We start from the raw sequence: 56196 nt of genomic DNA, 5'->3' as shown, positions 1-56196 counted from the left end.
TTATCAAGATGAATTCAAGAAGGTATTGGATTCTTATGGTGTTACGTACAAAACAGATGAAGGAAAAATCACATATGCACTCTAAACATGTAGAAAGGAGTTTATTATAACTCCTTTCTATTTTATTTGTTATATAGGTTTATGTTTCGGAGGGGTTTTGTTTTTTGTTGCGTATACAAAATATCATGCGCATAATATGTTTTCAAATAAAATACTATTTTCTATTAATACATGAAATATAAAATTTTATACACCTTTTATTGACGTTCTTTGATTTTTCATAGTAAAATCAAGTAAGACGTTAGAAACATTAAGGAGGATTCCTTTCATGACTAAAAACTGCGATAGAATGATTATTGTAGACCCAGGTAAAAATGCAGTAAAAGTATTTTCTGTAAAAGAAGATGGTACTTTAGATAAAGTATTCAGCTTCCCTTCAAAGACAGAGGCTAAACGAAACTTCCGTGGAATTGATGGCTCAAGTGCTCTTCAATTCAAGGTAGAAATTAATGGTCAAAAATACATCGTTGGTGAAGGTGTAAAACGTACATACAACTTTGAAATCACAAAGAACAATGACCATCATAAATTATGTGTTCTTACTGCAATTGCTAATATTGTAGAAAAAGATAATGAAAAAATTGATTTAGTAGTTGGTTACCCTTCAAGTGATTTTGAAAACGAAAAACAACGTAAAGAATTTGAAGAATTACTTTTAGGTGATAAAAAAGGTGAAATTTCTCTTCACTTAAATGATGAAAAGAAAACATTCACAATCAGTTCAATCACTGTAAAACCAGAAGGAATGGCTTTATTCCCTCGTATGCAATCAAAAGAACAAAAAAACTTCCATATCATTGATATCGGTGGACAAAATGTAAACTATCGAGAATACGATGCAAAAGGGAATACTATTAACTCTTGTAGTTTAGACAAAGCAGGTATTAACCACTTAGAGCAATACATTAAAACCGAATTACGTAAAGTTGTACAAGCCGATGAAATTAACGTATCTGAACTTGATGTTTTACAATCCATTTCAGATGGTAGAATTGTAGAGGTTAACAATATTGATGGCTATAAAGATAGTGCTGAATTTATCGAAGATGTTGTATGCAACTTTATCGAAATTCGTATTATTGATGAATTATCTGGTCGTGGAGTTAGTATTGAACAAAAAGGACACTACATCATTTTCACAGGTGGAGGTTCATTACGCTTAGAAAACTATTTAAAAGCTCTATTACCACACAACACTTCCAATATGGACTTTTCTAAAACTGCAAAATGGGATAATTGCATTAGCTATTCAATGAGACATATCCCTGAAGTGCAAAAAGATAAGAAAAAGTTAGTTGCTATGTTTGCTAAAATCGTTTCTCAAGTAAAAGAAAAAGATTTTGAAAAAAGTCGAAATCCTTTCCTTAAAGAAGACGACAAAGTAGCACTTTAAGAAACAGGATATTATCCTGTTTCTTTCCATAAAGGAGAATGCATATGGATAAGAGTAAATATAAGAAACATATAAATGTCTCCCTTCAAAATAAAAAGTATTATGATTCAATTAACCCTATATTATTAAAATGGGCATCTAATAGTGAAAACATGTCAGAAAAGGTTAGTGAGTCTATCCTAATGGCAGTCCGATTAGAATCTTCAATAGGGATAAATAAATTAATGAACACGTTTGAAATGATTGAAAAAACACTTCAAATTTATTTCCCTGAAAAAAATAATACTTATAACGAAGCGGTAGAAAAAGCATTTGAAAAAATCGTTAATGTAAATGGTGCTATGCTATCTGATTTCATAACAAACCCTGTTCAGTTCTCAGAAGCTCAATTACAATCTTCTCAGAAACAAGAACCAGTTACGTCTTCCCCTACAGCATCTATAACAGAACAAAAGCCTGTTAATAATCCTGTTGTTAAAACAGAAGAAATAACAGAAAGTGAAGAAAAACAAGAAGTTACAAATCACAAAAAAGAAGAATCTGTTATGGATGAAGGCGAAACAACTCAAACAAATGAAGAAACACCTAAAAATGTAAAAGCAGAAGAAAACCAAAAAGACGATATTAAAATCCCTACTCCTAAAGAGTCTAAAGAAGACGAAAAACTTAAAAAAGAAAATCTTCCTGAAGAGCCTAAAGAGGACGAGAACTCTGAAAAAGAAAAACTCCCTGAAGAACATAAGGACGATAATCAAGACGAAAATGAGGAAGTAGAAATAACAGATGCAGATGTGAGTCTATTATTCGGAAATTAATTTCAATAAAAAGAAGCTACTTATTAAAGTAGCTTCTTTTTTTGTGCATTTTATTATAAATCTTTCATTTTCGAATAAAATAAGTAGATTATAAAAAAACAGGTAATTTAACAATTTTATTTCTAAGGAGAGATTATGATGAATCAAACAGTTTCAGGAGATACTCAACAGGTCGGAGAAAATACACAACAAACAAATCAGGTTTACAGTACAGTTTACTACCAAGGAGAAGATGTAGAAAATGCCCTGCTAAATGCAACGGAAACAGATTTACAAATTTTCAAAGGGTTAAAAGAGTTCACACCTAAAGGTATGGTGTATACAGTGAAAGAACGCTATACACAAAAGAAACCTAAACACGGGGAGATTTGGACTGTCGATTTAGGAGTTAACGTTGGTTCTGAAATGAACAAGATTAGACCATGCGTTATCGTTTCACCTGATAGTTATAACGAATCTCAAAAAATAGTAGTTGTTGTACCTATCACTCATGCTGATAAAAGTTTAGATTGTCACATGAAAGTAAACTCTGAGTTACTTATAGATAAAGATTGTTCTATTAATGGGATTATAAAAACAGAACAAATTCGAACTGTTTCTCACGGACGTTTACATAAGTACAAAGGAACATTATCAAAGCCAGGATTAAGTGAATTAAAACTTAAAATGAAAAATTTTTATTGTTAATCAATTCACTCGTATAAAATGATTTTTAAATTAAGTGGAGGTAACGGAAATGACTTATTCAGAATGGTTAAATAATAACAATATGGTATCTGATATGGTATTAAAGGAAAGATTATTGCAAGACTGCTTTTCTCTTTCTTCTGTCAAAAGAAGAATACAAGAAAATCACGATATGTATGAAGAATATTGTCAGAAAAACAATTTAACACCAATTTATAACTGAATAATTCTTTTATGAAGGGATTGGAGAAAATGGCGAATACATGTAATTGTGGCGAAATATATAATTGTTGCGATTGTGGTGGCAATGATTGCGGTTGTGCTTATTGTTGGTCTTGCAACGCTTGTGAAGATTGTTTGAATGAAGATTGATAAATAGTATATTTTGTTTAATAAAAAGATGTTTACTTATTCTTGGAGGTAATGAAAAATGAATAATAAAAAGTTGATGGCCAAGTTAAATGACTTATATACTCAATTCTTAGCAACCAGAGAGCAGAGCCGAAGAGTAATAATGCAAAGCGGAATTATTAGAAGGGCTTTTGGTGTGAAAGAATATAAGATTGGAAAACCCGTTAAAGATTATGAGCGAGAGCTTGTCTTATCTGATGATGATATTAGACATGAATTTAACGAGCGTATATCTTTTTGGAATTGGGCTAAAAAAGAAAATGATATGGACAGAGCAAAGGAATTCGAAAATATAGTTCATTATTTCATTGATGCTGTAAGATTTTTCAATGAAAGTTTAGCAGATGAATTCCAGAAATCTGTTACTTGTGAATAAAAGGTTCCCTTTTTTACTAATTGGAGGTTTTAAAAATGGATTTTAATTATATTCTGAATTACGTTGAACAAAAGGAAAGTTTTGAAGACATTTTAAATTACGTTCAAGCAAACGAAAGTGATTTAACGGTTTTAAATGTTGGTAGTTGTTATTTTACAGCAGAAAACAAAGAAGGTTATAGAGCTGATTTTGAAATAGGGAAATTTGAAATGGCTTTTATAACTTATGAAACTGGTAATGCCTACTCTCTCAGAGACCGATTTATCACTACTGGGAAAAACGCTACAATTCATAAAATTGTGGAATCGTTGTATAAAGCATTAGAAGAAAGTAAACGTAGAACTGATAAAAATAAGAGAATCAGAGCATATAGAAAAGCTCAGAAATGCAAATGTGAATATTTATAAAAATGATATTTTTATAGTGAAAATAAAATGAACAGGTGGAATAGAAATGAAAAAGATATTAAAAGATTTAGCGAATACTTTAGCAGAGGCTAATGAGGAATTAACACAACTCGAAAAGTTAGATGGTAATTTTCATATGGACAAGAATCGTAGAATTTATAAAAAGATAGGTGAAATCAGAGGTCTTGAAAAAGCCATTGAGATAGTTAAAGGTGAGCAACTGTAAATAGTTGCTTTATCTTTTTTAAATTAAGTATATCCAAAATATATATTAGATTAATAAAAAAATTATTTGGGAGGAAAAGAAATGTTAACATATGAAATTAATAATATTAATGTATATAAAAAAGGCGACCTAAAAGGTTATATGGATGGGTTCATCACTTTTAAAGATGGAAATCATGAGAGCACACATGAATTTCTATATAGATTTGATGATATCGAAAACGGAAAAAACTTCACATTAGTTTCTATTGATTATAGTTATAGAGTTCCTGGAATAGATAATATATACGAGAATATAGAAAATGATTTAAAACGAATTGTAGCAACAGAACAATTAAAAACTATATACCCATTACATTTAATTGAAACTGTTAGACAAAGTTTAGGATTACAAAAGGATGATACGTCAATGGACAATACCATTTTATATATGCATAAGTCCGAAGTATTTGCGTGTGTCGTTCAATGGAACGGTTTATTAGGTGGATATGATGTAACAATTAAGGATTGGATAAAAGATATTTATGGATTTGATTTAGACGAAATCGCTAAATGATAAAAAATAATTAATTTTAACCAACGGAGGTTATAACATGGAAATTAAAGTTAAATTTGTAGGCGAGGATTCTTGGGGAAGAAAGTTATATCAAAACATAAAAAACAAAAATGTTTATGCAGTTGTAGATAATTGGTATTATACAACAAGCAAAGATGGTGAACCCGATTGCCCATTAAAAAAAGAGATTTGTATTGTTATAGTTGAATAGATAAGCTATTTTTAATGAGAGGTTTATATACCTCTCATTTTTTATTTGTATTGATTCAATCAATAAAAAAGATAGCTAAATATTAAACTATCTTTTTCGAAACAATCTTATTCAATTCTTGTACAGAGCTTTCAAAGTTATTATTTACAACTACATAATCTGCATGTATGTGATTCATTCTCTCTTTATTTTTAATACAATATAGAATTCTATCTTTTATCTTGCTAAAAGAATCCCCTCTTTTAAACATCCTCCATGCCATACGAATCAAGGAAAGAGAAATAAATATAATCGTTACAATTTCACCATATGCCTTTTTAACCTGCATAGCCCCATTAATATCAGTAATAACATAGATTCTATCGTGCATCGTTAATTTACTATCTATCTCTTCCCTACTGACACAATATGAATTCCCTGCATATACAACACTTTCTATTTTATCCAATTCATCAAACTTTTTATTTGAAACGAAATAATAGTCTTTCCCATCTACTTCCCCTGCCCTTGGCTTTCTTGTGGTATGAGAAATTACTTCAGGGATTCCCATTCTTTTTTCTAACGTTTTTCCTAATGTTGTTTTTCCACTTCCTGATGGTCCCACCAAAATAAATATTTCTTTTTCCATCAAATCAATCCCCTGTCGTCTTTCACTTCTTCTTTGGGTTCCAAGGTGTTAAAGTTGCCAATGAAACTTCAATTTCTTCTTCCCTAATCTTCTCTGATGAACGGCTCACAATTCCAATTTTAACATTCGCCATTAACTTCTTTTTATCAATCGAAACAATTCGAGAATTCGCAAAAGAACCCTCTATATATTCACACATTACTAAATCTCCGACTTTAAAATTAATTTCTTTTCCATTCACTTTTGTTCCTCCCAAAATTACACAATTATTATTATTAGTATAATACCTTTTGTTAACTATAGTCAACAAAAAAAGGAAGGTTTATAAACCTTCCTTTTCAAGATAACTAATGAATCCTTTTAGTAATCCACTATCAAATTGTTTATCTGATTCCACAACCATTAGCTTCAACACTGCTTCTTTTGTAAATGCTTCTTTATAAGAACGTTTGTGAGATAATGCATCATATACATCAATTATACTCATGATTTTAGCGAGTGGATGAATTTGTTTTCTCGTTAGTGAGAAAGGATATCCTGTTCCATCCAATCTTTCGTGGTGTTGTTGAATAATATCCTTAACATCATCATTAACCATTACATTCGGAATGTTAATTGTATGTTTTTTAATAATAGCAAACTCTTCTTCAGACAATCGTCCTTTTTTATATAAGACTTCTTTTGGTAATAAAAACTTCCCTATATCATGCAACAAAGCACCTACAATTAAATTATTCAAATCCTTTTTAGATAATCCTAAATACATACCAAATTTACTTGCCAATACCGCACAACGAATAGAATGTTGCACTGTTTCGTCTTTAATCAGTAATTCCATTTTTTTATTAATATGTAGTAATTTTATAATTTCTTTTTTATATACAGTAAGCAAATAAGTCACTCCTCTTTTATATTTTCGCTTCTGTATTATATAGCGTTTTATTTAGTATATAACCAGATATCCATATAATTCATATTCCGAATTATCATATACTAATTAAGTAAAGTCAATAAAAAAAACAAAATATCATTTACTGATAGACAAATGATATTATACATTTTATTGACTATAGTAAATAAACTATGTTATTTTAAGGTGACAGAATATTTGAAGGAGGCTTTTATGGAACAAATAAAATCACATCCAGTTAAAGATATTTATCGTATATCAGATGGGTTGTTAGTTGAAATCCATAAATACGAACGCATCGGAAATGTATGGATGCAAGAAACAAAGCAAACTAAAGGTGTTCAAGGTTGTAGAGGATTGCGAGTATTAACGGAAGATTACGGAGATAACATTCCTCAAGGAACTTTCATTCTTAATTCTGTCCCTATTCGAGTTGTTACAGATGTTAACTTGTTTAAAGCTGAAATAAAAACAAATGGTAGCGGGTTATACGGTAGTATTCCAGAGTTAGAACGAACATTAAAAACGATTCAAAATATTTTAGACTCCTATAAAGAGTAATTAGAGTTCGAATGAATATCAATCTCAGAATCTATAATAAGTGTATTTATAAAAACAGGTATAGAAAACTATAACATGAAAACGGAGATGTTTGAGCTATGATTATTGTTGTTACAGGTCATCGACCAAAGAAATTAAATAATATCTATGATATTTATCATCCAATGTATGTTTCTATTGGAAGAGAAATGAGAGATTTTATTTTGGAACAAATCACATTGTTAGAAGATGGCGAAAAGCTAAGGTTAGTAACTGGTATGGCGTTAGGAATTGATACAGTGTTCGCTTTAATTGCATTGAAACTAAAGAAAATGTTTCCTGAAAAAATTATTCTGCATTGTGCCGTTCCTTGTGCAAGCCAAGAAGACCCTTGGCGTAAAGCTGACAAAGATAGATATCATCGAATTTTGCATGAGGCAGATGAGGTTGTTTTTGTCTCAAGAGAAAAGTATGTAGACGAACAAACTATGTACGATAGAGATGAATATATGGTAGATATGTTAGCTGTTGAACGAGGCTATTTACTTGCAGTTTGGAATGGAATCCCAAATGGAGGTACTTACCATACAATCGAATACGCCCAAGGAAAAAGTGAATCAATCCAAACAATTGACCCAAATCGACACATGCAATGAGACCAATATTAATTGGCCTCATTTTTCTATGTGTTAGATTATATAAGGAAAGGATGGATTCAGATGACTTATGAAGTGATTCATTACTGCCATGTACTACCTACTTTTCACACTGTAGAATCTGGACTTACTTTGAAAGATGCTCAAGATAAAGTAAAAGAATTAGCAACAAAAAACAAGTACAGTAAACACGCAATGGATTGTTGCAAATTCTATGTTCAACCAGAAACAAAATAATACAATGCATAAAGGATTGAAATAAAATGACTAAAGAAAAAATCAATGTATATTTAGACGATAAAAGAGACTGTCCCAAAGAATTTACAATTGCAAGAAATATGGAGAAAGCAATTGAACTCCTTACAAACTATGATGTTCAAATTCTTTCACTTGACCACGACTTAGGAGAAGATGAGAATGGGAAACTACTCCCTACTGGTTATGATTTCGTAAAATATTTCTGCTTACACAATTTATTTGCTGAGAAAATTTATATTCACACTGACAATCCACCAGGTCGTCAAGCTATGTATGAGACGCTGAAAGGTGCTCAAAGACGAGGATTTATTGATGAAGATATTAAAATACACCATTACTCAATCACAGTGAATAGATACTCTGGCGAATAAAACGTGCTCGCAATAGGACTTATTAATAGTGTACTTCATTTTTCACTAAGATACATTAGATATTTTATTGAGAGAGGATGAACATCACTATGGCCAAGCAAAAAATAATAAAAGGAACTGTTGGAGAAAAGACAGTTGAATATAAAGAAATGTCTATGAAGGAAGCTTTTGTAGTATTTATCACTACATTAGTAGGTTTTTCTTTCCCTACAGCTTTGATTGCTTTTGTACTTGTTAAAACTACCGAGTTAAACATCTTTTCAGCCGTTGTTATCGGATTACTAATGATGATTTTATTAGTTATTTCATTCGGATGGCATAAACCTGCTTATAAAAATGAAAAGAAATCAGATAAAGATGATGATGATGACGATGATTAAGAGGTGTATCTATAATGGTACATCTTTTTTTATGTTCACAAATGTTAAATCATGATAGTCCCTACTATTTTACATTTTGGTTACATTACCTATATAAATTATATTTATTTGATATAATAATATCTGAAATTAACGAATATAGGAGGTTTTATTTTGGCTAATAAAAATAGAACTAAGCAGAAACAAAATAATAAATCACAAAATACTCATCCAGTACAAGAAACACCTGATTCTGCCTCTACAAAAATCAACAACAATGAAACAAAAAGTAATAATGAATTCTTTAAGATTATAAGTCAAGCAACCCTTATTGTGTTGTTGTTAACAGCACTAACTTATTCGTTTACAGCCCTGTTTAAATCAGGATATCATCATTATTATCAATTAAATGATTACTCCTTATTAACAATTGATACAAGTGATTTTGTTCATTTCTTTTTAGTATCATTTCGTTATCTATTCCCCCTGACAGTAGCTTATGTTGTTGTTAGATACATATTCTTAGCACCTGAATTTTTCCTCAGAAAAGGTGGAGTGAAAAGTATAACAATTGCTTTTGTTATCATTCTTTTCTTTGTCCCCATCTTTATATCTTGGATTTTTAACATAGACAAATTCGATGGGAAATATATATTGGCATGGGCATTTGTTACAAATTGTATAGTTTTTTATCAGTTTTTCCCACCTAACGTCCAATCTAAATTGCAATTCCTTTTAACACCATTGAAACCTTACCGTGTCTTTTTCATTCTTAGTGCTTTTATATTTTTAGGAATTGGCTCATATAGGTTAGGCGGTGATACAGCAAAAAAACAAGAAGAATATTCAATTGTTACTCAGGGTGAAGAAGACCTTATTGTAATTAGTACCAAAGGCAACAGTTTAATTACAGCTCCTTTTAATAAGGATACAAATACAATAAAATCAACCTTTACTGTTATTCCTATGAAAAATCAAGTAAGCTTAAAGACAATGACACTAATCAAACCTTTAGAAGTTACCTCAGAAGATAAATAATACTTACATATAAAAAACACCTTCAGGCAAATAAGGTGTTTTTTATGTATTTCGCACTCTTCTATTACTTATTAAACTAATATTTTTTCTAATGCGTTACACCTAAAATATATAATAGAATGATATAATCATATTAACAAATCATCTTAAAATGTTTAGGAGGAACACTGTTGATTGAAACATTATTAATAAAATTTTACAAACAAAAGTTGAGTAATTATGCTTTAGCATACAAACATGTTCTCATTAACATCATTATTGTAGGTATAATAATTTTTCTTTCTGTATTAATTCCCGCCCCCTATATTATTTATAATAATCAAGACTTTCTATTATTATCTACATTTTTCTTTATTTCCTTAATAATATCTATTATGTCACTAATTTTATTGATTAATCTTCCTGCAATAAATTTTACCAGGAGATTTTATAAAATAAAACTACATAGTACAGAGTGGGAACTTTTTCGTTTATTTTTGTTAAAAGAATATTTAGTTGAAAATAAATTCATAGATACTGAGAATAAAAATACAAAAGAAAACAAAGAAAAAATTGAAATGCTTATTTCTTTATTTCAACAAAAACTTGATAATCGACAAAAGAATAAGCCTTTTGCCATTTTAGGTTCATACTTCAACACTTCTATTGTATTCTTAATTCCCATCTGGGCCGCATTTAATAACCAAGTATACTTTAAAGAAGTTACTCTAAATGAAGCACTCCATAACATAGGAACCATTTTGGCGGTTTTACTGTTTTTATTTGTTCTGTTCTGTATGATTAAAATCTTTAAAATACAATACAATTTTCTTTACCTTGACTACAAATTGCAAGAAATTATATACATGCTTTCACAATTACAAATCATACATAATAATGATAAATTTTCACAAAAACATATCTCTCAAGACCAAAAAGACAAAATTAAAACCATGATAAAAGATTATAATAAAACAAGGAATAATCAAAAAGAAAAAAATACCACTTCATTTTTAAAAAGATATTCTTATTTCAAATGGAAGTGATAAAAAATAAAAGCACCTATTATTAGGTGCTTTTTTAATACAACTTCTTCCCCTTTTAGACTGAAATCGTCTTATATGTATTCCCGTCAATAACTAATCCATTCAGTTGACCATCAAAGACTGCTCCACCATCAATTCCAATCTTTGTCTTACATGGAGATATCCAAACATCATTGGACTTATCTTCATTTAATACTCTTGTAATAGTATGACCAAATACAATTGTTTTTCCTGTTTCATTTATACCATAATGAAATGGTTTTCGAATCCAACTAAAATCCTTTTCGGATGTGTTTTTCCAATCGGATAACGCAAGATTCACTCCTGCATGTACAAATATAAAATATTCTGTTTCATAAAAATAAGGCATGTCTCTTATAAACTGAATGACCTCTGGATATTTCTCTTTCATTAAGTTTGCAAGATATTCAGGCATATGTCTAATAGATGCCTTTTCTCCTAAAAACGAATCTATTGTAGCATTTCCACCTTGATTCAAGTAAAACTCCCCCTCGTTTACAGGGTCATCTATAAAATTCAAAAACAATTCTTCATGGTTACCTTTTAAAAAAATAGCATCACATTGTTTCTTCAAGTACATAGCTAAAATCAATGTTGATTTTGATTTTTTTCCTCTATCGAGCAAATCACCTAATTGTATCAGTCTATGTGTACCTCTATCCCATTTTTTTAACAGGGTTGTAAATTCTAATAAACATCCATGAATATCCCCGACCACAAAAAATCTATCTAATACTTGTTTAGATTGGGTTATCTTCATAACTTCTGAATGGTTCATTTGTGTATCTCCTATCATCTATTTTAGTTACAATAAAGCTTAGTTTGTCATTTCATTTATAGCTTGTACAAGCAAAATTTCATCACAATCATACAAACCTGAAGTATTAATATTGTTGTACTCAACAACTTTAAATCCATTATTCGTCTCCGCAATATCAATTACAAATGCATTTGCTAATGGGAATTGGTTAATCATTTTCATTGTGTAAGAAAGTAATTCATCAGAAGGTTTATGGACAGTGCTCATGACTTTATTTTCTTTATAACAAGAACTGGTCACGATGTTCTGATTGATGACAAAGAAACGATATTCAGCTTGTATTTCTTGTATAGGAGAAATCATTAATTTTTGACCAAGATAAGGACTATCCTCCTTACATTCTCGTTTCTGCCATGCCAAAAATTCTTCTCTTGTCACCGTTTGACCTGTAAATAACTTTGTATTCCCTGTAGGTCGAATAAAGAACTCCTCATCTATCGGATTTAGCTCCCATAAATCACCTACAATAAAATCTTTGTTTAATAGTTCATCTCCCAATACTTGCTGAAATACTTCAAATTCAAATTGGTCATTCACAAAAGAACCAGGCTCCAAATTCATTTCTTTTGCTATGTTTGCAAGAGTTTTAGAGCCATAGACCATTACCTGCTCATTACAAATAAAATCCTTTAATATCCTATCAGAATTATCTCTTGGTATTTTCGTTTCCTTATCAATCACTGTTAGTGAATTATCTTTGTTTACCCTTACAATCAAACACTCTATAGAACACTTTTCTAATGCTTTTAGAATCCGTATTGTATTGGGGTTATAATTTAGAAACTCTTGTACTAACCATTTCATTTCCGATTCTCCTTTCTTAGTATCATGTATAAAATGCAGAAGAGATATTGTTTTCACTTCCACACCTTCTTATTATTACGCTGAAAACCTCAAAGTTTCAGATTCACTAATTTTAAGGGCATGTAAATAGCCACCAAAGACCGCTCCCCCATCAATTCCAATTTTGGTTTTGCACGGAGATACCCAAACATCACAATTATTATCATCATGATGTAGATACGGAGTAGGCGTATGACCAAAAATAATGATTTTTCCTGTTTTGTTTTTTCGTTTATGAAATGGTTCTCGAATCCACAAGAAATCATCTTCCCCTGACTCTCGCCAATCCTGTAGGATTAAATTAACACCTGCATGTACAAAAATATGACTATCTGTTTCATGATAAAGAGGAAGATTTCTAAGGAACTCTACTTCTCTTGAAAATTCTCGTTTTATGTAGTCTGCAACTTCTGTCAGATTCTTAAATTCATAGCCTTCTAAAAGTGTTGAAAGGGTTTCTCTTCCTCCATTTCTGAAATAGGATTCTGCATATGAATGTGGCATGTCTAACCACTGTAAAAACATAGCTTCATGATTTCCTTTTAAAACAATAGCTCCATACTCTTCTTGTAATTTCATGGAAGTTAGAATACACCCTAAACTATCTGGTCCCCTATCAATTAAATCACCTAATAAAATAAGTTGCTCTGTTTCTCGATTCCAAGACTTAAGTACTTCATCTAAATTCTCTTTACACCCATGTAAATCACCCACTACAAAAATACTTTTCTTCATTTTTATCACTCCTCTAAATTTTATATTTTTATTCCCTTATAGATAAATAATTTAATTTTTATTACTGAATTTCTCTTGGTAATCTTTAAATACATTCTCGAAATACGATAAACTTTCGTTTCCTCTTTTAATGAATTTTGATTGCCATCTTAATTCCTCTAATAATTCTTTCCAAAAACGCTCATCTGACTTTGTAGCTCGATTTTCTACAAATTCCTTTTCTAAATAAATTAATTTACTGATAGTCATTCTATGTAATGCTTTAGCTTTTAACTTTTGCATAATTTTCATTTGTCATGTCTCCTTTTGATAAAAAGAAAGAGAGAATTATCTCCCTCTCTTTAATAGTTCACTCGACAATTTTGTTTCCCTACAATTTCTTGCATCTGTGTAATCATCGTTAAATTAAAATGAGTGTAGTTTACTTTGTAAGTATTGCCCCCAAAGATAAAATAAACAGGCACTGTACTATCTTCTGACTCATATTCCTTCAAATAATCTCTTACTTTTACAAATTGTTTTCGTGCATTATTCACGTTGCGAGACCCTAAAAGAACAATCTCTTTTGGATTCCCATCATTACCAACATCATGGATATCAATCACTCGTTTTACCATGATTTGTGTGCCTCGGTCATCCTCTTCAAATTTACCTTCAACCGCAATGATACTACCTTCATGTAACAGACCTGTACTTTGCTCTAATACGTTAGAGAATGCAACACACTTAATCTCCCCTGTTGTATCTTCTAATTTAAATACATTAAGAGGTTTATTGTCTTTTTTCGTGTAGTACGTTTCAATTTCCGTAATAATACCTGCAACACGAATAGATTTTTTATAAGAACGAACTCTATCTGCTTCATCTTTTTCATCTGTATCTTGTAAGAACCCAATCTCACAAAATTCTTCTTCAGCTAACAATGTTTCATACGAATCAAGAGGATGTGCTGAAATATAAAACCCTGCAAACTCTTTTTCCTTTTCCAATTTAAAATCAATGTTAAACTCTGTTAATGTAGGAGTTAATACCTCTCTGATTTTATCTTGGCTTAATAACGGAATATCAAAGATAGACAATTGTCCTGATTGATAGTCTTTTCGTTCTTGTGAAGCTACCAATAGTAAAGCATCTAACATCATTAATTTCGAATTACGTGTACCTTCAAAGCTATCGACTGCACCTGAGAAGATTAATGCCTCTAATACTCTTCTATCCACTTTTTGATATTTTGCCATTCGAACCGCACAATCTTGGAAATTACGGAAGTCTCCTCTTGTATCTCTTTCCTCAATTAAACGAATTGATATTTTACCCATATTTCGAATACCTTGTAAGCCAAATCGAATAGAATTCCCTTCAACCGTAAATACTTCTCTTGATTTATTTACATCTGGTGGTAAGACATCAATCTTTTGTCGTTTACTCACAGCCATGTATGCTTTGATTTTATCTGACATTGTGATAAATGAATTTAAAGTAGCACACATATATTCTGTTGGATAGTAATACGCTAAGAAACCTGTTTTAATCGCAATATTCGCATAACCTGTTGCGTGAGATTTATTGAATGCGTAACGTCCAAATTTCTTCATTCGTTCCCATAAAGCAATTGCAATATGTTCATCAATTCCATTTGCAACACAACCTGTAATTCCTTTTTCCTCTGAACCGTGTACAAAGTATTCACCATACTCATTTAAAAGAGCTTCTACTTTCTTTGCCATCCCTTTTCGAATGGTATCTGATTGTCCTCGTGTAAAGTTTGCTAATTCACGAACGATAAACATACATTGCTCTTGATATACGATGATGTTGTAAGTCGTTTCTAAAATAGGTTGCAACTGAGGAACATCATATTCAATTCCTTCAGGCTTTAACATGTTTTTAATGTAATTCGGAATTTCATCTAAAGGACCTGGGCGGTACAACGAAATCCCTGCAATTAAACGTTCAAACAATTGTTTCCCCATTTCAGCATCTAATGTATGTGCATCTTGGAATAACTCCATCATGAAGTTTGTCATTCCTGCACTCTCTAATTGGAATACCCCTGCCGTATTACCTTTTGCAATGTATTCATAGACTCGTATATCATCGAGTGGAATACTTTCAAGTGTAATGGGTTCTAACCCTAACTCTTTTCGTTTCTTATTAATATCAATAAAGGCTCGTCCCATAACACCCATTGTACGAAGACCTAAGAAGTCCATTTTTAGCAAGCCCATCTCTTCACATTCATCTTTGTTATACTGAGTTGTATGCTCATAGGCTCCTGTATCTGTGTTCTCTAATAGAACCTGAGGAATATGGTCTGTTACGGCACTTGGGGCGATTATGACACCGCAAGCATGTTGTGATACGTTACGAGGTAAACCTTCAATACGAAGAGCAATATCAACAATTTCTTTTACCTCTGCATCAGAATGATACATATTATAGAATTCTGGACTCTCATTCAATGCTTTGTTTAATGTCATACCTGGTTTTTCAGGGATGGCATTTGCAATCATATTTCCTAATGGTTTATCTAATACACGAGCTACATCTCTAACAGATACTTTTGCGGCCAATGTACCAAATGTAATAATTCGAGAAACTGCTTCTTCTCCATATAATTCTTTCACATAATCAATTACTTCTTCACGTCTTGTATCCTCGAAATCAATATCAATATCTGGCATTGAAATTCGGTCAGGGTTTAAGAATCGTTCAAAAATAAGTCCATATGGAATCGGGTCAATATCCGTAATATCTAAGGCATATGCAACTAAAGAACCACAAGCAGAACCACGACCAGGTCCTACTAAAATACCTCTCTCTTTTGCAAATCGAATAAAGTCCCATACAATAACGAAATAACCTGGGAACCCCATGGTTTTAATTGTTTCAATCTCAAAGGTTAATCGTTCTCGATATTCTTTACTTTTAAATTCTTTCTGCCCTTTAAATCGTTTCGCAAATCCTTCCCATGCTAAATGTTCAAAGTAATCCGCTTGCGATTCGAATCCTTCTGGTAGAGGGAATTCAGGTAGATAGATTTCTCCAAGTTGAATGTCAATGTTGATTCTTTCTGCAAGGTCAAGTGTATTATCAAGTAGCTCTGGCATATCCCAAAACAAATCTTCCATTTCTTCAGAAGTGTGAATGTGATAACCACTCCCTGGAAAGACCATACGATTTGGGTCATCCATTGTTGTTTTCGTTCCAATACATAACAGGATTTCATGTACAGAAGCGTCCTCAATTTCTGTATAATGGCTATCTGAAGTCGCAATTGCTTTTAAACCAAATTCTTCAGCCAATTGAAGCAACGCAGGATTTACAACCTCCTCCTCTTCACAACCATGTCTTTGGATTTCAATGTAGTAATTTTCCTTACCAAAAATATCAATCATTTTTTGTACTGTTTTACGAGCTAAATCCATATCTCCCTTAATAATCGCTTGAGGGACAAGCCCCCCTAAACATGAGCTTGTTGAGACAACACCTTCACTATATTTTTCTAACCATTCCAGTTTTACATGAGGTTTATAATACTTATTCTCAAATCCCATACTTGTTAACTTAACAAGGTTACGATAACCTGTTGCGTTAATCGCAAGTAACAACTGATGTTTACCTTCTTTTTTGCCATCTAAATTTTCAATATATGCTTCAAAACCTAATATCGGTTTTTTATTTGCTTTTTTCATTTTTTTATAGAAATCTAACGTCCCGTACATAACACCGTGGTCAGTAATCGCACTTGCCCACTCCGTTTTTGCAACCATTTCATGAATTTTTGTTGCACCATCCAATAAAGAATATCCTGTATGTCCATGAAGGCTGACATAACGTACAACATCTAATACATTTCCATTTACAACTGCTCTAAACATTTGTCTGCGTTCGAATAAGTTTCGATTGTTCTTTTCAAATTTATTTAGAGGCAATGTACAGATAAGTTCAAAATTATCATCTTTATTCTTTTTTACCGCAACTTTATCTCCTTCGAGATGCAGTTCAACGATAGTTCCTTTTTCAATGCTTAAATTAGGAAATACAACTTGCACATTACTCTCTCCTCTCCTAAATTTACGTTGACTATAGTTAATATAGATTCATTTTACATTAACTATAGTCAAAAAGTAAAGAGGAAAGAAAACTTCAGATAAAAGAAAAAAGAGCCGATGGATAACTTCCATACGACTCTTCTACTTATTACCTTGTAATTTCTCTTTTTAAAACTCTTGTTAACTCTTTGTTAATATCTGATGGGTCACAAGAAATTACCGATTTTTGATACATATCATTATATACATCTATCGTTTCTTCTCTATGTCTTTTGCTTCCGAAACAAATAGATACAACCTTTATGCCATTTTTCCTCGCTTCTTTCACAGCATCTTTTACATCTGCTTGTCCTAACTTTTGCGATGGGTAAGCAGATGGTAGACCATCTGAAAGAATCACTAATAAACGATTTCTTTCTGGACGTTGTAGTAACTCCTTAATAGCGATACGAATAGAAAATCCATCCATATTTCCACCATTAGCTTCGAAATACGCATTCCATGATTCATTGAATTTACTATCATTTGAAAACTCACTTACAGTTGTATGCATTACATTTCTTCCACTTGCTCGAAAGATAGTTGATTTAAAGGGAATAAAACCTTTTATCCCTTCTTCAATTACTGCACAAGCCTTTTGAGAACAAGATACTTTATTATTGTTCTCATCCACCCTATCCATCATAGAACCTGAACCATCAACTAACATGTATGCTACATAGTCCGTTGTTTGTGGTTGTCCTTTTTTCAAGAATACATTGTAATCTTTTGTCCCGACTTTCCAAATCGAAGACGTATCAAGTATTCCTTTTCTTCTATGTCTGGAATCATATGTTTTTTTATTTTTAAATATTTCCTCGATTTCTTTTCTAAATCGTTTTCCATCTCTTTTTATATCTTCCGTTAACTCTCTATTTCTCTTTGTGATGGGAGATATAGTAAGTGTTGGCTTTTGTTTTCCGTATTTATTATCACTATATGCCTCCTGTACATCATTTACTTCTTTTTTTGTCACACCTTTATCTATCTTGGCCTTTTTCTTAGATTCTTTCTTTTGCTTATCCTCTTCCTTTTTTGCATTTTTTAAAGCAAACTCAGCATCTTTCATTGCATCTTTTCGTACATTTTCAATGATATTTTCTACAATACTATCATCTGAAATTGAATTCGATTTAGATTCATCTTGTTTACTTGTATTGTTTACATCGGATTCCTCTTCTGTTCCTTCTTGTGTTTCTTCATTTTCAGCAGAATCTTCACCTTCCTTAGAATCCTCATTATTTTCACTCGTTGAGTTAGCTTCACCTAAACGCTCTTCTTGTTTTGGGTCGCCTTCTTCTCCCTTCATATCACCTAAAATACCATTGCCATCCCCCTCATTTTGTTCCTGTTCTTGAGAAGAATCATCCTTAGATTCTTCCTCGGATTTAAAATGAACTGAAATTGCATTTCCTGGATTTTCAGATGATGTTGTATCAGGATTTTCACAAGTATATTGTGTGTAATCTGACATGTCATCTACAGACATCTGATTTCCTTCATCCTTTAACAACTCTGCAAGATAAGGAGCTGTGATTTCAATAATTCTCATGCATCTATTTGCACAACCTTGTGCAGTAGACTCATTGATTCCTTTAATCGTCATTGTTTTTATCTTATTTAATTCTTTTTCCATTCTTGTATTTTTATAATGTACCTCAAAATCTTTTGGGAATAGACCTGTTACAGAATAGCTTGTAATGGAATATAAAAAATCTTGTAATTCATTTTCTTTTCTTATAGGCTGTTCTTTCCAAAGAGTAGCATTTAAGAATTGAATATGTTTTTTATATCCTTTTTTTCTATTACACAGGCGTTTTTCGATACGACCATCCTCTACCGAGTTTAGTACATGTTTCGCAATTTTCATCCCATGATTTTGATGGATTTGAAATTTTTCATTTAAATACTCAGAACCATCTTTTAAGAACATTTTTAGAACCCTGTAGTCAGAGGATTTTATATGCTCTGATTCATGTCCTGTTAGAGCCTTTAATGCTGAAAAAATCTCTTCATATGAAAATGATTTCTCTACAAAAATTTCAGGAAGTCCCACCACGATTTTCTTAAAATCGGTATAACTACTTCCCCCAACATTTAAACTAAATGGAATGTCTGTTCTTCCTAATAAATTGAAAATAACCATGTTGAGTTGATTATAAATGGATTTTCTGTTAAAATAATCTATGATGTTTTTTGTTTTGTTACTATGTTGTATCATAACGAAAAATATCTCCTTTTTAATTGATTTTTTGAATACCTGTTGAAGACGGAGTGACGGAAATCACTCCGTTTTCTTTTTATGCAAGTTCATTATCAATTACATTCATCACGTAATATCTATAGTCCTCATCTTCAATTCGGTTTGCCACATTATCAATGATTGCTTCTTTCAATCCTAAATCCTCTGCTACTTCTAATGCAGAAATAAACCCTCGAATTGTTAAGCAATTTTTTGAGATTTGACCACCTTCTACCATTGCGAAAATATTTTTATAAATCTTATCCGCATCTTGAATATCAATTAACGTTGCAGATGGAACACGTACTCGTAACGTTTCAATAATGCTTTTATTAGATGGGAATAAAATTGGTGTAAATCTATCCATAGTCGCCTCGTTCAAAGGATTGGTTCCTATGTAATCTTTATTCATTGTTAGCATGACACCAAAGTTTTGCCCCGCTTCTACCCAACCATATCCAGGCACTTGCATAGCTCCACGGTCATCAACTGCTGAGTGAATTTGCACTAACACAGATGGGTCAACAGTATTCACCTCATCTAAGTTTATAAAAGCTCCAATTTCCATTGCTTCTACAAATGCTTCTTTCTCAAAAATCACATTTGAAAATGGTTTTCCGTCTTCATTTGTTCCTTGTTCAAAAGACTTAGAACCAAGTAAATCCATCTTATCGAATTGGCTATTTAAAGACACTTCAAACAATGGCCTTTGATAAATCCACGCTAAAGTTCGAACAAACACGTTCTTTCCTGTACCTTTTTCTCCTTCTAAACGTAAATGTTTTCCTTTGTTTGTATACACGACAGCTTTTTTCACTGCTCCAAACGTATCTTTGAATAAAGTCTCAGGTTTTTTAGGAATACGGTTTGCCACATCCTCGTCATACTTTCTATATGTTTCAAAAGTAAGAATAATATGTTTTTCCGAAACATCATTACTTCGAAGATATGATTCAATTGCTTCTAACTCCTCTTTTTCAATTCCTACTTTATTCATCACTTCTTCTTTTACATCTTTTAATGTATTTACATCATCTGTTTCAGCTACTTGGTTAAAAATAGACTCATCAATTTTAAAAGAAACTGTATACGTAGTTGGTTTGATATCTATTACTTTACCCACTACTTCATTTAACACTTGTAACCCTTTCTTTAAAGATTGAACTGATTCATCATTACTACTCAGGTTTACTTCACCTGCGGGCTCACCTTGAAATAACGTAGTGATTTTATCTGTCTCTTTTTTAAATGAAACTAACGTTGTATCACCTTGTTGAAAAGCTTTTATCACTTTTGTTTTCCCTGTATATTGTCTAAGGCTTCCTTTCACAATTACCTCACGTTCCAATATTTTAACAGAATGACTCATATCTTTATCTACAGCTCCTTCTTCGTTCTCCTCGTCAATCATCACACCTATAGTCAATCCAATCTTACTCATCCATCCATTACTTGATTGAATGGATGGATGAGATTCTACTCTACCTTCAATGCTATCATTAGTCATTTTAGCATGTAATTCTTTATTTGATATGCCTGTTAATGAAAGGATTCTTCCTGATACGTGACCTAATTTATTACCTCTTGAATCTACACATTTTACTGCAAATTTATCTTTTGGATGATTTGGGTCTTTTATCAATTCTACCTTTGTACCCACTCTAACATAATCCAAATGCTTTGCTCCTACCACTGCTACCTGTACCTTTTTCATTTTCATTCTCTCCTTTTTATACAATTTATAAAAATACCTGTTTCTTATAATCTCTTTATTATAGTAATATGAAACGTTTTTTACTAAAAGTTATGAAGGTAACTTTTATTTGAATTACAAAAGAGAAAGGCAGGATTTTACCCTACCTTTTTCTCCATATATTCACTTCCAAATGATGTTTTTTTCTCTACTACAATACCTAAACGAGTCATCTTAGTTAATTCGTTAGCAATATCAACCATTGATACATTTCTTCCTGCTCTTTCGTTAATATCTTCATGAATTTTTGGAAGTTTCCCCATTTTAATAGGTAAAAACTCTTTTAATACTTTACTTAAATCATTCTTTTCCATATCCTCGATAAACATATGAAACTCGTCAAATGGGTCAAGCATATGTGGTGATTTTGTAAAGGTTGTACGGAATCGAACCGCAAATGTTTTAGGTAATGTTGCAGAGGAGACAAAACAATGACCTGATGGTAACTCTGGTAAACGTTTCATTTCATCTTCTGTCAAATTCGTTTCTTTTCGAACCATTTCCATATCGTCTGCTGTATTTAAACGATAGATAAATTTTGTATTCAACTGTGCCACAATTGTCGGGTCTAAAGCATCTGGTTTTTGTGTACAGAAAATCTCAAACACACCATATTTACGAGCTTCTTGTGCAATCTTTTTCAACACCTTTTTCGTAGGTGAAGAATGACGTGGTGCAAAGTTATGTGCTTCATCAACAATAACGAAAAACATTGGAAAGAACTCAGGTCTCTCTCCACCATGTTCTTGATAATCTTGATAGTCTCTACGTTTTTTATAGAGTTTTTTTAGAATATATGAAGCTACCATTTGTTGTCGTAACATATCTCCGCGAATCACTGCAATTTTCCCTTGCTTCATCGCAGATTCTACACCATCAACATCGCCTACAAAAATATTTGTAGATTCTAAAGCATCCAATTTCCAAGATAATGCTTGTAAGGTTTTACTTCCTGAAACCCTATTTTTATTTCTTGTGTAAAGTAACACTTGCTCATCTGTTAATTCATCTTCAGGTGATGTTTGTTTTCCAAATTTAGTACTTGGTTTGGGATTTTCATGTACCTCAAAAGCTACTTTTAAATTGATAACTTTGTTTTTCAAATGTGCTAACGTATCTCCTTTTTCATATAAAACTTCTAATGCCCCTCGTTGTGGTTCTGTTAATTCTCCCACGAAATCAAATAGACTCATCAGTTCATCCAATTTTAATTCATGGAAATTAATCCCCACATCTCTTCCAATATAAAAAATTTGGTTTCTATCTTGAAAATCATGAACAAGATTACTATCTAAAACATTTAATCCATCCATCGGCTCCACAAAATTCATTTCATTATGAGGGTCAAATGCTACACCTGGAATACGAATCTTTTGAATCTCCTCTTCAATTACTCGTAATCCAAATGTTTTACCTGAACCTGATGTTCCAAATACACCAATATGGGGATATTCTCGGAATTTGCGATAGTTCAACACAAAAGGAACACCCTCTTGATGAACGGCTCCACCGCCCTTCCATAGAGGAGAAATATTTGTTAATTCTTGCGGTAAATTGGATTGCATTTCTTCTGTACCTAAGATAACTCCTAAAGTTAAAGCATCTAATGGTTTTGCATGAATTAATATTTTCTCCATTTCCTTAAATGTGGTATCTCGAACAATTTCATTTGGCGTTACTGGTTTTGTTAAAGTCTTCAAAACTTTTACTCTTGCAATGTGAGTTTTTCTATCATTTACAATCTCTTTTGATAACCCTTTTACAATATCCAATGCAAATCCTTCAGGCATGATAGACTCTGATAAAAATGGAACTGTAGTTGTATTTAAAACTTCAACAGGTAAATCCCCATGTAATTCATCATTAATCATTAAATATTCGTTTTGAATAAATGGCTTATCTTGTGAAACAATGTATACTTCTCGCACTGTGGTTTTCCCCATTACAAATCCTCTATTTGCCACGTAAAAACCTCTCCTTTTCTATTTATCGTGTCTTACTCTACTTTTAATTCTATTTTCTTAAAGGAAGCAGGGAGATTAATCTATCTTCTCTGCTATCGTTGTTCCGTTTTCATCTAACTCCATACGAAATACGCTGTCAGACACAAGAGGCATATACGTATCCTCATGTGATACGAGGAAGGTTTGCCTTCCCGTATAGTCAACTAACTCCCTAATAAGATGGGCTGTATTCTCTGATGGCTCTTTGGAAACATATTTGGTAGGCTCATCTAAGAAGAATCCTGCTTTATTATTGTCTCCTACAAGTAAATTGACTGATGCAAAAGTAGCTAATGAGACAATATCCGCTCTTCCCCCACCATCTTCTTGAGCAGGGTCTGTTTCCACTACTTCATTTGGATACTGTGCTTTTACTAATACGTCTGCAACGGGAACACCACGGGCACTATCTAACTGAATATCTACTGAAAGATTGTCACCCATAACCATTTGCAAGGATGATGTAGCTGTTTGCGAAAGAATCTCTTTTCCATTCTCTCTTGCTTCTTTTGATGCCCTTTCTAACAACTCTTTCATCATCGCATGATGTTCTTGTTTACCCTTTAAACTCTCTAAAAGACTTTCATTTTCTGCGAACTGCTTTTTATGTAAATTTAATGTACCTAAATCGGTATGATATTTGTCTTTCATATTACCCAATTCCTTGATAATGTCAGAATAATTCATGTCATCCACTCCCTTTTGTTAAAAATACAAAATCTTTAAAATATGCTTCATCTATTGTTATTAGCGGGATTTTTGTCTCTTTATCACATACAGTACATATTGTTTTATTAGCGATTATCTGATAAGCCATCGAAGAAGAGTTGTCCTTGAAAAACGATAGTCCAAGCTTCCCCCCACATTCACATTTCGTAATCATACTGATACTGGATATTTTTCTTTTATATATTTAATCACCTTATTTGCATCTACTTTGGCAAAATCCGAATCAATATCAGGTAGCTTCGCTTTGTCACCATCATTTACGTTTACGTCTAAAGGAATCATACTTGGTACATTATCTAAACTTTCCGCATACACAATATAAGCCATTAAGCTAAACGATTTCTCAATACCATTTAGGTCTACAACCATCTCATGATTTCGAATCATATTTCGATTATCCTTGGTTTCTGACCAAACTTCCCCATCTCGTGAGATAAAGCCACTCTTTCTAAGTTCTCCTGTATATACACAGTTAATGCTTTCAATGTAATTACTCTCATCGGATTTATACCATACACGAATTCTTTCATTTTTCTTAAACCCTTTTACTATTTCATATAGGTATTTATAGCTTTCGATGATAATCCAATTCTCTATCAATTCTTTTACTGACATACCTAATGTTTTGCAACGTGTATACTCACCGTTTTTAAATGTTTTATAATGAACACTGTATCCGAAACTTGAAGGAGTTAAATGACCTACAACATCACTGTTCCTATTTTTTGCATATACCATATCCACCACTCCATTTTATTATTGACTATAGTATATAACATATATACTTTTAAGTAAAATATTTTTTATATAAAAGGGAGCTCTTTTTTGAGCTCCCTTTCCTTATTTATGCTATTTCCTTCACATTTTCAATTATTTCTTCCTCTACAAAGCGAATTCTCATAAGAGCTTGTACCATTTCAACTTGGATTTTTTCTCCTAATTCATTGAATAATTTACTACTTGCAAACAAGAATTCTTCTATTGGTTTCTTCTGATTGTACACTGCTAATTTAACATCTTGTTTCAAATCTGTTAAAGAATCAATATGATGAATCCAATTTTTATCCACGATTTCTAATAGAATTTGCTTCATTTGTTCTTGAATTTCATTTTGAACCACAAGCTCTTTTTTCACTTCAAAGGCATCCATACAATTCTGTAATACAGATTCTTTGATTTCTTCAATATCCTTCTGTAATGCATCATCCACATTGACTACACCAACCATTGAATATTTCATTTCTAAAGTACGTTTCATTTCTTCCAATGCAGGTTGTAAATCTTCATCTTGTCCAAATTCTTCATACTTGTGGAGTTTTTCAGCAATTACTGATTCAAAGACATCTCTGGCCATACTGTCTAACTGTCCTACGATATCAAAGTTTGGTTCTAATACATCGTCCCTTTGTTGATAGATGACTTTTCGTTGTTCGTTAATAATAGAATCGTATTTCATCGTTTCCTTACGAGCATCATAGTGCATTGCTTCTAAATTTCGTTGGCACTTACCAATCGCTTTTGTAAGGAATTTATTTTCCACTGCATCATTATCATCTTTAGGCATAAGTGAAATCATTTCCTTAATTTTATCTGATGCAAATACTCGCATTAAATCATCTTCAAAAGAAACATAGAAACGACTAATCCCTTTATCACCCTGACGACCAGAACGACCTCTTAACTGGTTATCAATTCGTCTATTATCATGACGTTCAGAACCAATAACTTTTAAGCCACCAACCTCTGTAACACCTTCGCCTAACTTAATATCTGTACCACGACCTGCCATGTTAGTAGCAATTGTAACTGCTCCTTTTTGTCCTGCATTCATAATGATTTCAGCTTCAATATCATGAAACTTTGCATTTAAAACTTGATGAGGGATTCCCTCTTTTGTTAATAAGTCTGATAACTCCTCTGATTTTTCAATTGTCGAAGTACCAACTAATACAGGCTGTCCCTTTGCGTGTGATTTTTTAATATCTTCCACAATAGCAATAAATTTTGCTTTCTCTGTAAAATACAACTTATCTTGTTTATCTTTTCGTTGCACAGGCTGATTTGTAGGAATGACAACAACCTCTAAACCATATGTTTCACGAAATTCAACTTCTTCCGTTTCTGCTGTACCTGTCATGCCTGATAATCGCTTATATAGTAAAAAGAAGTTTTGATAGGTAATAGAAGCTAATGTCTTGTTTTCTTCTTGAATTCGAACACCTTCTTTTGCTTCCATAGCTTGGTGTAATCCATTCGAATATCGTCTTCCTTCTGACACACGTCCTGTATGCTCATCAATAATAAAGACCTCTCCATCTTTCACTAAATAATCTTTATCTCTTTTAAAGAAGTAGTGAGCTTGTAGCGATTGGTCTACATGATGACGAATTGTAGTATTCTCTAAATCCGCATAGTTTTTCATACGGAACATCTTTTCTGCTTTTTCCATACCGCTATCAGTCAACATAACAACTCGAATCTTTTCATCTACTGTATAGTCATCCTCATGTAAAGAACGGACAAACATATCTACAATTGCATACCATTGAGAAGGTTCTTCGCCTGGTCCTGAAATGATAAGCGGTGTACGTGCTTCATCTAATAGAATGCTATCCACTTCATCGACAATACAGAAATGTAGAGGTCTTTGCATCTTATCTACTTTTCTCTTCACCATGTTGTCCCGTAAATAATCAAATCCAAGTTCTGAATTGGTGATATAGGTAATATCTGAATGGTAAGCTTCTCGCTTTTCTTCCATTGTTAACTCTCCTGTAATTACAGAGCTACTTAGTTGTAAGTAATCATATAGTGGCTTCATAATACCTAAATCTCGTGTTGCTAAGTAATCATTTACTGTTACAACATGTACTCCTTCACCACTAAGGGCATTCAAATATACAGGTAGTGTGGCAACCAATGTTTTCCCTTCACCTGTCTTCATTTCTGCTACATTTCCTTCATGTAAGATAATGCCACCAATTAATTGAACCTCGTAATGCCTCATTCCTAATACTCGACTGGAAGCCTCACGACATACAGCAAACGCCTCTGGCAATAGGTCATCAACCGTTTCTCCCTTTTGAAGACGTTTTTTAAATTCTGCTGTTTTTCCTTGCAATTCTTCATCTGACAAGGATTTCATTTCATCTTCTAATGCAACAATACTTTTGATTTGCTTTGTTACTTTCTTCACTTTGCGTTCAGAATTTGTTCCAATTATTTTATATAAAAGATTCATTTTATCCGCTCCTAACTACGTTCTTTATTCCTTTATAGTATCACTGCATATAGACTTTAGTCAATGAACATGTTATTTTAAGTAAAAAATATTTTACATTATACGTTTACTATAGTAAAATATAATTATGAATAATAATGAAGGAAGTACAATACATGAATTCTCGATTACTTAGAAAGTTTTACTGTAGATAATAAATAATTTGTATTACAAAGGAGATTCCATAATGAAAGAACCCAAGTTCAAAGGATTTAGCACAAAAACAAATCAATGGCATTTCGGATTTGGATATTACATTAACCATTACACTGATAAATTCAAAGCAGAGAAAGGTATAACTGATAACATCACTCTCTACACAGAATGTAGTCCTGTCATTGTTGAAATGGAATCTGTAGGTCAATATGCCACTACGGTAACAGATATTGACCATACCCCTCAAGAATTGTTTGCAGGAGATATTATTCGTTTTCGATACAAAGGTGAATGGAACCCTTGGTCTGAACCTATGGTGATTGAATGGGGTGGCGATGAGTATCCTGCATTTGATGTAAAAGGTCATTCATATGATTGCAATTTACTATCACTATTCGTTAAAAGTGGTGAATATGAAATTGAATACTTGGGAACCGCTTATAAAAATCCCGAACTACTAACCTCTTATAAATAAAAAAAGTAAAGGATGAAGAAAAATGTTAAATTCGAAATCAATTCAAGATATGGCAGATAGATATACAGCATACCAACAATGTTTTCAACATGGAGAATCAGAGAACCCTTGGGATAAAGCTTACGAAAAAGCAGTAGAGTGTATGGATGATATTCCTAAATTAATTGATGACGTAACCTACTTGCGAAGTCTAATTAAAGGATTGCAACGGGTGAAAGTTCATACATGCACAGTTCCATCATCTGACTGTTGGTATAAAAATAGAATACACGAAGAGTTCTTTTTATGTCCTTTAACAGAAGGATATTCCGATAGATATCATGTACTTGTAAACGTTGAAGGTCAAATAAAAATTTGTCCAATTAAAAAAGAAGATGTTTCGTTAGTTGGACAACTACTATTACTTGATGAAGCTCATTTTCCACTTATTAATCACAACCGTAAATAATATATAAATCAGAACAAAGACCTATTGTTTATTACAATAGGTCTTTCTCACTTATATGTAAAATATACAAACTGTAAGAGGTGTATACACTATAAGCTATCATTTATGAATTTTTAAGCCCCAAAGAACATTGCCCCTCTCATCATCCATATAAATGGTGTAAAAAATAAAACAGTATTTAATATCATTCCAAATTTCGACCATGAACTTTTCTCGTTTTTAAAAGAAAAATGAGCTAAAGCAAATCCAATTGGACAAAGTATCAGCGGAAAGAAAATAGGCAGTCCTTCCAAAACAGTTGGGATAACCTCGCATAAAAAATTAATAATGAGCATTGTTAATACAAGGGGTATTAATATGGATATAATCGTTCATACATTTTTTACATTCACCGTAGCATCCCTCCTTTCACCATGAAAAGTATAATTATTGTTATTGTACATGTTTTAGAATCTACCTATAACCTTCTTATATACAATAGCAACCATTAATTAAAATTCATTTCATATTCGTCATCGTTATACCTATCAAAAAATCCCATACTCCTAAAAGTAAGGGATTCTATTAGTCTATAAAATTAGAATCGCTTGAATCCTAATAGATGTTTCTTCCAATATGGACTATTAATATCTGAAATTGCGATTGTTGGTTCTTTCGCATTAATAAATTCATGGTCATTTAACATGATTCCAATATGAGAAGGACCCGCTTTGTATGTGCCTTGGAAGAATACAATATCACCCGCTTGAGGTGTTGCAACTTGTGTGAATCTATTAGAATCCCAATATCCAGTTACATTCGTTCTACCAATACTAAATCCTGATTGATTCAATACATAGTAAATGAATCCACTACAATCCATTCCTCCTACACTTGGATTAGAACCACCCCATACATATTTCATTCCTAAGAATTTCTTGGAGAATTCTAACATCTGTTGTTTATTTCGACTTACTGGTTCTGACACTTGTCCAGTTCCTGTTTGTCCATTATTTCCAGACGTTACATTCCCTTGTTTTGGTGACTCATTTGTTTGAATGGCAAAATCTTTACTAATAAACCCTTTTCGTCCATTGAATGAAATTTCTAACCATCCATTCACTTCTGCCGTAGACGTTACAACCGTCCCCATATGTAATTTACCAAGAATCGTTGAGGCAGTCGTTCCACTCTCACGTACATTCAGCGTTGTTGTATTTATCTTGTAATTGCTTGTTTTAGAAACTTGATTAGGAGTTTCTTTATTACCTGCATCTACGCCAATCTTCACAAAATCCTTACTTACAAATCCTGATGTATTATCAAATGAAATTTGATACCAATTCCCTGATTCTCCAGTAATTGTTACATTTTTCCCTCTTGTTAATCGACCAACCTTTCCAAATTGTGTACCTGCTCCTTCTCGAACATTTAACACGTCTGCCGTTACAATACCTTTTTTACCACCTGTTGTAGCCGTAGGATTTGTTGTAGCAGGCTGATTAGGTTGATTATTACCTTTGTTTTGTGATTGGCTATTAGAGACAAATTGAGAGCTTACAAATCCCGCTTTTCCATCGTAGTTAATTTTGTACCATTCTCCTTCTTTACCTGTAACACTAAGATAATTCCCTTCAAATAAGCGACCAATCTGCTCAAACTGTGTACCTGCTCCACTTCGCACTTTTAACACATCTGCTGTTACTACATAACTACCATTTGAAGATACTTGAGTTTGCGTATTACCTCCTGTATGAGGGTCTGAAACAACTAACTTATCTCCAACATGTAGTACGTTCGATTGCAAACCACTCCACTCCCGAACTTTGTTGTAATCTACACCATATTTATGGCCAACATCCCAAAGTGTATCCCCTTTTTGTACAGTGTGAGTCATCGCTTCTGCATTTACTGTTTGACCAAACATCCCTAAAGCACCTACAACCACGCACGTACCTAATCCTACAATTGACTTTTTCATTTATTACAGCTCCTTAATCCATTTCGTTCATTGACTATAGTAAATATATTAACATGCACAAAAACTATAGGCAATGTATTTTTAGGAAATAATAGATAAATAGTCAAAATGAATTTAAAAACAAAACCCCTCCGAAACATAAACCTATATACACAAAAAAAAGAAAAGACCTTCTTTTACAAAAAAATAAACAATAAAAAAGGATAGTAGAACATATTGTCTACTACCCTAAATTTTATGATGCTAACCAACGAGAGAAGAAGTTTAGCAGTTCTGGAGCGAATAACACACCAGTATATACGAAAACGGAAATCCCCATTCCAAGAAGACCTTTTCCTACGAATCCAAATAAAGCCACGATAGCAAAAATGATAAATGCAATTACAGCTAATGGCTGAATAAAGGTTTGTAAGAACTTAACTACGTCATATCCTTTTCTTTCAGCCCAATTACTTGCTTGGTCAATAGAAACTGATGGCACTTCTTTATCTGGGGCATAATCAAATTTCCTACTATTTGTTTTAATAGCATCTCTATTGATTGCCTCTACCTTATTAGTTGTCACGCTCTCTTCTGCGTGAGCCTGTATTTGGACAAGTGGTAAAATGAGTAATACCGCAATCCAAAATGCAAAGAAGAGATTTTTTGGTTTTTCAATAACATGCATAGTTGCCACCACCTTTTTATTAAAATCTATATATTATAGATATAAAGATAGGTTTTCATAACCATGCATTGTCGAATTAACTCAAAAAAGAGTATGAAATTTTAAATCTCATACTCTTTGTGTTTCATCATTCTTAATCCATATTGTCTGGTATTAATTCTTCCACTGTTTCATCAACTAATTTCCACAAATAATCATTTGAGAATCCCCATTGTTTATAAATAATTTCCTGACATCTAATGCTTAATATAGCTCTATTACTCTCTTCATTTGAGAAACTCATTTTTTTAAATTCCTCTTTTACTAAAGTTATTACTCTCGTATCTAATTCTGTATTGTTTATTTCTCTTCGCTGTTCTTTTTCCAGAATCTCCACTAATCGCTCTTTTTCAGTAGTTGTTAAAGACAATAATTGACCACCTTTGATTTTATTAATCATTTTAGTTATCATAATATTCTCTCCTCTTTAAATATAATTTATAAATTATAAATACCTAATTTTTACTCTGCTCATGTATTTTAGATTAATAAATCGGAATTTATAATTCATATCAATTAACAAATAAAAAAGAAGTGCAATACCCTATTTTTGCGGATTCTTAGCACTTCTTAGTTGCTCTCATTTTCACAATACAGTAAGCGTTTCATCTATTTGCACGTCTAAAATTATTATTCTATAAATAGAAAGTATTATCTCTTATAAGGAGGTAATTCTTCTTCCAGTTCCTCTACATCATTCATTAAGTCATCTACCCTATTTCTTAATCTTTTTGTTCTTTCTTTTTCCAATTTAAGTGCTGTTTCAAGTTCTTTTGTAATAAAAATAAATCTCTTAGCCAATTCTCGCAAGGCATCTTCTGTATATTTCTCAGTTCTTAGTAATTCATCTAATTCTTCGATAGATAAATTTATCAACTTTTTTGTATCAACAATGACTTCGTTCATTCTTTTTCACCTTCTTGCTTTAAATCGACTTTATCTTCACTCTCTTCTTTAGTATTTTCAGATTTTTCTCCATAAACATTTTTGATAGTGGTATTCCAACTCTCAAACCAATTATCAGATTTCTTTTTTTCATCTTTCATGTTATCAACACTCCAATTAGTAAATCTTTACTTAATTTCTTCTTTTTCTTTTATTAAGTACAGAAGAACCCCCACAGCTAAAGCGGTGGGAGTGGTTAGGTTACTATTTTTAATCTTAAATCTTTTCATTTCTTTTTACAATCTATTGCGACTAATTCCATTCTTTACACAAGTCATCATCATCATCTACTTCCTTATGTATTTTATTTTCTACACAAATCAATTGTGTACCCGTAGTCATGGAATGCGAACACGACAAACAAGAATAGTCTGGCTTTCCAATCCAACGAGAATCATTTTCTTTTTTCAACTCTTTGATTAATTCACCCTTAGTCATTTTTGTATTCCCTTCCTGTTATTTCCCATTTTACATCACTATACGTTCCCTCGCCTCGAATGATTGACGGGACTTCAGGTTGCGTCGCATCAAACTCTGCCATTTGTTCAATTGTCATACCTTTATCATAATCTTCCTTATTAGGCTCATATTCCCATGTTACAGTCATGGTTAACTTAATCCTCTCTGTCATTACATTCCCTGCTTTCACTATTTATACTCGTTTTATTGTGCTTTAATTATTCTTTTTCTGTTTTTTTGTTATATAACATGACATATAATCCACCATCCTCTGGATTTTCTATCCCATGTAAAATAATTGATGTCCAATAACCATCTAAAATCATACGTTTAATAAATAGTCTATCAAGACCACCATTTTGAGGGAATCCACTGTACTCAAACTCTTGCTCATCCAATGCATGTGAGCAATTCTCCTCGAATCCATAACATCCAAATATTCCTTGAAAGACATCTTCTGTATCACTACTTTTTTTGAAGCCATTTTCAAAGATAACTGTTACTTTGTCCGTAGAACAAATTTTTTGGAATATTTCTCTATATTCACCTTGAAAATCAATCAAACATGTCATTTTTCTGTTAGGCGTACTATTCCTTGTAAGGGACGAAACAATCTCCCAAGCTTCTTTTGGTAATACATAATTCAAATCATTATTTGTATAAGAAATCATAATATATTCTCCTCCATTTAAATAAATATTAATATTTTCATTAACAATAGTCAATTAAATATAAACATATATTATCACTCAATCACTCCTCTTTTAATTATTTCAATGCAAAATACCTGTTTTATATATTTGTATTATCATATGCAATTAAGATGTAGACATTCTATAGAGAAGCAAAGGTTATCTTCATAACTTTAGTACGTTTCGTATTTTGAAACAAAACATACTTTTATTACAATAAAAAAAGAGGGAGAATGTCTCCCTCTTACCTTATTATTTCAATGCACGTCCTACACTTGTAACACTGCCCCAATTGTTAATTTTAGAAACTTTGATTCTATCATTTGATTGAGGAGCATGAATGTATTCATTGTTACCAATATACATTCCTACATGGTGAGCAGGTTTTCCCCAGAATACTAAATCTCCTGGTTGAGCTTGGTCTTTTGCGATATTTGTAGCCCATGCTTGCTGTTCTCTTGCAGTACGAGGAATGTTCACTCCTGCTTTTTTATATCCATATTGCATGAATCCTGAACAGTCAAACCCTGGATATTCTACTGGATATCCTCCAATCCAAGCACCTGTTTTTCTTGCAGGTTCCCACTCTCCATTTGCTAATTTCTTAGGTGGTGTTGTACCACCCCAAGCATACCAAGAACCAATAAATTCTTTTAAGTATCCATAGATTTCTTGAGCTTTTTGGCTACCTTCAATACTCATTGGTCCTCCCCCACCTGGAGTAGAAGTACCATTACCTCCACCACTTTGTGTACCTTCTCCAGTAACAAATGGTGTTGCATCTACACGTTGCCCTTTATAAACAACTTCCAAATGCATGACTTCTCCACTTTCTGTGGTACCACCTGCTGTACCAATCTTATCTCCTTTTTTGATTTCTTGTCCTTCTTTAACATCAACAGTTCCCAGATTACCGTAGATTACAATAGCATTTTTATATTGAACCTCTACCATTTTTCCTAAATATCCACCTTCAGCATTACTGATATTTATTACCTTTCCTTTATCTGAAACAGATTTTATTTCCGTTCCACTTGGAGCAAGAATATCTATCGCTTGATGCAATCCTTTACTTTCTCCTTCAGGCACTAAACCAAAAGGTTTTACAATAGTTGGAGGGTCAATATCTACTGGTTTACTAAATCCATCTGGGAATACCTTGTTTACATCCAATCCATTTTTTTTGCCTCCCCATGATGTACCTAATGGGTTTTTAAATAATTGAGAAAAACGTTCTTTCCACATTTCATCTGTCATATCATCAAACTCAGATAAGTATTTTTGTTCCTCCATAACAAACATCATATTAATAACGTCTTGTGAACGATTTTCTCTTATCTGGTTTTTATACATAATCCCTGCTTCAATTGGTTTCATAGGGTCATGTAATGGTTTATCTGGGAATAGGGTACCCCAAAATTCTTTTAATTTCCCAAAGATGTTTTTGATTAAAGCGCCGAAACCAAAGTCTCCACCGCCCCCTTTTACTTCTAATCCACTTGCTGAACCAACTTCAAGATTTCCATCAGCCATTACTTTTGTTCCATCTTCTTTCATTACCCAAGGTGCTTTACTTTCAGGAGAAGCATAGTAACGTAATACATGTTCTATGTATTTTGCATCACCGTAAGTGCTACCACTCCATTTAAAGTATTTAGAAGGATTGTTATGAACCTCGTCACGGAACTTCATCCATCCAGTGTCTCCCGTATTCTGTCTAATTTCATCAGATGTTTTACCTGTTTCTTTTGCATACAAATCCACAATGGCATTTGTACCACCAGGTCCATAATTGTAGGCTTGAATAGAAAGTAATACATTGTAGAAATTGCCTTTTAATCGAGAAGCAAATTCCATTGTACCTGCTTTAATATTCGCATCCACATCCGTTACATCCCCAGGACCACTTATGTTCATAGTTTCTTCTTGCTTTGTTTGGAAGTTAAATGCGGTTACACCTTTGATAACCTCTCCAGGTTTTTCAACTTGCATTAAGCCAACCGCCGCACCATTGTATCCTCTACCACCTGGTAAGCTTCCTTCGTGGTCACCACCTGATTCTTGTGAGGCTTTAGCAACTAATAAATAAGGGTCTACACCAAACATATCTCCATATTTTTTGAATATCTCAATATATTGAAGTGATTTCTTGTAATTCTCAGAGTCAGCTCCTTCTCCTAACTTAAACTCACCCATATCTACTTGCCCACCGCCTTGTTGTGCTTGAGCATCCTTTTCATCATGTTCTTTTAATAAGGCTTCTAATTCTTTAATGTCTTTATTTGTACGAGTTTCCACATTAAACCCTATGGCCGCATCTATTGGAACACGAGATTTAAAGTTTTGTAGATAATCTTTGAAATAGCGATTACCTGTAACACCTGATGTATCTGGTTCTCCATCGTATTCAGGGGTTTGCTCCCACATTGTTCCTTCTGCATATCTAAACATAGTAACTTCTTCTTCATACCATTCTTTTTCTTCGTATGTTTCTGTAATTGGTTGTGAATTTGGTACAATTGTTTCACTTCCATTAGCATCTTTGAATAACGGAAGACCTACTCCATTTGTTTTAGCACGAGTCTTTGTAACCATCTTCCATTTTTTAACTTTTTGTTTAAATGATATTTTTTCCTCGTATCGTTCTCCTGTATCTTTCCACTCATTTGTAATTTTATTTGAAATATTTCCCGCAGGAGATGCGACTTTATCAATCATCCAAGTCTTCTTTGGAAATCCTTCGACAGCCTTCTTGTGTTCTTCTTGCTTATCTTCAGCGATATTTTGCTTTTGAACAACCTGCTGTTTTTCTTCATCCCAAACATCTTCATAAAGAACTTTCCCTCTTCCTTCTTTTTGTTCTTCATATTCTTGGTAATGAAGAATTGGAGCGAACCCATAATCCCAGACACCTTTTTCTTTTTTATCAGCTATACGCACATCTTTTGTATCGTAGCTATTACTTTCTGCAACTAACAAACCTTTATCATCAGTTAATGGCTTTGCTTCTAATGTTTCAGGGTCATGATAGACTGGTTTTAAAAATTGCTCTGGAAATCTGAACTTATTCTCAAATAAGAATTCGTCAAGAGTCCATAACATGTTGGGACTTAAATAAAACATTTTTTCCCTGTCATTCTTGTCTTTAATATTTCTACTTTTTATTTCAGGGTCTTCTGCTGTATACAGTTTTTTTTCATCGCCTACTGTTATGTAATATGAGCGGTCAGAAAAGTAAGTATAAAAGGCTTTTACAACTTTATTACCTGGAGACAGATTAATCGCTTGCCATTGTCCTTGTTTGTTCTTTTTTAATTTATTATCATGCTTTTCGTCTTCCATTTGATAGCCCTGTTCTTTCCCTCGACTTTCAAAAATAGTGTCAAAAATAACAGTAAATAAATAGAATATAAGAATAGCAATTAGTAGATACGGAAGAATAGCAATTACAAGTGATTTCAAGGCACCAAAAACTGCTTTTAAAATCATTTTCGCTCCCTTTTTCAATGCCTTCATTGCCATTTTCCCTGTCTTTTTTGCACCCTTTTGCATCGTTTTATTCATTTGTTCTTCTGCTATTTTCGAGGTGGCATCTGTACCATTTTTATTCTCTTCATTCATTGAATTCTCCCCCTTTCAAAGCTTTATCTCTATTCTATTCTTTTACTATTATTGTTATCTATATATAACGAGTTCTACCAAGTTTTAACTATAGTGAAAAATAAAACAAATAAAAAAGGATAGACGTTAGCAAAGAAAAATCGCCATTGTCTATCACTCTCTTATTCCTTTTAAAAACACAAAAAGGGCTCCATCACCAAATAGGTAACAGAACCCTTTCATGTTAAAAATCTATTTTTATTTGAACTGCAAGAAAAATAGAAATCTTAATCTTTTAATCTTCCCATTTCTCGCAAGTATTGTTCTCGATTTCGTTTTAATTTCGGTCTCTCTTTCAATTGGTATATACCTGCATCAATAATTTTGTACAGAGAGTACGCAACTAAAAATATTAAATAACCATCAAGTAATTCTTGTAACATACTATCATCTCCTTTTTTTGTAGAGTTATCACAAACCCTTCCTGTTTTTTTAATATTTATTTATATAATTATATTATATACGTTTAATACTTATTCGTCAATTATTTTTTTCTAAAATAAACTAATTATTTAATGTAGTGAATATAAAAAGAGACTTATCGTTTTTCATACGACAAATCTCTCTTTCTAAATTCGTTATTTCTATTTCTTAACCTTTCTGTAATTTGGTATTTTAAGCATTTCATTATTGGAGAAGTTCGCATTCATATCTTTTTGAATAATATAATTATTTCCAGATTTTGATACGTTTTTATATCCAAATGCTTCTTTATCTACCCACACACCAACAGTTCCTTTTTCTTTATTTACTGTAGCATGAAGAATGCCTTTTGTTTTGTAATAATCCATTGCATGCTTATCATTGTTTTTGAATGATTCCATCACAGTTGCAAGGTTTTGTTCTTCTTGCGTTCCATTTAAGTTAGAATTATTAAATTGTTGAGTCGTTTCATCAAAGTCGTATTCTACATACATTTTGTTGTCACCTACATCAACCATTTGTTTAATTCCAGTATCTTCTTCTAACCCTTTTACATTATGATAACGAGTAACAGCTCCATTGTTTGCGATATCTTCTTTCATATATCCTTCTGCTTGTTGTGTGTAAGAATCTAAACTATCAGGTGAGCTTCCTGTTGTTAAATCCTTCATTGTGCCCAATGCAGATTTAATGTTTCCATTCCCATTTTCCTTACGTGCAGTAAAGCTATCATTTGCTTTATTAAAAGTTTGCATACCTTTTTGTTTTGCAAGGTCAGTAGCTAATCCCATACCTGCTCTATCTCCAACAGCACTTGAACCTGCCATGACACCACCAACTGCACCTACCTTTGCAGTTGCCATTGCGATTCTACCCATACCTTTCGCACCTTCTTTAAGAATTGATTTTTTCTTTAAGCTTGGTGTAGGGCTATTGCCACCTGCTGTTCCATTCATTCCTCTCATCTGACTATTCATTGCATGAGTTTGTTTACTATCTACATCTGCCATAGAATTCGCCCCCATATTTGCACCGCCAGAACCACCTGCTCCAATTCCATTGAAGTTTTGAGCTCCTTTTTTGTTCATTTGTGAACCACCACTTACAGATTCCATAGTTTTCTTACGGTTACGTTGTTCCATATATCCTGCGGTAGCTCCTCCTACCATATTCATACCCATACTTAATGCTTGACCACCAATTTGACCTGAGATACCACCGCCAGAAAGACCCATTAGGTTTTGACGGAACCATTGTGTCATTGGTACAAAGGCAATAAGTAAGATGATACTTTCTATTAATCTTGTTTGACCTAATGTAGTAACATTAGCAAAGAAAGCTATCATTAATGCATGGAATGTTTGCATATAAATGTTTGATGTTAATTCTTTCATATAGTTACCAAACAATTGCTTGTATTTACCACCAAATGCAATAGATACAACAAATAATGGTGCAGTTGAATATAATAATGCCACTGTAATTGCCCTCATGATATACACAAAGTTAAAGTAAATCATGATGATAAAGAACGCTATGTTAATTAAAATAGCACCTACTAATCCTGAACTCATGGTATCTGCTGTTCCAAATGCATGAGAATAATTCGATGCACTTCCAAATACAGCCACTAACTTGTAATTGATAATAGCTAATATATGGAATAAAGGACCAATTAAAGCTAACATAAACCCAGTCATTAACAGGTTTTGAATGCCATCAATTAAGTTTACTCGCATCATTGGATTTACTGCGGATAAGTTTCGAGAAACTAATAATTTTACAATTGCTCCAATGATAAGTGCCCAAGCAAGACATTGACAAACCCAGAATAAAGATTGTGCAGAATCAAACCAAGTTAAAGGCATAATCCCTTGATAAGTTGTCGCTGAACGTTGACCATCATTTAACATTAACTCTTGGAAACTATATAATCCTAATAATTGACGAATTGTTCCTAAAACACTACTAATAAACTCACTAAAATATTGTTCGATTTTACCTGGTTTAGCCAGTTTATCTACTTGAGAAAATGTGATTTCGCTTTTTACATAGTTCGTGTTCCCTTGTAATACAATTCTTTTCCAATCTAAATTTTTAACTTCAAAGTCTTTTACCTTTTTTTGAGCACTTTTTGGTAATGAAGTTGCCAATTCTTGTCCTGGATAGTAGCCTTTTGGAACCATCGCAACGAAGTATGCAGGTTCAGCACCTTCCCCTTTGATTTTTACATAATGAGCTTTGTCCGTACCTTTTACAGGGTTAGGAACATCTTTACCTGAGGAGAATGCAAATGATTTACCATTAAATTCTACACTTCCTGAGTTTCCATCCATAGCAGAGTCAGAAGCATTCGCAACGTTAATAGCTAATTGAACAAAATCTTCTCTTGAAAACTCTTTGTCAGCTTCTTTTTTGCTAAACCCTGAAACAGACATGATATAAGAGAGTGCATCATTAAATGAATTAACTAATGTATCTGCAACCCAATATGCCCTTTCCCTATCTAATCCAGTCGCCGCAGTAGAATCTTCCGTAGTACCTGTATGATAACCAGGGAATGTATATACCAAAGGCCAGTCTTTTCCTGCCATGTCCAATTTCCCAACATCAGGAACTATATCATCATAGGCTTTTTTTACTTTATCCTTTTCTCCACTTATACTCGGTATTTCAAAGCTACTTGTTTTTGCTTTTTCTGCGAATATACCGATTTCTGACTCCCTGTGATTTGATTCAATTGTTGTATTGTCATCAAAAGAAACAACGGCATTATAACGATTAGAACCAAAATCAATAGCAATCCCCATAAAATACGCATCGTGAGCGTATGCTTTAATAGGTGACATTAACAAGGTGGTTGCCGTTACAGCAGTCAAAGCAAATTTAGAGAGGGTTTTAAAAAACCCTCCTTTTTTTCGGTCACTCATAAGTATCCCTCCTTACATCAAGCGATTTTTTTCTTTATTTGAATGTGGTTATGATTCTCTTCTACTTCATCCAAAGGTTTCGCTTGATGTGCTTTTTTAATTAAGTCCACTTCAAATTCAAATGGCATTACATAAGCAACAGAGCTTTCTCCATTCATACGAATCAGTAACTCGCCTCGTTGTGCTTGTAGTAAGAAGTTTCTTTCTCCATCAGATAATTTGAATGTGTCTTGTAATAAATCAATATCCGTACTATCTTGACGTAAGAAGATATTGACTACAGCATTCGTTAATACCGCTTTACCTTGCTCATTATTCGCAAATTCGATAAAGTTTTGAGATGCTACTAATAATCCACCGTTACGTTTACGAATACGTCTTGAACAGTTTTCTAAGAATTGAGATGTATATTCGAATCCTGCCATATTTTTATTTACTAACATCCATGCTTCATCACAGACAATACGTTTTTTGATATGTGGATTTTTCTTAGCAAATTTTTCCCAAGTCCAACTCATCGAAACGAACATACCAATTGGTCGAAGTACACTTTCTTCTAATCTACTAATATCAAAAGTAACAATTGGTGCATCTTTAAAGTTTGCTAATTCTTCAGATGTATAACAGTCGAACATGTCATACACGCCACCCTCTTTAAAGATTTTTAGTGCATTTGCTAAACTTTCTAATTCTTTATTCTGTTCTTTTCTTGCATAAGACTCGAATTCATCATGGAAGTCTGTAAATCTTGGCATTTGACGTTTACGACCTGTTTCTGAGAACTCGCCAGTTAACTCATCAAAGTATGGTTCATTGTCATATAACGAATCAGGGTCTGATGTAAAGCCTTTATCCTTATATACTTTTGCAAGAATGTGACCTACAATCGAACGTTGTTCAGGTGTTAATCCCCCTGCCATAACCGCTACAAGGTTTAACAAATCGGCAACTTTCGATTTTAAATCAATCTCCTCTTTACCAGTGTCCACATTATATTCTGACTCTACATCAAACGGATTAAGGAAGTGTTTAGAGTCAGGTGCTACATAAATATGCGCTCCCCCTAATGCTCTTGTAAGTGGCTTGTACTCTCCCTCAGGGTCAATAATTACTGTACGTACACCACGTAATGCACTTCTCATTGTTAATAAGGACACGAAGAACGTTTTACCAGAACCCGCTTGACCGAATACCGTAATATTAGAGTTATTTAATTTATCTCTATCATAAAAATCAATCAATACAGGTGTAGACGTTGATAAATTCACTCCACAGAAAATACCTGTTTCATGAGAGATTTCAGAATTATAAAACGGGAAACATGCTGTTAGGGCTCCAGAGTTGAAGTTTCTGAATGAATCTAATATATATGTTTTTCCAAATGGAAGAGCTGATTTATAACCATCATCTTGTCTTAAATAGGTAGGCATCATATAAATCTTTCTACCCTTTAATTTGTTGTCTAATTTTTGAGATTCCTTATTCAATTCTTCTTTAGAATCCGCATATAAATTCGATGTGACTTGGATGTAAAAGAGGTTTTCATAATTTTGCTCTAATTTTTCACGTTGGTTATATAATTGAACAATCGTATTTCTCAATCGTGTAATATCACGAATATTCCCCTTTTCTGTTTCGATTTGTAATTGCGATTCGAATTGCGTAAGTTTATGCGTTAATTCATCAAGAGCTGTTCTATCATCAGCAGGTTCGATATATAACGCTGTATCTAAATCACCTTCATAGCTATATAGTAAATCAAGCCAACCCACAGATACGTTTGTAGGAAACCCTTGCATAACCATATTACGCACATATTTATTTCCTACTTTTAAACAATCCTCAAAACTTCTGTCAAAAGAAGGAGGAGCAACAAAATCCTTCATATTCCTTGTCCCTCTTTCTAATGTATCTGTTTGTTCTTCTTTATGATTGGCATTTAAATCAATAATTGCATCTCCGTTTATTTTATTTTTTGATTTTTTCTTCTTAAAGAATGACATCTTTATCAGCCTCCATCTCAGGAATATTTGGAATTTCTACAGATGGTGTTTTGTAGTAACCTGCAACAGCTTCTCGAATTTTATTGATTTCTTGAATCGCTTTATTTGCTGAAGATTTTACATCTGTATCTACTCCGTTGCTATCTAACAATTGTTTTTCTAAGCGAATTTGAGCTTCATATAAAATCCAATCCAATTTCCCTTCTGGTAATACCTCTTGTAATGGATTCTTCTTACCTTCCACCATAAGATTTAAGTATTCACCACTTACAACACCTTCAGCATGTGAATGGTTTTGTCTGTGATAGACACCAAATATTACTTCTGCTACTTCATTCGTTTCTAAAATATTCCCCTTTACACCAATACCTGCTAATCCATCAATTAACATTTGGCAACGTGTATAAAGTTCTTTTGCAGAATAATCGTATTTTTCCTCATCCGTAGCTGTTGTTAACTCATTCGCTTCCATATAAGGTACAATGATATATTTTTTCTTTTGTTTGTTATTACCAATAATTGTTGGTAAATTCGCCATTTCTGAATAATAAGCGTCTCCATAACTTTCTAAATTTGGATAGTCTTTTATTGTAGTCAGAATATCATCTTCTAATAACTTCAATGTTTTCGCATTATCAATAGTTCTTGTATGAACAAAGAATGTGATTGGGTGCGATAATGAATTTAAGAAACGTTGGAAAGATAAATCAATAATTTCTTTTTCTTTTTCTGTTTTTAAATCATAGTTAATAGAATTGCATTCAATAATCGCTCTATAGTGATGTTGACCTAAATCAATCATTGAATCGGTAATATCTTTATACGGCAGGAATTCTTGTGCATTTTGAATGTCCTCCCTTGCAGATGTATCCGCTTGTTTTGGGTCTGTTTTCTTCAATTGATACATAACAGCCCATCCCATACCACCAAATAGAGCAAGTAATAAAACGGTTCCTATAATTACTCCTGTCATTCTTACACTTCCCTTCTACGGTTTATTAGTTTTTTTGTTTTTCTCTTTAAAGCACGTTTTCGATTGATATACTCCCACAATGTCATGTCCAATTTTTTCTTAAAGGCAAATGGTGTTCCTGACAATAAACCAATAAGCCCTAAGAAACAGGCTATAATTCCGTTTCCAATTATGACAAAGCTCAAAATGAAGAATAGTGCTCCAAGACCGAAGCCACCTAATAACCAGAAAAATTGATTCAAATTTAATACGCCCCCGATAACTTTTTCCTTCTCTTTCATATCAGGAGGAACTGGATAAATCTTCATGGGAACTCACCCCTTTCATTGACTATAGTTAATGTTATATGATATATAATAGATAGTCTACGGATTACTATTCCTATATGGTTCGACTATATGGGAGAAGCTGTTCTACTAAATACATAAACGAAACACAATATAAACGAATAAGAAACGAGAGGGTTTTATGAATAAAAAAATAGTAATTATGGAGTATAGTGATGGGCAACTCGCCGTATTGTTTGAGGATAAAACGAGAAGGTTTATTAGTAGAGGCGAATTAGGTCTAATTCAATTAACTCAACAACATCGTAAGAATCCTAAAATAGAATATATGGAGTTAACTGAGCTTGAGGTTGTTATTAGATTAAGCTTTATTAGAAGATTTATAGAAAATAATGCATTAGATGGTTCTGTGGATGAAGTTCAACTAAAACATCACATTGAGAAGTTGAAGTTTTACCAGAGGTATGGAGTCATTTCTGATGAAGATTTTGAGGATTATATGAGTCGAATAAAGGCATAATATTGAAATCTAATGAGTTTTCACTTGAAATGCGATTGATTTTTTTCTTGTGCTTATACTAATTACTTTTCATCAGTTTATACGAATATAACAAAGAAAAGCATACTTAAATACATAAGTATGCTTTTTGGCTTGTTCTTTGCTTATTTGAATGCACTGTAGAAAAATCCTACGATGATTGTAACCGCACCTAAACCTGCGGCCGCAACACCACTCCAAATTAAGCCTACTAACGCTTGAGAACGAGCTTGTGGGTTACTTGAATTCGCACCAAGTTTCATGAATTGGAAAATGAAGAACATAATCATTGAAACTGCACCAATACCAGAGATACCAACGATAAAGTTACGGTATTTTTGGATGAAAGAAGTCCAAGCAGAACCACTGTTAGAAGTATTGCTCATACCTCCACCCTTAAGTTCTAATTTACCGTCACTACCAACTTTAACTTCAACATCACCGATTTGTCCATCTGCATGTGCTTGCATCACAGGTAGCCCAAAGCCCATCATCATAACAAGAGTTAAGAAAAAAGCCATAATTCCGTTTTTTACGGAAAGGTGTTTTCTTTCGATAGCTTCTGTCATGGCGATACACCTCCTACTATTTTGTTTTAGTCAAATGATTTTTGACATTTTTATTTTTTCTATAGTCAACATCTTTAATGTTGATTATGTTATATAGTAGTATTTATCACTCAATTTAATAACTAAAAATGAAGAAAATATGTCGTACCCCCTGTTCTACCCCCTAATAAAGGTTTTAGTAGCTACAAACTCCGTCATATCCTCATTTATAAGCATGTCATACAATAAATCACTCATTTTTTTCGCCACAATTCCCTTCATTCCTCGTGCTCCTAAACCTTTATGTAAAGCTTCTATAGCAATGTATTCAATCGCTTCATCTGTAAAACGTAAATCTTTTTGTTCTTCTTTGAATAGCTTTATATATTCAGGAATAATAGCCCCATTAGGCTTTACTAAGATATCCATTAAGTTTTCTTTCGTTAATGGGTTTAGTGTAAGTATTAGAGGAATACGACCAATGAATTCAGGAATCATCCCAAACTGTATTAAGTCCTCAATCCTTATAGGGCTCATTTCAGAATCATCCTTACGTATCTCTACTGTATCTGCATTCGTAAATCCAATCGTTTTTTTATGCTTATTCATTCGTTTATCAACAATCTCTTGCAATCCATCAAAAGCTCCTCCAAATATAAATAGAATATTAGAAGTGTTAATGGTCACAGTTGTTCGTTTAATAGATTGTCTATTTTGTTCGATTGTAAAGTTAGTACCCTCAATCATTTTTAATAAGGCTTGTTGAACACCCTCACCTTGTGGGTCTTTTGTACTTGTATGTGATGTACGTTTTGCTAATTTATCGACTTCATCAATAAAAACAATTCCTTTTTCAGCAGAGGAAATGTCTCCATTTGCTTCTTGTATTAAAGAAGATAGAATACTATCTACATCTTTTCCGCTATATCCTGTTTCTGTAATCGTAGTAGCATCTACGATTGTCATGGGAATATTAATGATTTTTGAAATCGTCTCTACTAAATGCGTTTTTCCACAACCACTCTCACCAATTAGTAATATGTTGTTCTTAGGAATGTTTGTTTTTACTTTGCTATGAATTCGTTTGTAATGATTATAAATTTCGACTGTCAAAACCTTCTTTGCATCGTCTTGTCCAATTACATCTCTATCCAATTTATTTTTTATTTCATGTGGTCGTAAAGGACGTGAATACATCAGAGATGCTTCTTTTTTATTTGCATTCCCCTTATTATTTTTATCTATTTCCCCATGAAAATGTTCGTAAGCAATTCGTGAACAATTCTTACAAAGTCCAACACCTTCATGTATAGCAGGTAAGAAATCTTTTTTTTCAAAACCACAAAATGAACATTTTTTCTCCATAGACGCATCCCTCCTTATAAAATGAATTACTTCATTATATGAATATATTTTTACTATAGTAAACAAAATAAATGTTCTATCTCTTTCAATACAACAATTCACAAAAAATAAAAACAGCACATCAAAATGTACTGTTTCGAAATTTCATCATATAATATTTGCGAACCTACTTAATGCATTGATTCTTAAGTGTAGTTCTTGTTCTTTTGGTGTAATAGAATTTAGATTACTTCTCAATTCCTTTGCGAAAGATAATACTTCCATTTTATTCATCCTATATATTTGACCTATATCATCCAATAAATAGGTAAAATCCTCTTCTAATACGTTCAGTTCTTTAATTTCAATTAAGATTCGAACAAACATTGTATGTACAACCAGTTCTCTTTCTTGAAGCACAACATCTGTAGAACAAAAATGTTCTTGTAGTACCTGATGTTCAGGATGATGAATCAGCAAATACTCAAGGAAGAATGTCTCAGCTTCTTTACATAAGGAATATGTATATTCGTCCGAAATATCCTTATCTAATGTCTTTACTTCTGCTTCCCACATATGAATATCTTTTGAAGAACTCATTCCCAATAATAATTTCCAAATTAATTCTTTCATTCGCTTGTTTTCTTCTCTGAAAAATAAAGAGTTTTCTTTATGTAATGTATTCATGATGAATCACTCCCCCTTCTGTATACCTCATTATAGTAAGGGTTAATAGATTTTATCATTTGGTTCTGTCACACTATCAGCCCAAGTCTATTCATAATAAAAAGCCATACCACGTTGATATGACCTATACTAATGCATATAAGAAATCTGTTTCTTCTGCACTGCACTCTTCTATTCGTACTGATTGAAACATCAACATGTTTTCTCTTACCAAAAATGTTAGAAATACATTTCCATACTTTGAAAAAGATGAAAATATAATCGTGTTTAATTCTTCAGCTATATCATGTTGAATGTCCACTCTTCCAAATTCGTGTTTCACTCGTTGTAAATCCATATGGACATTACGAGATTTCATAAATAAAGTTTCTTTAAATGAATTCCATCGTTTTGTCTTGTGAACCAACTCATTTATATGGATAGATTCCCCTTGTAGAGTAACTTGCATACTTTTTATCTGATTCTCAATTAGAATTGTCATTATCATTCTCTCCTTTTTAAAAGTTATCTTCATAACTCGACTAAACTAATGCATACACCTGTTTATAAAAATCTGTTTTAATTTCATTAAATGTTAATTCATTACTGTTAATCTGATACCAAACTTCAACATGACCGTACTTGCTGTAATAGAAAAGTCCTAATTTATCTGCGTTTCTATCAGAATCTGTTATAATTTCAAAGTCCATCGTTTCCTTATGAAGTCGTTGAAATGTTTTAAACAAACGTTTGATTAATAATTGCATATGCTCACAAAAGACACACCAACCATAATCCTCACAAACAATATCAATCATAGAAAAAGACTTTTTACACACTTCTTTTTTTAGTTGCTGTACCTTTTTCTCAATTAAATGATTACTCATGCCACCTATCTCCTTTTTAATTAAAACGTAAGTTCACCTGTTTATATATTCCATGTATTATAGTTGTTTTTACGCTGTTTCATAAAAGAGCAAATAAAAAACGCAAGGAAGTATGATTCTCCTTACGCTTTTACTTTATGACATGTTTTTTGATTTGATTTTTTATAGGTTTTTGGATTCGATGTTTTTGGGTTTTTTAACAATCTATCCATTTGCCTCTTTAATGGAGGCACTTCGTTTTTTAAAACGTCCCACACTAAATCTAAATCAATCGCATGATACACATGAATAAGTACATTTCTAAACTTAACCCACGCCCACCAAGAAATATCTTTATGTTTTTGTTGATATTCTTTTGGAATACGATTCATTGCTTCACCAATAATCTCTAAACTTCTGATAACTGCTTTCATTGTCTTCTTATCATTTTTAAACTCCTCAAATGACATACCTTCTACAAATTCCTCTGCATCCTTTGCTTCTGTTAAAATACCTTCAAATATTATCCTGTAATCCTTTAACATATTTAACATCCTTTCTCATATAGGGCAGAATCTCTGGCTTCACGTTCTCTTCCGATACCAAATCTACCTCTTTTAAAAATAGTTCCTCTACAAATTGTTCTAATCCCATAAAACGCTTAAAATTCTTTTTACCTTCTTTAAATCGTACAACCATATCTATATCACTATCTTCTCGTGCTTCATTTCTTGCATGAGAACCAAATATTCCAATTGACTCTACCTCAAATTCTTTTAATGTTGAAATATTTTCTTCTAACTTGTTTAGTATCATTTCACTTGTTAACATTTGTTTTTCCACCTTACTAATTTCATTTGTTAACTATAGTTATATCTCAACCAGGTATAAAAAAAAAGAGGCAATAAATCACCTCTTCAAATTTAAGCAACTACAAGAGCAGTAGTAGTTGTATTGCTGTGCATTGCTTCATTGTAAATAACGTTCTCCATGAAAATGCCGTTTAAATATTTTTTGTCCCCATCAAAACAGAAAACATAAACACCATTTTTAAATACTTTAAACATTACATCAAATGATTGTGCATCGCCTTTTAATAACTTGTAACCCATTCCGTTTAAATCTTTCATATCTTCATCTAATTCAATGTCTACTACTTCAACTTCAGTAAAATCATCGGCCGTATGATTTTGAATTGCAGTAATTTGATTTTGTGTTAAATGAATAGATACGTTTAATGTTGAATCTAAATCAAATACAGACAGTCTTCCATCTTTAAAGTTTTTAAATGCAACATATGAATCATTTGTTTTTGTAAAAACAAAACCTCCGCTGATTAAAGATGCTTTTTTCTTTAAATTAGTTTTATCAAATAAATAAGAGCAAACTGCACCAACTGTAGCTAACATAATACTTACCAACCCGAACATTTTTACCAGACATAATCCAAACAAACCTAATGCTAATACATAAGCAACCTTTTTCATATCTAAACCTGTTGTTTTCATTTTATTTCTCTCCTAATATAATATTATTTATTATTCCGAACTTAAATAGCTTTGAATAGAAAAGCTACAAGTACAATTCCAACATATACTAATAGAATACATCCGATTGAGCGAGCCACTTGTATAGGATGTTTCTTTATTTCCTCTTTAGAAAAAGTCATCAAAAACCCAGCTATTATCATAATACATCCAAAAATAATTGCTTTTACCATTTTTATTCCTCCGACTTATAATCCGTTTAGTTTAATACTAATTGTTTAAGTTTTAAAAGTTTCACTTTTACTTCATATTTTTTATATGCATAATAACCAACTGAACCAATTGTAACTGACATAACATTATCAAAACCAAAAGTATCAATTACATAATAAGCTAACACACCTAATGCAAGTCTAAATACATTCTTTTTTGTAACGATTCTTTTTAATCGACTTGTAATACCAAACTTTTTAATTGCTTTGTACATACCTAAAATAAATAATCCACCAATTAAAGCACCTTCAATACCTACCCAAGATAATAATCCTAATACTAATAACGCTCCTAAAATTTGTTTTACCTTACTAACCTTTTTTAACATACCGAACATAATAAATAACGCTCCCTTTTAAATTAAATTTTGTCAAACACCTGTTTTATAAAATATCCATATATTCTATGTAGTTTATATAGAATTTAGTCATTTCTTCGACATTAAAATTCCGTATCATTTGCCATTATTCTTGCTTCATTTCGATTTCCTGTTTCGTGAATTACATTCCAATTACAAGACATCTTTCTCGCACCAGACTCAATTTCTTGTTTTAATGAATGCTCACGTACATTTGAAACACAAAATAAAAATGGGATGTTTCCTCCAATAACAAAACCTTCATATACTCGATATACTAATTTATTCTCAGCCTCTTTATTCATCATCCTTAACACTCCTTACTCATCATTGTTTTCACACGACTATATAAAAAAATACCAATACCTACCCAAGAAACATATCCGATACTACAAATCACAAATTGTAGAAATTCACTATCTATCATCCTTGCAACATTTGAGATTCTATCACTAATAATTACATAACTCATTAATATAAAAATAATTGTTAAACTCCTATTACGCACTATCCTATCCCCTTTAAAAGTCATTTTTCAAAATACCTGTTTTTTATAATCCCTATATTATAGATAAGATTCATAGAAAATATTTGTAAAAACACTTTTCATTTCAAAACGAATGATGTATACTTTTCTTTGACAATAGTCAAAATAATTATTTGTTATCATTTATAGTTAAAATAAATATTATATAAAGGTATATATAAAAGGTATTCAAACTGAATTTATTTTAAGGAGATGTTTTTAATGAAAAAACAAACAAAACATATGTTAAATCGTTGCAAATCTATTTATCTATTCATTCGCAAGGAAGGCAGTGTAACTACAAAAAAATTGCAAGATGAATTTGGAGTTTGCCAACGCACGATTCAACGAGACATGTTAGTCCTTCAACATAACGCTCTTGTTTCTCACGATAACCGAGGAAATTGGAAAATCACAGATAGAAAAGTAAAAGTTGCCTAATTCATATTTCGCAACTTTTCTTTTTAACATTGGATTTTATTTAAAGCGTTTTAGAAAGGACGGAAAATCGTATGGTTCAAGAATTGGAAAAGAAATTGAAAGAAATTTTATTCTGCAAGAAATGTCTAAAAGAAACAATATCCTTATGGAGTCATGAAACTATCGAATATGTAAAAGAAGATAAGCAATTTATGTATTTTGCTATTTCCTCAGAAAACAAACCTTCTGTTTTCTATCGAGTGGATGACGATATGGATACGTTTAAATTAGAAAATGGTGAATGGAAATATATCGCCACCATCTAATTTGCAAGAAATAAGAATTTATGAGGAGTTGATTCATTATGGTGATGTTCGTTCTACATATGGATGATACTCCCTTTTTTAACTTTAATATTGATTGTCAACAGTTTAAAAAAGGTGAAGTCATTACAAATGCTCATTTAGATGGTTCATATATAGTCGTCCATTGCGACCCTGCAACCGTCACAGTAAAACCTGTTTCATAAGTGATGTATACAGAAAAACAATATATCTAAAAAGTGAGGAATTATAGATGGAGATTTATAAAGTTGCTGAAGTGGATATGTATGGTTGCGAGACAAAACCACAATTCTTTCAATTATGGAATAACGCTGAAGAAGAGTTCGATAAACGCATGAAAGAATTGCAAGAAAAATTAGATGTTGCAAAATCCGATGATGAATTAATGTATGGTTCACATCCCGTTCATATCAGAGCAAAAAAGGATGAGATTCTGAATCACCCTCCTGCTCTAAAAGAAGGGGTAATTAATTATTGGTTTTCTTGTAAGGGTGATTGGGACATGGCTTATATAACAGTTGTCATTGAGCCAATTCAAGTTTCATAACAAAAGCATGTATGTAATAGCTTTAAATTCTTTAAATAAGGAGTGACTTATGATGTCAAAGATTCATATAAACGTTACAGAAGGTGATTTCATTTTTGCTGAATGGAAAGATGAAGACTGGAAACGGTTCAAGAAGAAAGTTCATGAACTACAAGTAAATGGTTATCGAAAAGTAAATGAATTTAATGATTTTCTTAACTCTTATCAAGTTTACAGAAAAGGGAAATCGAAAAAACGAGTTACTGTTACAATGATGCGTGTGTAATATTTAGGTAAATGAAAAGGAGGATTACTAATGAAAGTAATATACGAAGAAGAAGAATTAAAAGTATTAACAATTGACTTCTCTAACTCATCTTTGAAACTCGACAAAGGAGAAGGATATTTTGTGTGGGTTCGATTTGATGAGGTGATATGTACAGAGGTTCAATTAACAGAGTAATTTTGGATTTAGATACAAGTAAATGATTTACTGTCATTTGTAGAAAAAACAATAAATAATTTAAGAAAGGAGTCTTTACTATGAAAAATATCACAAATGGAAAATTCTCATGTACCTGCACAAGATGTGGAAAGGACAATGTAGTAATGCGTATTTCTCATGTTACTACCAGTAAGTATGGTGAACCTGAAACCTTTACGAAATTAAAGCTATGCTGTACGAATAATGATTGCAAAGCAGAGTGGGAAGAACTTTATTAAATAGCTTATAGAGGTGAAAATAAATTGTTAGAAAAACATGACATGATTTTAGGTGCAATAGCTTGTGTTTTAATTGTTTTACTTGCTATAGGTTTAGGTATAGATAGTTATAACAGTCCAAAACAAGTATATAAAATTGAGTATATTGATATTAACAATCAAAAACAAATCATATACGCAGATACATATAGGACAGACGATGGTTACATTACCTATAAAAAAGTTAATCATTCAGAATATAAGACAATCAGTGGTCGCATTGAAATAGAACCTTACAAACGTTTGACTTATAAGGAAATGGAGAAACATGAATTCCCCAAAAATAAGTAAATACAATATTTACGATATAAGAAAATGAAATGAGGAATTATTTTGAGAGAGAAAAAATTTCGTTATACATTCAAACATTTTGCTACAGATAATATTGAAAGGAAAATATATACGTTAAGTCAATTGGAAACGCGGAACATATCTGAATTATCACCTTGTTTCAACTCTGAATTTGGTTATGAGCTTATAGGAAGAGATGAATTCACAGGGCTTAAAGATAAACTTGGTAATGATATATATGAAGAAGATTTAATTGAACGAAATGATGGGCAAATAAGACGTGTATACTGGCATGATAAATTTGCTGATTGGGTTGCTACTGATTTTGGAGACTCTTTATACCTATTCGCAGATGAGAGTGAAGTAGTTGGTACTACACGAGGAACAATGAAAATAGCATATATTATTAACGAAGATGGAACATCAAATGAAAATTTCATCGTTGAATTAAAAGATTATAAAAAAGGAGTTATCCTCGAAAACTATGGTGAAAAGTTTAAAGTTGTAAGTGATAATACTTCAACAGTAAGTATCCATAGAATTAGTGAAGAAAACAAATAATTTATTTAGGTAAATGTATTATTCGAATAGTTTAGTATATGATTTTGATTTTATTAAGGAAAGAGGAATGAGACATGGAAGTTATATATACAAAATGGCATAACAATTATGATAACCTGGTTTTAAATGAGAAATATACAGCGACTTTATATAAAAAAGGATGGTTACTCATAGAAACAGGATTGTACCAGAAAGCATTATATCGTGAAGAATGCTTTACCGTAGTTAAGTAATTTTTAATGAAATTGTTATTAATAATACAGTTTTAAACTTTATTACGAAGAGAGGTAATAAGAATGGGTTACAATTTATATTTTTCTATTGATGAGGATGATAAAGCCATATTGCTACATTTAGGCAATGGCATTATTATTTCATTTGCGACTTTAGGTGAATACGAGGATTTTATTAAGGACATGGATTCAATGAAAAATGAAATTGAAGAGAATTTATAACAAATATGAAATTTGTTTTGAGCAAAAAATACATAGAATAGGTGATTATATGGAAGTAAAAGAAAGAAAAACGTTAGTTGTTGGTGATAAATTGATGGCATTGCATGATGAAAAGTTGTTTGACCATGTTACAAAGGACAAAGTATATCCTGTTATGAAGGTAACTGGTACTGGGTTTTACATCGTGAATGATAATGGAGTTGAGTGTTTTCCTATCGGAGTTCGCTTTAAAATTATTACTGAATAAAAATATTCTTTTGAGGTGAGTGAAATGAAGAATTTATTAAACAAAAAACTTCCACTTAACGGATGGACTATGATTACTATATTTTCAATTATTACTTTGGAAATCATATTTTTTGTGAACTACTTCAAATTTATAAAATAGAGAGTATTTATGTAAAAAAAGAGCGTCCTGAAAGGATACTCTTTTTTTTACTGTTTACATCGCCATATGATTTACTCTTTCTTCCTGCTTCATATGTTTTGGCTTCATTTTATCTACAAGTTTTTTAAGCTTCTTAAAACAAAATAGTTGCACCACGGAAATCACACCACACATTGCTACATATCCCATATCCCCATTTAAGAAGTTATTGAGAGCATGTAATCCTGTATATGGTATTGATAAAAGAACGTTTGTTGGTAATATTTTTGCTATTTTATATTTCAACATTATCTATTCTCCTTTTCCGCTATTATGCTTGCACACTATTTGTTTTATTTTGAGTAGAAATTACCTTGCACTCAATCACCTCCCACATTCGCATTACTGCTTTTGTAATAGTCCATTCAGGGTTTCCTGCATATTTTAGTATTACGTGCTTTCTCACACTTCCTAAAACATCCTTACCTGCTATACACTGAACTACATACAAATTCCTCATTCAATCAATCTCCTTTTTTTAACTAAGTGTTTGAAACTACCTGTTTTATAGTTGTCCATTTATTATATGCACTTACTATTCTTTCAATAAAAAATAAAAGCAGACAAATTAAAATTGTCTACTTTGTAAAAATTATTCATTTATAATCTCATAAAAGACTTTTGCCAGTTTTCTTAATGTCATTTCTTTTTCTGTTCGCATATATTGTTTTGGTGTTAATGAAATTGTCTTACTACTTCCTATATCCATCTGTTTATCTGCATCCGTTAGAGAAATCTGCAATTCATAGATAAATTCCCCTTCACGGACATCCATTCTTTTCGTTAAAAACGCCCTGTATTCTGCTACACATTCTTGTTCTTTGTATAGTTCTATTTCAATCATTGTATTATCACTTAGAAACGGTAGTCATTTACACGCTAACATATCCTCATTTTCCATCGTCATAAATACCCATTTATCATCTCTATTATATTTTTTGATTTTCATGGTCGATTCCCCTTTTATATATTTAAAAAAAACAGGAATGTAACAAACATCCCTGTATATGTGTTTTCTCAATATGAAAATACTTTATTCTCATCATTAATTTCACAACCGCATTCCCCACATTTTTTACCATCAGAATATTTATTAGTGATACTCTTCTGATAGTCTCCATCTTCAAAGTCCCATTGAATAGTTTCTCCTTGATGCTCAGTGATAGAAGTCATGCCTTTACCACACGCAGGACAAACGTATTTTCCATCTAACTGTTGTGCTAAGTTATTAGACACAGTAAAGAAAAATCCTAATTCATCTTCTCCCATAATTACTTCACAAATACTGGTCCCATTCAAATGAGGATGTGTTTCATCAATCTTACGGCCCTCTTCTTCTTTAAACGTGACAACAATATCCAATACAGTATCATTTTCTGTTTCTTTATCCTTACCATAAAGTACAGCATCTATTGTACCAAATAAGCCTTCATAATCCGAATCCTTTAATGCTACAACTTCCATACCTGATTCTACTTGAGGTAATAATGGATATGCTTTTAATTCAACCTTTGTAAATGTGTTTGTCATAACATGACACTCCTTTTTAATTAAGTTTTGTACTACCTGTTTTCTTTACAACTTCTTATTATATGCTCTGTTTATATATGTAATAAAAAAACAGATGAAAATATCCATCCGTTTTTGAAAGTTTTATTTTAAGTCCTTACACAAATACTTCTTCTCTATAACCTTGTCCACATCAGTATCTGGATATGGAATGCGGTTAGTGTTCAGAAATCTATCCAAGATACTTTTATGGATTGGGTCAATTCCTGCATCTTCCATTAGCCTTCCGTACTTAGCTTTTATAACAAGCATTTCCTCATAAACTTTCTTATATTTCTCTGGTATGTTACTTCCTTCATGCTCTCTCTCATATCCTCTTCCATTAATACTATAATCTTTTGATACATTTAATGAGCAACGTTTGTCATCATCGTACTTACTTTGTACTGACAATTCCATATCTCCTACATTTACATTGACATACAGACCATTTCCCCATGCTCCACCAATTCGAATTCGGAATTTCCCTTCTTTAAACTCTGCTCCATGAATACTATTGAAATATTCATATTGCGTCATACCATGGTAGATTTCACGTTCAATGTCTCTTTTGCAATCCTCAATTTTCGAAGCAATATTCCTCTTCTTTTGGTCTAAGATTTGTGCTTCTTTATCAAGCTCCATTAATTCATTTTCAAGATGTTTCTTTTCTAATTTTTTAGCCTCAATAGT

76 protein-coding genes (2 of these 76 cut by a window edge) are annotated in these 56196 nt (G+C 32.2%); 31 read left to right on the top strand and 45 right to left on the bottom strand.

Annotation, left to right across the window (positions count from 1 at the left end):
• The 10 genes from MHB52_RS34145 to MHB52_RS34100 form a co-directional block, all read left to right on the top strand.
• On the top strand, positions 1 to 85 hold the 3' end of the coding sequence (locus MHB52_RS34145; protein WP_253703201.1) for a hypothetical protein. 881 nt of this gene lie to the left of the window's left edge; 85 of the gene's 966 nt are visible here — the last part of the coding sequence; its start codon lies off the left edge, out of view; it ends in the stop codon at positions 83 to 85.
• Positions 86 to 328: 243 nt separating this feature from the next.
• Positions 329 to 1453 carry a ParM/StbA family protein gene (locus MHB52_RS34140; protein WP_061662689.1) on the top strand — a complete coding sequence of 375 codons (1125 nt, stop codon included), beginning with the start codon at positions 329 to 331 and terminating at the stop codon, positions 1451 to 1453.
• 44 nt (positions 1454 to 1497) lie between these two features.
• On the top strand, positions 1498 to 2268 hold the full coding sequence (locus tag MHB52_RS34135) for a hypothetical protein (RefSeq protein ID WP_253703204.1): 771 nt from the start codon (positions 1498 to 1500) through the stop codon (positions 2266 to 2268).
• 138 nt (positions 2269 to 2406) lie between these two features.
• Positions 2407 to 2955 (top strand): type II toxin-antitoxin system PemK/MazF family toxin, encoded by a 549-nt coding sequence (locus tag MHB52_RS34130; protein ID WP_242299205.1) that lies wholly within the window; start codon positions 2407 to 2409, stop codon positions 2953 to 2955.
• A 49-nt stretch (positions 2956 to 3004) separates the two neighbouring features.
• A complete protein-coding gene (locus MHB52_RS34125; protein WP_154698620.1) occupies positions 3005 to 3178 on the top strand; it encodes a hypothetical protein in 174 nt (57 codons plus the stop codon).
• A 207-nt stretch (positions 3179 to 3385) separates the two neighbouring features.
• Positions 3386 to 3742 carry a hypothetical protein gene (locus MHB52_RS34120; protein ID WP_061662692.1) on the top strand — a complete coding sequence of 119 codons (357 nt, stop codon included), beginning with the start codon at positions 3386 to 3388 and terminating at the stop codon, positions 3740 to 3742.
• 35 nt (positions 3743 to 3777) lie between these two features.
• Positions 3778 to 4149, top strand: a complete 372-nt coding sequence (locus tag MHB52_RS34115; RefSeq protein ID WP_061662693.1) for a hypothetical protein — start codon at positions 3778 to 3780, stop codon at positions 4147 to 4149.
• A gap of 46 nt (positions 4150 to 4195) precedes the next feature.
• Positions 4196 to 4375, top strand: coding sequence for a hypothetical protein (locus tag MHB52_RS34110; protein ID WP_061662694.1), 180 nt, complete (start codon positions 4196 to 4198; stop codon positions 4373 to 4375).
• Positions 4376 to 4456: 81 nt separating this feature from the next.
• On the top strand, positions 4457 to 4930 hold the full coding sequence (locus tag MHB52_RS34105; RefSeq protein ID WP_061662695.1) for a hypothetical protein: 474 nt from the start codon (positions 4457 to 4459) through the stop codon (positions 4928 to 4930).
• Positions 4931 to 4967: 37 nt separating this feature from the next.
• Positions 4968 to 5141 (top strand): hypothetical protein, encoded by a 174-nt coding sequence (locus MHB52_RS34100; RefSeq protein WP_172796985.1) that lies wholly within the window; start codon positions 4968 to 4970, stop codon positions 5139 to 5141.
• 82 nt (positions 5142 to 5223) lie between these two features.
• On the opposite strand, the gene MHB52_RS34095 is transcribed toward MHB52_RS34100, so the two are convergent.
• From MHB52_RS34095 to MHB52_RS34085, 3 genes are all read right to left on the bottom strand, one after another.
• The gene (locus tag MHB52_RS34095) at positions 5224 to 5769 is read right to left on the bottom strand and encodes a guanylate kinase (RefSeq protein WP_061662696.1); all 546 of its coding nucleotides are present in this window, start codon (positions 5767 to 5769) and stop codon (positions 5224 to 5226) included.
• Between the two features lie 22 nt (positions 5770 to 5791).
• Positions 5792 to 6010 (bottom strand): hypothetical protein, encoded by a 219-nt coding sequence (locus tag MHB52_RS34090; protein WP_061662697.1) that lies wholly within the window; start codon positions 6008 to 6010, stop codon positions 5792 to 5794.
• Between the two features lie 81 nt (positions 6011 to 6091).
• Positions 6092 to 6670 carry an HD-GYP domain-containing protein gene (locus tag MHB52_RS34085; protein ID WP_253703206.1) on the bottom strand — a complete coding sequence of 193 codons (579 nt, stop codon included), beginning with the start codon at positions 6668 to 6670 and terminating at the stop codon, positions 6092 to 6094.
• Positions 6671 to 6892: 222 nt separating this feature from the next.
• Between MHB52_RS34085 and MHB52_RS34080 the strand changes: the two genes are divergently transcribed.
• From MHB52_RS34080 to MHB52_RS34050, 7 genes are all read left to right on the top strand, one after another.
• Positions 6893 to 7240 (top strand): hypothetical protein, encoded by a 348-nt coding sequence (locus tag MHB52_RS34080; RefSeq protein WP_061662699.1) that lies wholly within the window; start codon positions 6893 to 6895, stop codon positions 7238 to 7240.
• Between the two features lie 98 nt (positions 7241 to 7338).
• Entirely contained in the window at positions 7339 to 7875 is a 537-nt protein-coding gene (locus MHB52_RS34075) for an SLOG family protein (protein WP_061662700.1), read from the top strand.
• A gap of 63 nt (positions 7876 to 7938) precedes the next feature.
• Entirely contained in the window at positions 7939 to 8112 is a 174-nt protein-coding gene (locus tag MHB52_RS34070) for a hypothetical protein (protein WP_172796986.1), read from the top strand.
• Positions 8113 to 8138: 26 nt separating this feature from the next.
• Positions 8139 to 8504 (top strand): cyclic-phosphate processing receiver domain-containing protein, encoded by a 366-nt coding sequence (locus MHB52_RS34065; protein WP_061662701.1) that lies wholly within the window; start codon positions 8139 to 8141, stop codon positions 8502 to 8504.
• 89 nt (positions 8505 to 8593) lie between these two features.
• On the top strand, positions 8594 to 8884 hold the full coding sequence (locus tag MHB52_RS34060; protein WP_253703208.1) for a hypothetical protein: 291 nt from the start codon (positions 8594 to 8596) through the stop codon (positions 8882 to 8884).
• Between the two features lie 153 nt (positions 8885 to 9037).
• Positions 9038 to 9901: a hypothetical protein gene (locus tag MHB52_RS34055; protein WP_061662703.1), complete on the top strand. Its 864-nt coding sequence runs from the start codon at positions 9038 to 9040 to the stop codon at positions 9899 to 9901.
• A gap of 170 nt (positions 9902 to 10071) precedes the next feature.
• Entirely contained in the window at positions 10072 to 10926 is an 855-nt protein-coding gene (locus tag MHB52_RS34050; RefSeq protein WP_061662704.1) for a hypothetical protein, read from the top strand.
• A gap of 55 nt (positions 10927 to 10981) precedes the next feature.
• On the opposite strand, the gene MHB52_RS34045 is transcribed toward MHB52_RS34050, so the two are convergent.
• The 11 genes from MHB52_RS34045 to secA all read right to left on the bottom strand — a co-directional run bounded on the left by MHB52_RS34045 (position 10982) and on the right by secA (position 27407).
• The gene (locus MHB52_RS34045) at positions 10982 to 11725 is read right to left on the bottom strand and encodes a metallophosphoesterase (protein ID WP_061662705.1); all 744 of its coding nucleotides are present in this window, start codon (positions 11723 to 11725) and stop codon (positions 10982 to 10984) included.
• Between the two features lie 39 nt (positions 11726 to 11764).
• Positions 11765 to 12571, bottom strand: coding sequence for an ATP-grasp domain-containing protein (locus MHB52_RS34040; protein WP_061662847.1), 807 nt, complete (start codon positions 12569 to 12571; stop codon positions 11765 to 11767).
• A gap of 75 nt (positions 12572 to 12646) precedes the next feature.
• A complete protein-coding gene (locus tag MHB52_RS34035; protein ID WP_061662706.1) occupies positions 12647 to 13345 on the bottom strand; it encodes a metallophosphoesterase family protein in 699 nt (232 codons plus the stop codon).
• A 51-nt stretch (positions 13346 to 13396) separates the two neighbouring features.
• Positions 13397 to 13636: a hypothetical protein gene (locus tag MHB52_RS34030; RefSeq protein WP_000700015.1), complete on the bottom strand. Its 240-nt coding sequence runs from the start codon at positions 13634 to 13636 to the stop codon at positions 13397 to 13399.
• A gap of 50 nt (positions 13637 to 13686) precedes the next feature.
• On the bottom strand, positions 13687 to 17400 hold the full coding sequence (dnaE, locus tag MHB52_RS34025; RefSeq protein WP_061662707.1) for a DNA polymerase III subunit alpha: 3714 nt from the start codon (positions 17398 to 17400) through the stop codon (positions 13687 to 13689).
• 148 nt (positions 17401 to 17548) lie between these two features.
• Positions 17549 to 19660 (bottom strand): hypothetical protein, encoded by a 2112-nt coding sequence (locus tag MHB52_RS34020; protein WP_253703211.1) that lies wholly within the window; start codon positions 19658 to 19660, stop codon positions 17549 to 17551.
• 79 nt (positions 19661 to 19739) lie between these two features.
• The gene (locus MHB52_RS34015; protein WP_253703213.1) at positions 19740 to 21395 is read right to left on the bottom strand and encodes an AAA family ATPase; all 1656 of its coding nucleotides are present in this window, start codon (positions 21393 to 21395) and stop codon (positions 19740 to 19742) included.
• A gap of 137 nt (positions 21396 to 21532) precedes the next feature.
• A complete protein-coding gene (locus MHB52_RS34010; protein ID WP_061662709.1) occupies positions 21533 to 23398 on the bottom strand; it encodes an ATP-binding protein in 1866 nt (621 codons plus the stop codon).
• A 75-nt stretch (positions 23399 to 23473) separates the two neighbouring features.
• Positions 23474 to 24124, bottom strand: a complete 651-nt coding sequence (locus tag MHB52_RS34005; protein ID WP_001109581.1) for a hypothetical protein — start codon at positions 24122 to 24124, stop codon at positions 23474 to 23476.
• A gap of 192 nt (positions 24125 to 24316) precedes the next feature.
• Positions 24317 to 24904, bottom strand: a complete 588-nt coding sequence (locus tag MHB52_RS34000; RefSeq protein ID WP_061662711.1) for a hypothetical protein — start codon at positions 24902 to 24904, stop codon at positions 24317 to 24319.
• Between the two features lie 106 nt (positions 24905 to 25010).
• Entirely contained in the window at positions 25011 to 27407 is a 2397-nt protein-coding gene (gene secA / locus MHB52_RS33995) for a preprotein translocase subunit SecA (protein ID WP_061662712.1), read from the bottom strand.
• A gap of 226 nt (positions 27408 to 27633) precedes the next feature.
• Here secA and MHB52_RS33990 point away from each other — a divergent pair, with 226 nt between their 5' ends.
• Both MHB52_RS33990 and MHB52_RS33985 read left to right on the top strand, forming a co-directional pair.
• A complete protein-coding gene (locus MHB52_RS33990; protein ID WP_061662713.1) occupies positions 27634 to 28077 on the top strand; it encodes a hypothetical protein in 444 nt (147 codons plus the stop codon).
• Between the two features lie 22 nt (positions 28078 to 28099).
• Positions 28100 to 28525, top strand: coding sequence for a hypothetical protein (locus tag MHB52_RS33985; protein ID WP_061662714.1), 426 nt, complete (start codon positions 28100 to 28102; stop codon positions 28523 to 28525).
• Positions 28526 to 29102: 577 nt separating this feature from the next.
• Here MHB52_RS33985 and MHB52_RS33980 read toward each other — a convergent pair.
• The 14 genes from MHB52_RS33980 to MHB52_RS33915 form a co-directional block, all read right to left on the bottom strand.
• On the bottom strand, positions 29103 to 30485 hold the full coding sequence (locus MHB52_RS33980; RefSeq protein WP_061662715.1) for a C40 family peptidase: 1383 nt from the start codon (positions 30483 to 30485) through the stop codon (positions 29103 to 29105).
• A gap of 235 nt (positions 30486 to 30720) precedes the next feature.
• A complete protein-coding gene (locus tag MHB52_RS33975) occupies positions 30721 to 31152 on the bottom strand; it encodes a hypothetical protein (RefSeq protein WP_061662716.1) in 432 nt (143 codons plus the stop codon).
• 133 nt (positions 31153 to 31285) lie between these two features.
• Positions 31286 to 31603 (bottom strand): hypothetical protein, encoded by a 318-nt coding sequence (locus tag MHB52_RS33970; RefSeq protein ID WP_061662717.1) that lies wholly within the window; start codon positions 31601 to 31603, stop codon positions 31286 to 31288.
• Between the two features lie 239 nt (positions 31604 to 31842).
• Positions 31843 to 32097: a hypothetical protein gene (locus MHB52_RS33965; protein ID WP_061662718.1), complete on the bottom strand. Its 255-nt coding sequence runs from the start codon at positions 32095 to 32097 to the stop codon at positions 31843 to 31845.
• The gene (locus MHB52_RS33960; protein WP_170951679.1) at positions 32094 to 32237 is read right to left on the bottom strand and encodes a hypothetical protein; all 144 of its coding nucleotides are present in this window, start codon (positions 32235 to 32237) and stop codon (positions 32094 to 32096) included. Before MHB52_RS33960 ends, MHB52_RS33965 begins: the two co-directional genes overlap by 4 nt.
• A 151-nt stretch (positions 32238 to 32388) precedes the next feature.
• A complete protein-coding gene (locus MHB52_RS33955; protein ID WP_061662719.1) occupies positions 32389 to 32574 on the bottom strand; it encodes a hypothetical protein in 186 nt (61 codons plus the stop codon).
• Positions 32567 to 32767 carry a hypothetical protein gene (locus MHB52_RS33950; protein WP_061662849.1) on the bottom strand — a complete coding sequence of 67 codons (201 nt, stop codon included), beginning with the start codon at positions 32765 to 32767 and terminating at the stop codon, positions 32567 to 32569. The genes MHB52_RS33955 and MHB52_RS33950 overlap by 8 nt, the downstream gene beginning before the upstream one ends.
• 46 nt (positions 32768 to 32813) lie before the next feature.
• Entirely contained in the window at positions 32814 to 33266 is a 453-nt protein-coding gene (locus MHB52_RS33945; RefSeq protein ID WP_061662720.1) for a hypothetical protein, read from the bottom strand.
• 273 nt (positions 33267 to 33539) lie between these two features.
• Positions 33540 to 36908, bottom strand: coding sequence for an NlpC/P60 family protein (locus MHB52_RS33940; RefSeq protein ID WP_061662721.1), 3369 nt, complete (start codon positions 36906 to 36908; stop codon positions 33540 to 33542).
• A gap of 266 nt (positions 36909 to 37174) precedes the next feature.
• Positions 37175 to 37330, bottom strand: coding sequence for a hypothetical protein (locus tag MHB52_RS33935; protein WP_172796987.1), 156 nt, complete (start codon positions 37328 to 37330; stop codon positions 37175 to 37177).
• Positions 37331 to 37531: 201 nt separating this feature from the next.
• Positions 37532 to 40300: a hypothetical protein gene (locus MHB52_RS33930; RefSeq protein WP_061662722.1), complete on the bottom strand. Its 2769-nt coding sequence runs from the start codon at positions 40298 to 40300 to the stop codon at positions 37532 to 37534.
• Positions 40301 to 40317: 17 nt separating this feature from the next.
• The gene (locus MHB52_RS33925; RefSeq protein ID WP_061662723.1) at positions 40318 to 42303 is read right to left on the bottom strand and encodes a VirB4 family type IV secretion system protein; all 1986 of its coding nucleotides are present in this window, start codon (positions 42301 to 42303) and stop codon (positions 40318 to 40320) included.
• A complete protein-coding gene (locus MHB52_RS33920; protein WP_061662724.1) occupies positions 42290 to 43276 on the bottom strand; it encodes a hypothetical protein in 987 nt (328 codons plus the stop codon). The genes MHB52_RS33925 and MHB52_RS33920 overlap by 14 nt, the downstream gene beginning before the upstream one ends.
• Positions 43277 to 43278: 2 nt before the next feature.
• On the bottom strand, positions 43279 to 43584 hold the full coding sequence (locus MHB52_RS33915) for a PrgI family mobile element protein (RefSeq protein WP_061662725.1): 306 nt from the start codon (positions 43582 to 43584) through the stop codon (positions 43279 to 43281).
• Between the two features lie 160 nt (positions 43585 to 43744).
• Here MHB52_RS33915 and MHB52_RS33910 point away from each other — a divergent pair, with 160 nt between their 5' ends.
• A complete protein-coding gene (locus MHB52_RS33910; protein ID WP_061662726.1) occupies positions 43745 to 44083 on the top strand; it encodes a hypothetical protein in 339 nt (112 codons plus the stop codon).
• Between the two features lie 143 nt (positions 44084 to 44226).
• Here the strand turns inward: MHB52_RS33910 and MHB52_RS33905 are convergent, their stop codons facing one another.
• From MHB52_RS33905 to MHB52_RS33850, 12 genes are all read right to left on the bottom strand, one after another.
• The gene (locus tag MHB52_RS33905; RefSeq protein ID WP_061662727.1) at positions 44227 to 44670 is read right to left on the bottom strand and encodes a pilin; all 444 of its coding nucleotides are present in this window, start codon (positions 44668 to 44670) and stop codon (positions 44227 to 44229) included.
• Positions 44671 to 44826: 156 nt separating this feature from the next.
• The gene (gene clpX / locus MHB52_RS33900) at positions 44827 to 46014 is read right to left on the bottom strand and encodes an ATP-dependent Clp protease ATP-binding subunit ClpX (protein WP_061662728.1); all 1188 of its coding nucleotides are present in this window, start codon (positions 46012 to 46014) and stop codon (positions 44827 to 44829) included.
• Between the two features lie 147 nt (positions 46015 to 46161).
• Positions 46162 to 46680, bottom strand: a complete 519-nt coding sequence (locus MHB52_RS33895; RefSeq protein WP_061662729.1) for a hypothetical protein — start codon at positions 46678 to 46680, stop codon at positions 46162 to 46164.
• Positions 46681 to 46804: 124 nt separating this feature from the next.
• The gene (locus tag MHB52_RS33890; protein ID WP_253703215.1) at positions 46805 to 47161 is read right to left on the bottom strand and encodes a hypothetical protein; all 357 of its coding nucleotides are present in this window, start codon (positions 47159 to 47161) and stop codon (positions 46805 to 46807) included.
• Positions 47162 to 47201: 40 nt separating this feature from the next.
• On the bottom strand, positions 47202 to 47546 hold the full coding sequence (locus tag MHB52_RS33885; RefSeq protein ID WP_061662731.1) for a hypothetical protein: 345 nt from the start codon (positions 47544 to 47546) through the stop codon (positions 47202 to 47204).
• A gap of 122 nt (positions 47547 to 47668) precedes the next feature.
• The gene (locus MHB52_RS33880) at positions 47669 to 48070 is read right to left on the bottom strand and encodes a HepT-like ribonuclease domain-containing protein (protein WP_061662732.1); all 402 of its coding nucleotides are present in this window, start codon (positions 48068 to 48070) and stop codon (positions 47669 to 47671) included.
• On the bottom strand, positions 48042 to 48356 hold the full coding sequence (locus MHB52_RS33875) for a nucleotidyltransferase family protein (protein ID WP_061662733.1): 315 nt from the start codon (positions 48354 to 48356) through the stop codon (positions 48042 to 48044). Before MHB52_RS33875 ends, MHB52_RS33880 begins: the two co-directional genes overlap by 29 nt.
• 92 nt (positions 48357 to 48448) lie before the next feature.
• Entirely contained in the window at positions 48449 to 49033 is a 585-nt protein-coding gene (locus MHB52_RS33870) for a hypothetical protein (RefSeq protein ID WP_061662734.1), read from the bottom strand.
• A 41-nt stretch (positions 49034 to 49074) separates the two neighbouring features.
• The gene (locus MHB52_RS33865; protein WP_172796988.1) at positions 49075 to 49245 is read right to left on the bottom strand and encodes a hypothetical protein; all 171 of its coding nucleotides are present in this window, start codon (positions 49243 to 49245) and stop codon (positions 49075 to 49077) included.
• A gap of 26 nt (positions 49246 to 49271) precedes the next feature.
• A complete protein-coding gene (locus MHB52_RS33860; RefSeq protein ID WP_061662735.1) occupies positions 49272 to 49622 on the bottom strand; it encodes a hypothetical protein in 351 nt (116 codons plus the stop codon).
• A 104-nt stretch (positions 49623 to 49726) separates the two neighbouring features.
• Positions 49727 to 49951 (bottom strand): hypothetical protein, encoded by a 225-nt coding sequence (locus MHB52_RS33855; protein WP_061662736.1) that lies wholly within the window; start codon positions 49949 to 49951, stop codon positions 49727 to 49729.
• 2 nt (positions 49952 to 49953) lie between these two features.
• Positions 49954 to 50151 (bottom strand): hypothetical protein, encoded by a 198-nt coding sequence (locus MHB52_RS33850; RefSeq protein ID WP_061662737.1) that lies wholly within the window; start codon positions 50149 to 50151, stop codon positions 49954 to 49956.
• Positions 50152 to 50391: 240 nt separating this feature from the next.
• On the opposite strand from MHB52_RS33850, the gene MHB52_RS33845 reads away from it, so the two are divergent.
• The 11 genes from MHB52_RS33845 to MHB52_RS33795 all read left to right on the top strand — a co-directional run bounded on the left by MHB52_RS33845 (position 50392) and on the right by MHB52_RS33795 (position 53775).
• Positions 50392 to 50610, top strand: a complete 219-nt coding sequence (locus MHB52_RS33845; protein ID WP_061662738.1) for a DeoR family transcriptional regulator — start codon at positions 50392 to 50394, stop codon at positions 50608 to 50610.
• A gap of 71 nt (positions 50611 to 50681) precedes the next feature.
• Entirely contained in the window at positions 50682 to 50915 is a 234-nt protein-coding gene (locus tag MHB52_RS33840; RefSeq protein WP_061662739.1) for a hypothetical protein, read from the top strand.
• Positions 50916 to 50953: 38 nt separating this feature from the next.
• Positions 50954 to 51118 (top strand): hypothetical protein, encoded by a 165-nt coding sequence (locus tag MHB52_RS33835; RefSeq protein ID WP_172796989.1) that lies wholly within the window; start codon positions 50954 to 50956, stop codon positions 51116 to 51118.
• Between the two features lie 47 nt (positions 51119 to 51165).
• Positions 51166 to 51480: a hypothetical protein gene (locus MHB52_RS33830; RefSeq protein WP_061662740.1), complete on the top strand. Its 315-nt coding sequence runs from the start codon at positions 51166 to 51168 to the stop codon at positions 51478 to 51480.
• A 49-nt stretch (positions 51481 to 51529) separates the two neighbouring features.
• Positions 51530 to 51745, top strand: coding sequence for a hypothetical protein (locus tag MHB52_RS33825; protein ID WP_061662741.1), 216 nt, complete (start codon positions 51530 to 51532; stop codon positions 51743 to 51745).
• A gap of 30 nt (positions 51746 to 51775) precedes the next feature.
• A complete protein-coding gene (locus MHB52_RS33820; RefSeq protein ID WP_000864872.1) occupies positions 51776 to 51922 on the top strand; it encodes a hypothetical protein in 147 nt (48 codons plus the stop codon).
• 284 nt (positions 51923 to 52206) lie between these two features.
• The gene (locus tag MHB52_RS33815) at positions 52207 to 52512 is read left to right on the top strand and encodes a hypothetical protein (RefSeq protein ID WP_253703220.1); all 306 of its coding nucleotides are present in this window, start codon (positions 52207 to 52209) and stop codon (positions 52510 to 52512) included.
• 42 nt (positions 52513 to 52554) lie between these two features.
• Complete coding sequence (locus MHB52_RS33810) at positions 52555 to 53073, top strand: YopX family protein (protein WP_061662743.1); 519 nt, start codon at positions 52555 to 52557, stop codon at positions 53071 to 53073.
• 74 nt (positions 53074 to 53147) lie between these two features.
• The gene (locus MHB52_RS33805; RefSeq protein WP_170951684.1) at positions 53148 to 53306 is read left to right on the top strand and encodes a hypothetical protein; all 159 of its coding nucleotides are present in this window, start codon (positions 53148 to 53150) and stop codon (positions 53304 to 53306) included.
• A gap of 63 nt (positions 53307 to 53369) precedes the next feature.
• Positions 53370 to 53528, top strand: a complete 159-nt coding sequence (locus MHB52_RS33800) for a hypothetical protein (RefSeq protein WP_000541071.1) — start codon at positions 53370 to 53372, stop codon at positions 53526 to 53528.
• A gap of 49 nt (positions 53529 to 53577) precedes the next feature.
• A complete protein-coding gene (locus MHB52_RS33795) occupies positions 53578 to 53775 on the top strand; it encodes a hypothetical protein (protein WP_000453185.1) in 198 nt (65 codons plus the stop codon).
• Between the two features lie 195 nt (positions 53776 to 53970).
• Here the strand turns inward: MHB52_RS33795 and MHB52_RS33790 are convergent, their stop codons facing one another.
• The 5 genes from MHB52_RS33790 to MHB52_RS33770 all read right to left on the bottom strand — a co-directional run.
• Complete coding sequence (locus tag MHB52_RS33790; RefSeq protein ID WP_061662744.1) at positions 53971 to 54204, bottom strand: hypothetical protein; 234 nt, start codon at positions 54202 to 54204, stop codon at positions 53971 to 53973.
• 22 nt (positions 54205 to 54226) lie between these two features.
• On the bottom strand, positions 54227 to 54415 hold the full coding sequence (locus MHB52_RS33785; RefSeq protein ID WP_061662745.1) for a hypothetical protein: 189 nt from the start codon (positions 54413 to 54415) through the stop codon (positions 54227 to 54229).
• Positions 54416 to 54547: 132 nt separating this feature from the next.
• Entirely contained in the window at positions 54548 to 54799 is a 252-nt protein-coding gene (locus MHB52_RS33780; protein WP_253703222.1) for a hypothetical protein, read from the bottom strand.
• Positions 54800 to 54972: 173 nt separating this feature from the next.
• Positions 54973 to 55485 carry a hypothetical protein gene (locus MHB52_RS33775; protein WP_061662746.1) on the bottom strand — a complete coding sequence of 171 codons (513 nt, stop codon included), beginning with the start codon at positions 55483 to 55485 and terminating at the stop codon, positions 54973 to 54975.
• A gap of 123 nt (positions 55486 to 55608) precedes the next feature.
• Positions 55609 to 56196, bottom strand: the 3' portion of a protein-coding gene (locus MHB52_RS33770; protein WP_061662747.1) for a hypothetical protein. 6 nt of this gene lie beyond the right edge of the window; the window shows 588 of its 594 coding nt (coding positions 7–594); the start codon falls outside the window, past its right edge; it ends in the stop codon at positions 55609 to 55611.

Source organism: Bacillus sp. FSL K6-0073, from assembly GCF_038006085.1.
GTDB classification, from domain to species: Bacteria; Bacillota; Bacilli; order Bacillales; family Bacillaceae_G; genus Bacillus_A; species Bacillus_A cereus.
The sequence above is the reverse complement of the archived record's forward strand: the minus strand, read 5'-3'. Positions and strand labels throughout refer to the sequence as shown.

What these genes read in the sequence shown, in the direction of transcription:
- MHB52_RS34140 (WP_061662689.1), top strand. Translation starts at nt 329, where the DNA reads ATGACTAAAAACTGCGATAGAATGATTATTGTAGACCCAGGTAAAAAT.
- MHB52_RS34135 (WP_253703204.1), top strand. Translation starts at nt 1,498, where the DNA reads ATGGATAAGAGTAAATATAAGAAACATATAAATGTCTCCCTTCAAAAT.
- MHB52_RS34130 (WP_242299205.1), top strand. Translation starts at nt 2,407, where the DNA reads ATGAATCAAACAGTTTCAGGAGATACTCAACAGGTCGGAGAAAATACA.
- MHB52_RS34125 (WP_154698620.1), top strand. Translation starts at nt 3,005, where the DNA reads ATGACTTATTCAGAATGGTTAAATAATAACAATATGGTATCTGATATG.
- MHB52_RS34120 (WP_061662692.1), top strand. Translation starts at nt 3,386, where the DNA reads ATGAATAATAAAAAGTTGATGGCCAAGTTAAATGACTTATATACTCAA.
- MHB52_RS34115 (WP_061662693.1), top strand. Translation starts at nt 3,778, where the DNA reads ATGGATTTTAATTATATTCTGAATTACGTTGAACAAAAGGAAAGTTTT.
- MHB52_RS34110 (WP_061662694.1), top strand. Translation starts at nt 4,196, where the DNA reads ATGAAAAAGATATTAAAAGATTTAGCGAATACTTTAGCAGAGGCTAAT.
- MHB52_RS34105 (WP_061662695.1), top strand. Translation starts at nt 4,457, where the DNA reads ATGTTAACATATGAAATTAATAATATTAATGTATATAAAAAAGGCGAC.
- MHB52_RS34100 (WP_172796985.1), top strand. Translation starts at nt 4,968, where the DNA reads ATGGAAATTAAAGTTAAATTTGTAGGCGAGGATTCTTGGGGAAGAAAG.
- MHB52_RS34095 (WP_061662696.1), bottom strand. Translation starts at nt 5,769, where the DNA reads ATGGAAAAAGAAATATTTATTTTGGTGGGACCATCAGGAAGTGGAAAA.
- MHB52_RS34080 (WP_061662699.1), top strand. Translation starts at nt 6,893, where the DNA reads ATGGAACAAATAAAATCACATCCAGTTAAAGATATTTATCGTATATCA.
- MHB52_RS34075 (WP_061662700.1), top strand. Translation starts at nt 7,339, where the DNA reads ATGATTATTGTTGTTACAGGTCATCGACCAAAGAAATTAAATAATATC.
- MHB52_RS34070 (WP_172796986.1), top strand. Translation starts at nt 7,939, where the DNA reads ATGACTTATGAAGTGATTCATTACTGCCATGTACTACCTACTTTTCAC.
- MHB52_RS34065 (WP_061662701.1), top strand. Translation starts at nt 8,139, where the DNA reads ATGACTAAAGAAAAAATCAATGTATATTTAGACGATAAAAGAGACTGT.
- MHB52_RS34060 (WP_253703208.1), top strand. Translation starts at nt 8,594, where the DNA reads ATGGCCAAGCAAAAAATAATAAAAGGAACTGTTGGAGAAAAGACAGTT.
- MHB52_RS34045 (WP_061662705.1), bottom strand. Translation starts at nt 11,725, where the DNA reads ATGAACCATTCAGAAGTTATGAAGATAACCCAATCTAAACAAGTATTA.
- MHB52_RS34040 (WP_061662847.1), bottom strand. Translation starts at nt 12,571, where the DNA reads ATGAAATGGTTAGTACAAGAGTTTCTAAATTATAACCCCAATACAATA.
- MHB52_RS34035 (WP_061662706.1), bottom strand. Translation starts at nt 13,345, where the DNA reads ATGAAGAAAAGTATTTTTGTAGTGGGTGATTTACATGGGTGTAAAGAG.
- MHB52_RS34030 (WP_000700015.1), bottom strand. Translation starts at nt 13,636, where the DNA reads ATGAAAATTATGCAAAAGTTAAAAGCTAAAGCATTACATAGAATGACT.
- MHB52_RS34020 (WP_253703211.1), bottom strand. Translation starts at nt 19,660, where the DNA reads ATGATACAACATAGTAACAAAACAAAAAACATCATAGATTATTTTAAC.
- MHB52_RS34015 (WP_253703213.1), bottom strand. Translation starts at nt 21,395, where the DNA reads ATGAAAAAGGTACAGGTAGCAGTGGTAGGAGCAAAGCATTTGGATTAT.
- MHB52_RS34005 (WP_001109581.1), bottom strand. Translation starts at nt 24,124, where the DNA reads ATGAATTATTCTGACATTATCAAGGAATTGGGTAATATGAAAGACAAA.
- MHB52_RS34000 (WP_061662711.1), bottom strand. Translation starts at nt 24,904, where the DNA reads ATGGTATATGCAAAAAATAGGAACAGTGATGTTGTAGGTCATTTAACT.
- secA (WP_061662712.1), bottom strand. Translation starts at nt 27,407, where the DNA reads ATGAATCTTTTATATAAAATAATTGGAACAAATTCTGAACGCAAAGTG.
- MHB52_RS33990 (WP_061662713.1), top strand. Translation starts at nt 27,634, where the DNA reads ATGAAAGAACCCAAGTTCAAAGGATTTAGCACAAAAACAAATCAATGG.
- MHB52_RS33985 (WP_061662714.1), top strand. Translation starts at nt 28,100, where the DNA reads ATGTTAAATTCGAAATCAATTCAAGATATGGCAGATAGATATACAGCA.
- MHB52_RS33980 (WP_061662715.1), bottom strand. Translation starts at nt 30,485, where the DNA reads ATGAAAAAGTCAATTGTAGGATTAGGTACGTGCGTGGTTGTAGGTGCT.
- MHB52_RS33975 (WP_061662716.1), bottom strand. Translation starts at nt 31,152, where the DNA reads ATGCATGTTATTGAAAAACCAAAAAATCTCTTCTTTGCATTTTGGATT.
- MHB52_RS33970 (WP_061662717.1), bottom strand. Translation starts at nt 31,603, where the DNA reads ATGATAACTAAAATGATTAATAAAATCAAAGGTGGTCAATTATTGTCT.
- MHB52_RS33965 (WP_061662718.1), bottom strand. Translation starts at nt 32,097, where the DNA reads ATGAACGAAGTCATTGTTGATACAAAAAAGTTGATAAATTTATCTATC.
- MHB52_RS33960 (WP_170951679.1), bottom strand. Translation starts at nt 32,237, where the DNA reads ATGAAAGATGAAAAAAAGAAATCTGATAATTGGTTTGAGAGTTGGAAT.
- MHB52_RS33955 (WP_061662719.1), bottom strand. Translation starts at nt 32,574, where the DNA reads ATGACTAAGGGTGAATTAATCAAAGAGTTGAAAAAAGAAAATGATTCT.
- MHB52_RS33950 (WP_061662849.1), bottom strand. Translation starts at nt 32,767, where the DNA reads ATGACAGAGAGGATTAAGTTAACCATGACTGTAACATGGGAATATGAG.
- MHB52_RS33945 (WP_061662720.1), bottom strand. Translation starts at nt 33,266, where the DNA reads ATGATTTCTTATACAAATAATGATTTGAATTATGTATTACCAAAAGAA.
- MHB52_RS33940 (WP_061662721.1), bottom strand. Translation starts at nt 36,908, where the DNA reads ATGAATGAAGAGAATAAAAATGGTACAGATGCCACCTCGAAAATAGCA.
- MHB52_RS33935 (WP_172796987.1), bottom strand. Translation starts at nt 37,330, where the DNA reads ATGTTACAAGAATTACTTGATGGTTATTTAATATTTTTAGTTGCGTAC.
- MHB52_RS33930 (WP_061662722.1), bottom strand. Translation starts at nt 40,300, where the DNA reads ATGAGTGACCGAAAAAAAGGAGGGTTTTTTAAAACCCTCTCTAAATTT.
- MHB52_RS33925 (WP_061662723.1), bottom strand. Translation starts at nt 42,303, where the DNA reads ATGTCATTCTTTAAGAAGAAAAAATCAAAAAATAAAATAAACGGAGAT.
- MHB52_RS33920 (WP_061662724.1), bottom strand. Translation starts at nt 43,276, where the DNA reads ATGACAGGAGTAATTATAGGAACCGTTTTATTACTTGCTCTATTTGGT.
- MHB52_RS33915 (WP_061662725.1), bottom strand. Translation starts at nt 43,584, where the DNA reads ATGAAGATTTATCCAGTTCCTCCTGATATGAAAGAGAAGGAAAAAGTT.
- MHB52_RS33910 (WP_061662726.1), top strand. Translation starts at nt 43,745, where the DNA reads ATGAATAAAAAAATAGTAATTATGGAGTATAGTGATGGGCAACTCGCC.
- MHB52_RS33905 (WP_061662727.1), bottom strand. Translation starts at nt 44,670, where the DNA reads ATGACAGAAGCTATCGAAAGAAAACACCTTTCCGTAAAAAACGGAATT.
- clpX (WP_061662728.1), bottom strand. Translation starts at nt 46,014, where the DNA reads ATGGAGAAAAAATGTTCATTTTGTGGTTTTGAAAAAAAAGATTTCTTA.
- MHB52_RS33895 (WP_061662729.1), bottom strand. Translation starts at nt 46,680, where the DNA reads ATGAATACATTACATAAAGAAAACTCTTTATTTTTCAGAGAAGAAAAC.
- MHB52_RS33890 (WP_253703215.1), bottom strand. Translation starts at nt 47,161, where the DNA reads ATGACAATTCTAATTGAGAATCAGATAAAAAGTATGCAAGTTACTCTA.
- MHB52_RS33885 (WP_061662731.1), bottom strand. Translation starts at nt 47,546, where the DNA reads ATGAGTAATCATTTAATTGAGAAAAAGGTACAGCAACTAAAAAAAGAA.
- MHB52_RS33880 (WP_061662732.1), bottom strand. Translation starts at nt 48,070, where the DNA reads ATGTTAAAGGATTACAGGATAATATTTGAAGGTATTTTAACAGAAGCA.
- MHB52_RS33875 (WP_061662733.1), bottom strand. Translation starts at nt 48,356, where the DNA reads ATGTTAACAAGTGAAATGATACTAAACAAGTTAGAAGAAAATATTTCA.
- MHB52_RS33870 (WP_061662734.1), bottom strand. Translation starts at nt 49,033, where the DNA reads ATGAAAACAACAGGTTTAGATATGAAAAAGGTTGCTTATGTATTAGCA.
- MHB52_RS33865 (WP_172796988.1), bottom strand. Translation starts at nt 49,245, where the DNA reads ATGGTAAAAGCAATTATTTTTGGATGTATTATGATAATAGCTGGGTTT.
- MHB52_RS33860 (WP_061662735.1), bottom strand. Translation starts at nt 49,622, where the DNA reads ATGTTCGGTATGTTAAAAAAGGTTAGTAAGGTAAAACAAATTTTAGGA.
- MHB52_RS33855 (WP_061662736.1), bottom strand. Translation starts at nt 49,951, where the DNA reads ATGATGAATAAAGAGGCTGAGAATAAATTAGTATATCGAGTATATGAA.
- MHB52_RS33845 (WP_061662738.1), top strand. Translation starts at nt 50,392, where the DNA reads ATGAAAAAACAAACAAAACATATGTTAAATCGTTGCAAATCTATTTAT.
- MHB52_RS33840 (WP_061662739.1), top strand. Translation starts at nt 50,682, where the DNA reads ATGGTTCAAGAATTGGAAAAGAAATTGAAAGAAATTTTATTCTGCAAG.
- MHB52_RS33835 (WP_172796989.1), top strand. Translation starts at nt 50,954, where the DNA reads ATGGTGATGTTCGTTCTACATATGGATGATACTCCCTTTTTTAACTTT.
- MHB52_RS33830 (WP_061662740.1), top strand. Translation starts at nt 51,166, where the DNA reads ATGGAGATTTATAAAGTTGCTGAAGTGGATATGTATGGTTGCGAGACA.
- MHB52_RS33825 (WP_061662741.1), top strand. Translation starts at nt 51,530, where the DNA reads ATGATGTCAAAGATTCATATAAACGTTACAGAAGGTGATTTCATTTTT.
- MHB52_RS33820 (WP_000864872.1), top strand. Translation starts at nt 51,776, where the DNA reads ATGAAAGTAATATACGAAGAAGAAGAATTAAAAGTATTAACAATTGAC.
- MHB52_RS33805 (WP_170951684.1), top strand. Translation starts at nt 53,148, where the DNA reads ATGGAAGTTATATATACAAAATGGCATAACAATTATGATAACCTGGTT.
- MHB52_RS33800 (WP_000541071.1), top strand. Translation starts at nt 53,370, where the DNA reads ATGGGTTACAATTTATATTTTTCTATTGATGAGGATGATAAAGCCATA.
- MHB52_RS33795 (WP_000453185.1), top strand. Translation starts at nt 53,578, where the DNA reads ATGGAAGTAAAAGAAAGAAAAACGTTAGTTGTTGGTGATAAATTGATG.
- MHB52_RS33790 (WP_061662744.1), bottom strand. Translation starts at nt 54,204, where the DNA reads ATGTTGAAATATAAAATAGCAAAAATATTACCAACAAACGTTCTTTTA.
- MHB52_RS33785 (WP_061662745.1), bottom strand. Translation starts at nt 54,415, where the DNA reads ATGAGGAATTTGTATGTAGTTCAGTGTATAGCAGGTAAGGATGTTTTA.
- MHB52_RS33780 (WP_253703222.1), bottom strand. Translation starts at nt 54,799, where the DNA reads ATGATTGAAATAGAACTATACAAAGAACAAGAATGTGTAGCAGAATAC.
- MHB52_RS33775 (WP_061662746.1), bottom strand. Translation starts at nt 55,485, where the DNA reads ATGACAAACACATTTACAAAGGTTGAATTAAAAGCATATCCATTATTA.